The sequence below is a fragment of the Citromicrobium bathyomarinum genome, from assembly GCA_001306305.2.
Taxonomy (GTDB): Bacteria; Pseudomonadota; Alphaproteobacteria; order Sphingomonadales; family Sphingomonadaceae; genus Alteriqipengyuania; species Alteriqipengyuania bathyomarina.
On sequence record CP155577.1, the window covers coordinates 1293551 to 1345000 of the forward strand.

A 51450-nucleotide genomic window follows, 5' to 3' on the forward strand; every position below is an offset into this window, starting at 1 on the left:
CGGCCACGACGCCGCGCAGCGAACGCGCACTCACTTTCGCCAGGCCGCCCCGCATCCTTGTCGCCGAAGACCATGACATCAATCAGGCGCTCATCATCTCGATGGCCAGCCGTATCGGATTGGCCGTCGATATTGCCGAGAATGGCGAGGAAGTGGTGCGCCTGGTCACCGATGCACAAGCCGCCGACAAACCTTATGACCTGATATTGATGGACGTTCAGATGCCCATCATGGATGGTCTGGAGGCCACGCGGACATTGCGGGACGCCGGCATTACCCCGGATGAATTGCCGATCCTGGCGCAGACGGCCAACGCCTATAGCGACGACGTCGAACGTTGCCTTGCGGCGGGGATGCAGGGACATCTGGCGAAGCCGATCCGCATGCGCAGCCTGAAAGCTGCAATCAAGGAATGGCTGCCAAGGCATCTCTTCCATGGGGCAGCGTCCCGTTCGGAGCAGAAGGCTCCGCACAATCCGGAACAAGCGCTGCTGAAGAGTTATGCCGAGCGGCGCGAGACGACGTTCGAGGCGCTCGATCAACTGGATGCGAACAACCCGCTCGACCGGGGCGAAGTCGAAGCGGTGGCGCAGATGTTGCATAAACTGGCTGGGACCGCCGGAATGTTCGGCGAGGCAGAGCTCGGCGAGGAGGCGCGGATTCAGGAACAGGCCTTACTCGATGCCGAAGAGGAAGACGTGGGCGCGGCAGTTCGATCGGCGCAGCAAGCTTTCGCCAAGTGGAAATCGAGCGAACCTCCGACCAGATTGTTTAGTGACGCTGGCGTGGCTTCACCGCGATCAGACGAAATGCCAGATTGATCGATATTCTCGAAATTCGCAGCCAGTTCGGACCGGCTCTGACATTTCAGGATTTATCATCCATCTTGGACAGCTCTAAACCGCAAGCGGTTAGTATTTACGAGACGCTCACGAAACTGGCGGTGGCACCGCGATTGAGAGACGGAGATTGCAGATGGTCAGCGACTGGGCTGATCTTCCACCCGAAGCGCAGATAGAGCTGCTGTCACGCCGCCTCGCACGCGCGGAGAGGGCGCTCGAAGACGCGGAAGCAATGCTCGACAACCGCATGCGTGAGCTCGACCGTGCGAACAAGGATTTGCGCCAGCGCGAAGGTGAACTTGTCGAGCGGCTCGATATCGAGAACCAGAAGCTCTTGAGTGCGCAGCGTCTTGCCGAGCTGGCGACCATCTACGTCGAGCATGGTCGCCATTTCACGGCCTCCGAGAACTTCGCCGTACTTCTGGGCTATCCTGAAGGTACGATCATCAGCAAGAAGCGGCTGGGCGAGGCGATCCATCCGCTCGACCGACAGCGTTTTACAAGCGTCGCACGCAACGCCTTCGCCTCGCTTGAGCCGGACAAGGATCACACCTTCCAGCATCGCATTCTCCGGCCCGACGGAGAGGTGCGCTGGCTCGATTGGCACGTGCGGCGCGAGAGCACGCCGGTCGACGGTCAGTATGTCGTGTTCGCCACCGCGCGCGACGTCACCGAAAGCCGCACCAATGCCCGCCGTGTCCGCGCCTTGCAGTTGCGGGCGGAACGCCGCGTGAAGGAGCTGGACCGGCTTGCGGACGCCCTTCGCAAGGCGCAGGCGGAGACGGGCACGGCTCTGGAGAAGAGAAACCGCTTCATCTCCGAAATGGCCCACCGTATCCGCACCCCGATGGGCGGGCTGATCGGCGCGATGGAGCTGCTGGTCCGGCGCTATCCGGGTGACGAACTCGCCAACAGGGGCCTGGACGCGGCGGACAATCTGGCGGCGATTGCCGATCAGCTTATTACGACTGCGGATGAAACTGGGACCAGGCAACGTGAAGACCGGCCAGTGCCCGCCAGCGCTCCGACCGACGAGTTCACCGCGCTCCGTACTGCAGATGGCAAAGCCCCGAAGATTCTGCTGGCCGAGGATACCGAGAGCAACGCATTCGTCATAACCCAGCTGGTCGAAATGCTGGGTGGAGAGGTCACTACGGTTACCAATGGTCGCGATGCCGTCGAAGCCGTGCGCAAGGGAGGCTTCGACGCGGTGCTGATGGATGTGATGATGCCGATCATGACGGGCGAAGAGGCGACCGTGGCCATCCGGGACCTGCCCGGCCCCGAAGCCCACGTGCCGATCATCGGCATCAGTGCGCACAGCCTGCAGGCCGAAAGAGAGAGCCTGCTGACTGCGGGCATGTCGAAATGCCTCGTCAAACCGATTAGGCGCGACGCACTCGATGCCGCCTTACGTGCGGCTCTGTCAGCCGACAACGCGCAAGCCGGGGAAGCGGTGCTGTTCGATATCGAGGTTTTCCTCGAAGCATTCCTGGTCCTGCCCCCTTCCTTTCGTCAAAAGATGCTCGACGCGTTCCGCAAGGATCTCGGAAAGAATGGTGAAGCACTGGCCAGTGCAATCCTTGCCGGCGACGATGAAGGTACGGACAGGCTTGCCCACAGTCTCAAGGGTATCTGCCTGAACGTGGGCGCTGTCGCGATGGTGGATCAACTGGCCGAGATCCGCAGCGCGCCGGTCGATCAGCGGGAAAGCATGGTCACCCCTCTGCGGGATACGATCGCCGCAAGCCTGGCGGCTTGCGACGACCTGTATGATGAGCGTGTCGCGCATGCTCAGTAAGCACCCCGACCGGTAGCGACCGCCGGAACCGTGCGCAGCAGCAGCGAAAGATCGGTCAGCAGGCCACGCCGGCGCAGATAGGCGCAATCCATCGCCACCTGGCGCTTGAACGGAATCTCGGCACGTCCGCTGACCTGCCAGATGCAGGTGATGCCGGGCTTGCCACCCAGTCGGCGCCAGCTCTGCCCGGCGTAGGTCACGACCTCGGAAGGCAGGGCAGGGCGCGGGCCGACGAGCGACATCTCGCCGGTCAAGACGTTGATCAGCTGCGGCAATTCGTCGATCGAGGTCCGGCGGATGAAGCGGCCAACCTTCGTGATGCGAGGATCGTTCTTCATCTTGAAGCAGGTTCCGTCGCGCTCCGAGTGAGCGAGCAGCGCCGCGCGTCTCGCTTCGGCATCGGTGTACATCGAGCGGAACTTGATCATGCTGAAATTGCGTCCACGCTCGCCGATGCGGGTCTGGCGGAAGAACACCGGGCCGCGATCCTCGAGCCTGATCGCCAGCGCGACGGCGAGGAAGATCGGACACAGAGCGACCAGCGCCATCGTGGCGATTACCATGTCGGTGGCACGCTTGATGGCGGCAGATGTTTTCTCCAGCGCACCGCGACGTTCCAGCGCGTGGCGTGCCGCATGCGCCATGAAAACTGCATTCCCCAGAATGTACCGCTTGGCGAGCCGGCGGGGCTCCATTGCCAGGCGCCACGCCCATTCGCAGCCGATGGCGCGAACCGCCCTGGGTGCGCGAGGGATGCGGCCCGAGTAGTAGTCGAACAGGCCGCCGACGCCGAGGATCACGGGCACGTCGATCCGATGGCGGTTCCGGGCAATCCACTTTTCCTGCAGCGGCACGCCGAACCCGACGAACAGGATCGAGGCGCCCGAGCGGTTGATCCGCTCGATCAGGGCGTGCTCCTGTTCGGCATCGAAATAACCGTGCCAGGTGCCGGCAATATCGATGCGCGGAAAACTGCGCGCGGCCCATGCCGCAGCACCGTCGGCCACGCCATGATCGCCGCCGAGAAGGAAAATCGCCTGTCCGCTATATTCGGCGAACTCGCAGATGTGCGGAAACAGATCGGTGCCGTTGAGGTTTTCGCCCAGCTTCACGCCCGCCATCCGTGCGGCCAGCGACATGCCGCTGCCATCGGGCAGAATGCGGTCGCTGACATCGAGCGCACGGCGGTATCCGGCGTCATTATAAAGCGTGTTGACGCAATGCGCGTTTACGAAGTTGACCACGGTGCGCTGTCCGCGAGCGGCGCGCGACACGATCTCGCGGGCCGTATCCTGACGGGTGCCTTTAACCAGGGTCTGGCCGAACAGGTCGACCGTCGGCTGCGCTTCCGCAGCGTTGATCTTCTGCATGAACGCGGTGAAGTCGTAGGTGGCGAATTCGCTTGTCGGATTATATCTCATGGGGCTTCCTCTTGGTGGATGGCCCCGATTGAGCAATTGCCGTGCCAAACGGATAAAAACGATCTATATCAAGTAGTTATGCGAATTCTCCCTGTCGCCGGAGAGCTGGCAGGATGCGGATTTTCGCAAGTTGCGCAGGTTCGGTTTCGCACTTTGCGATGAATTCCCTCGCAGAACGCGAATTTGCGGCCCCTGCTGCCTTCCTCAAGTACCCCAACCGCCTGAAACCGGCAGAAATCCGACACTGGCACGGTCCTTGAAAATGGGATGGCGAACCTATTCGAGGACCCGCCTTCAATGTTCGCACGTACCATCTCCAACCGGCTGCCCGCAGGCATCGCGCCGATCGCCAAAGGCCTTGTCGCCTATGGCTCGGCCGAGGCGGCGACCCGGGTCGTGCGCATCCTTGCGATCCTTGTCATTGCGCGGCGCACGTCGCCCGAACTGCTCGGCACGGCGGCGCTGGCGCTGACGCTGTTCGAACTGATCCGCGTGCTCGCCAATGCCGGTATCGGCCAGCGCATCATCGCCGCGACCGACGAGGAACTGCCCGCGCTGTGCAACACCGCAGCGCGCCTGTTCTGGGCGGTCTGCCTCGCCGTCGCGGGCGTGCAGCTGGCCGTAGCTTCCGCGCTGTTCCTGATCTGGAATCTCTCCGAAGCGGCGCTGATGCTGGCGGTGCTCTCTGGCGTCTATGTCTGCATGCCGCCCGCGCTGGTGCAGGTTTTCCTGCTGATGCGCGACGGGCGGCTGACGACCACGGCGCGGATTGCCGCAACGCAGACCATGGCGGATCATGGCCTGACGCTGGCGCTGGTCGTCGTGTGGCCGAGCGCGTGGGCGATCGTCCTGCCCAAGCTGCTGACCGCGCCGCTGTGGACCGTGCTGACGCGCCGCGCCCGCAGGTGGTCTTCCAATCCGGCTGCCGGGTATGCGCCGGTGCGCGAATTCGCTGCCTACGGCCCCGCCATTCTCGGTTCCGAACTGATTGCCGCGCTGCGCATCCATGCCGACAAGCTGGTGATCGGCGCTCTGCTGGGGAGCGAAGCGCTGGGCCTGTACTATTTCGCTTTCAACGCCGGGCTGGGCATCACCTTGTCCTTCGTCGCGGCCTGCAACACGGTCGTCTTCCCCCTGCTGTGCAAGCAGGCTGGAGATGACGATCGCGCCCGCCTGTTCCGCCAGTCCTTCGTGCTGGGCCTGGTACTGCTGGCCCCGGTCGTCGCCGCCCAGGCGCTGCTGGCACCGGTCTACGTTCCGTTGGTGTTCGGTGCCGAGTGGATCGACGCGGCGCCCTACATCGCTCTGCTCTCGCTCGCCGCGCTGCCTCTTTACGCCGGTTCGCTGATCGGTGCCTGGCTGCGCGCCCGCAAGCGGCCTTTCGTGGAAACGCGCCTGGCGCTGGCCGCCACCGCCACCGGTCTTGCCGGGCTGGCCGCCGGGTCCACCCACTCGCTCGCTGCAGCCTGCGCTGCCTACGCCGCCGGCCTCGCGCTGGTGCTGTTGCCGGCGGCCATCGCCCACCTGTTTGCCTCAACCATCCAATCCAGTCCGACAAAAGGAGTAGCCTGATGCGCACCCCCCGTTTTTCCGTGATTATCCCGGTTCACAATGCCGAACGCACGATCGCAGCGACGCTGCAAAGCGTGCGCGCGCAGTCTTTCCAGAACTTCGAGATCATCCTGATCGACGACGGCTCGACCGATGACAGCATCCGCAAGATGCTGCCTTTCGCAGGCAATGACGAACGCGTGAGGCTGTTCGCGAAGAACCAGGAAGGCGTTTCGGCCACCCGCAATTTCGGCGCAGAGCTTGCCCGGGGTGAACTGCTTGCATTCCTCGATGCGGACGATTGCTGGCGTACCAACAAGCTGTTGCAGCACCATCGCCTGCACGAGGTGTATCAAGGCCTGGAGGCGAGCTTCGCCAAGATCGCCTTCCGGTCTGAACGCGCAGACGGCACGCTGGCCGATCCGCTGACCTATTCCACCGTGCGACACGATCTGCTCCGTCTGGATACGGTCCTGTCGGAAAACCCTGTGTGCACCACCTCGAACCTCGTCATCAAGCGCGAGACCTTCCTTGCGATGGGCGGCTTCCATGACGGCATGAACCATGCCGAAGACCAGGAGTTTCTCGCTCGCTTCGTGGACGAGGGGCGCAAGATAGCCGGCATGGATCACTGGCTGGTGGATTACCGCCTCAGCCCGGACGGCCTGTCGTGCGATTACGAAGCCATGCTCGCAGGCTGGCGGGAGCTCGCTGCCAAATATGAAGGCCGCTTCGACATGCGCCGGAGCGAAGCGATCTACTGCCGCTACCTCGCTCGCCGCATCCTGCGTGCAGGGGGCCCCGCGCGGCTGGCCAGGCAGATGGCCTTCGATGGCCTTCGTGCCGACTACCGCGCCTTCTTTTCCGACACACGCCGCGGCGGTCTGACGCTCGGCGCCGCGATTGGCAGCAGCCTGCTTCCGCAAGGGGTCCGGGCCAGCGTTTTCGCCTGATTTCAAGATATTCGAAGGGGACTACCAGTGACCAATCCGAAAATTTCCGTCGTGATGCCCGTCTACAATGTTCAAGACTATGTGGCCGAAGCCATCCAGTCCGTTCTGGCGCAGACCTTCACCGATTTCGAACTGATCATCGTCGACGACGGTGGGCAGGACGGATCGATGGAAATCGTGCACAGCTTCTATGACGAGCGCATCCGCATCATCACCCAGGCCAACCGGGGCCTCGCCGGTGCTCGAAACAGCGGAATTGCCGAGGCGCGTGCGCCCTACATCGCGCTGCTCGATTCCGACGATCGCTGGCACCCGGAAAAGCTGCGCCTGCACTATGTGCATCTGGAAGCCGACAAGTCGATCGGCGTCAGCTTTTCGGGTTCGCGCATGATCGATAAGGTCGGCAACGAGCTTGCGCTGGCCATGCGTCCCAAGCTGACCGGTATTCGCCCTGAAGATATCCTCCGCCGCAACCCGATCGGTAATGGCAGCGCTCCGGTGCTGCGTCGTTCGGCCATCGACGCCGCGATGTTCGCCCATCCGGAAGAACCTTGGCGCACATGCTGGTTCGACGAGAATTTCCGCCAGTCGGAAGACATCGACCTGTGGGTTCGTCTCTCGGCTGCACATGGCGTGCGGTTCGAAGGGATTGCGGGTGAGCTGACCGAATACCGCATCGTCGGCGGTGCGCTGTCGGCCAACATCGTGAAGCAGTATCTCAGCTGGACCGCGATGCTGGACAAAGCCTCGCTCTACGCACCCGAACTGGTGGCGCGGCATGGCGATGCGGCCCGCGCCTATCAGTTGCGCTACCTGGCCCGCCGCGCGATTCAGCTGGGCAATGTCGAACTGGCGGCCGACCTGTTCGGCAAGGCCGTCCGCCTCGAACCGCGCATGCTTTTGGCGGAACCGGGCAAGAGCGTAACTACCGCCGGTGCAGTCATGGCAGCGAAGGTGCTTGGCCCTGAACGCTTCCGCGCGATTTCGAAGTGCTATCTGAAGGAGGCCGCAGCATGATCGACGTCGTCCATCTGCTCGACGATTTTGCCTTCGGCGGCGTAACCCGGGCGCTCACCGTGTTCGACCGCCCGGAATTGACCGAGCATGCCCGGTCGCGAACCGTCGCCATCGGCAAGGACAGGCTGGCCGAAAGGTACGATGCCGATCTTCTGGTCACGCATGTGCCGCCCTCGTGGGCGCGGCTGGGGTTCCTTGTGTCGCTGCGCGTGCGCAACCGGGATGCTCGCCTCGTCCATGTGGAGCACAGCTACACAGAGGGGTTCGTCCGCGAAAATGTGAAGGCACCGCGCAGGTTCGTGACACTGCTGCGGCTCGCTTTTTCGCTGTACGACGAGATTATCTGCGTCTCGCGCGCGCAACACGACTGGCTTGCGAACGACATCGGCATCCCGAGCAACAAGCTGCGCGTCATTCACCCGTGGTGCGGGCGCGAGGAGCTGTTCGCACTGCCGACAGTGCCCCTGGATCGAGAGCGCCCTTTGCGCCTTGTCGCTTACGGCCGTTTTGCCAGCGTGAAGAACTTCACGGCATTGATCGAAGCCGTGTGGCTGTTCGTGCCTGGCGACATCGATCTCCAGCTGATCGGTGACGGGCCGGAAATGGCCGCAATGCGTGAGGCGGCCGGAGACCATCCCCACATTCATTTCAGGGGGCGGATCGACGACCCGGCCGAATTCCTCGGCGATTGCCATGCCGTGATCGTGCCCTCGCGCCATGAGGCGTTCGGCCTTGTCGCGACCGAGGCGCGGATGGCTGCGCGGCCGATCCTGGTCGCCGATGTCGACGGGCTGCCCGAACAGGTCGGCCTGGCTGGCCTCGCCCGACCGATGCGCACGCCGGATGAAATCGCGGTGGCGATCGACCAGTTCGGCAAGCTGCCGCTCCACGCGATGGGTCGTGCCGGACGGCGCAGGGTAGCGGGGCTGCCGGCGGCGATCCTGGCCGGCTGGAAGGACGTATTCGCAGATGCCGGAAGCGAAACGGCGGGCAGGGTTGTTGTCCCGTTTCTGAAAAAGGCAGCCTGAAGCGAGCCGTGTTCCCCCTTTCGGGCTCGCCGGGGCCGCTCCGCTGCATATCGCAGCGGGGCGGCCCTTTTTCATGGCATCGTGCCAGGCTATTTGCGCCTGTTTCGCGTTGGCTTATTCCTTGGCCATGGCCCAAACGACTGTTCCATCGCCACGTGTGTTATCGGTATCGCAAAGCGGCGGGCACAGGTTTTCAAAACAACCGGTCGAGCGGATCGAGCTCGAACGAGGGCGGGGGGTCAGGGGCGATGCTCATGCTGGCGAGCGTGTCCAACACCTCTCGCGCGTGCGGGCCGATCCCACCCAGCCGAACCTGCGTCAGGTCCACCTGATCCATGGCGAACTGCTGGAGCAGCTTTCTGCCCGAGGTTTCTGCGTGAACCCCGGCGACCTGGGAGAGAACATCACCACTCGGGGGATCGACCTGCTTGCCTTGCCCAAGGGCACCCTCCTTGAAATCGGGGCCGGCGCGGTGCTGGAAGTCACTGGTCTGAGGAACCCGTGCAGGCAGATCGAGGCATTCGAAGAGGGACTGCTTGCCGCAGTACTCGATCGGACGTCTGACGGTGCGGTGATCCGCAAAGCCGGGATCATGAGCGTGGTGGTCGCTGGCGGGACAGTCGCGATCGGCGATTCGATCAGGGTGCGGTTGCCGGTTGAGCCGCATCTTCCTCTGGAACCTGTCTAGCCCCGTCGCGCTGCACTTCGTAGCTGCGGGCGGCGAGCACCTTGCCCACCAGAACCAGCGCGGGCCAGTAAAGGTAGGCGAGGATCTCCAGGTTCTCACCGAAGCTGTAGAGCACCATAACAAATACCATCGACAGTGCGACCCGCTCGGCGCTGCCTTGGCGTGCGCGCCATGCCAGCACCAGCAGCGTGCTGAACAGCGGCACCGCCAGCGCGATCGCGCCGGTCAGGCCTTTGACGAAGAGCAGGCCGTACCAGCTGTGATGACTGCCGATAGGCATGTATTCGACCAGATGCGGCCCGTTTTCGACGATCCCGTGGCCGAACCAGTAAGCTTCGCCCTGCCAGCGTTCGATCGCGATGCGACCCAGGGCAGCACGCACCCGGCTGGAGTCGGCTCGCGCGGCAGAGAAATCATTCATCAGCGCTTCGAGTACCTCGATCAGCGCAGGGCCGAAGATCCCCAGCAGCACCATCGCCGGGGCGGCAAGGTACCACATCCACGCGCGGTCCATGCGGCCAAGGCCCCACACGATCGGAGCGATCACCGCCAGCGCGACCAGCGCCAGCCTCGATTGCGAGAGGATCGCCAGCACCAGCCCGGCGACGATGCCGACGGTGCGCCAGCCCACGTGCTTGTCGCGTGCTGCGAGCAGGACGAAGATCACCGCGACCATCCCGGCCGCGGGGGACCAGGGTGCGAAGAACTGCCAGCGCGGCGTGCCGGCGCCCGGCTCGATCGTATAGAGCGTGGTCGCGAAATATTCCGGCCCCGGACCGCCGACGGCCTTGAGCGGAGAGACCCACAGCGTTTCGGGCAATCCGATGAAGGGTGCGAGCAGGAACAGCGGCAGCAGCATCAGCGTCTGCGCTCCCAGCTTGCAGACCGCGCGATAGATCACTTCCTCGCGCACCTGCAGCAACGCGCCGGCCAGTGGGAAGAGCGCGATCAGCGCCCAGCCTTTGGCCCAGCCGATCGAGGACTTGATCGTCTTGCCTGTGCCCAGATCGAAGTTCGCGTGACCTGCCCACAGGATCAGCAACATCGCCGCCATCCCCACGATCCACAGCCAGATTGTCAGCGGGAGGAGGGCAAAGCGCTCGCTCACCGTGCGGTCGACATAGGCCAGCCAGCACGCCATCAGCGCGAGCGTCCAGCCGATCACCGGTCCGGAGATGTACAGTCCACCCACCAGCCAGAGCAGCCAGGTGGACTGTATCGCGACCGAGATTAGGCGTTCGGCAGGAGTTTGCGGATGATCGGTTGACGCAGCCACAGCAGCAGGAACCCAAAGAGGACAAAGATGCTGGCACCAAGGGCACCGGCGAGGGCGATGATCGGCGAGGGTGCCGAACGGCTGCGCGGCAGCGACGGCACTTCCAGCGTCTGGACCAGCGGATAGGAGGCGAACGGATCGGCCTTGTTGGTATCGAGCCGGGCCAGCGCGGAGCTGAACACGGCTTCGGCAACGCGCAGGTCGCGCACCAGCCCGGCAAGCGTCGACGCCTGCGCCACAAGCTCGTCGCTGCGGCCAGATTCCTGAGAGATCTGGCGCCGCAGTTCTGCCAGCGCGGCCTGGTTGCCCGCGTGCATGCTATCACGATTGGTCAGCGTTTCGAACAGCCGTTCACGCGTGTCCGACACCGCGAGATCGGAAAAGGCGAGCACATCCTTGTTGCTGGCACCGGTCAGGCGGGCACCGCGGCGGGCCAGCGCATCGCGCAGTTCGGAGCGTTCTGCGCCGAGCTTTTCCATCGCGCCATGGGCCGAACCGAGCGTGCCACCGCGCTGCGTCTCTTCGCCGACCGTCGCGGCATAGCGCGTAAGCAGCTGCGAGAAGACGGGATCGGCCTTCAGCTGCATCGCCAGCCGCGCCTGCGGAATGCTGATCTGCAACGAGGACGCCAGACGACCGGCGGTGCCGCCGCTTTCGGCCACAAGCACGCGGCGGTCGCGCTCGGCGGCCTTCATCTGGTCGAGACTGGAGACCCGCCCGGCAAACTGGTCGAGCGAGACGAGCCCGGTTTCGCCCTGGAACTGCAGCAGCGCCGCCTGCGCGGCATCGACCTTGTGTTCCAGTTCGGCGATCCTGCGCGCGTCTGCCTTTTCGCGCGTTGCCGCCTCATCTTTGCGCAGCGTGTCGAGCGCGGCCATGAAGGCAGCCTGCACATGCTCCATCCGGTCGCGCGCCTGCTCGGGCGAGGTGCCGGGGATGGTCAGTTCAATGAGGTTGGTCTGGTCGATGAGCTTGATCTGCGGCGCGGGAAAGGCGCTCTCGTCTTCCCCTGCTCGTTTGGCCGCATCGCGAAGCACGACATCGGACGTGATCAGCCGCTTGTAGTTTTCCGTCGGGCTCAGCGTGGTGCTGGAGAAAGCGGACGCCGAGGTCGACGTCGCCTGGCCGATCGACTCCAGGTTGACCGAGCCGCCCACGCCCGAACCGGGGAGGATCAGCGTCATCCGGCTGTCGTAACGGTCGGGCACCAGCGCCAGATAGGCGATGGTGACGATCCAGATCGCCGCCAGGGGTATCGCCATGGTGACGATGTAGCGGCGATAGCGGCCGACCGCGGGCATGCCGTCGCGAACGAAGGCCCATACCCGAAGCAGCCAGCGCGGTGCGGGTTTGTAATAGGGATCGTTGCGGTCCATCAGTCGGCTCCGCTGAGCAGGATGGCCGGGGTGACACTGCCCGCAGCATTGCCGATCGAGCCGATAACTTCGTTCAGGTTCGACAGGCGGCTATCGTAGCAGGCGATCGCATCGTTGGGCATCAGCAGCGGATTGGCCGCATCGCGTCCCGCGCCGCGCACGAGCTTTTCGATGTCGCGCTCCACGACGATGCTCTGGCCGTTGAGCGGGTTGCGCGAGATCAGCACCGCGCGCCGATCCGACTGCATGTAGGACCCGCCCACGCAGTTCATCGCCACCAACGCCTGCAACAGCCGCGTGCCGTAGGGCAGGGAGGTGGTATCCGACCCGATGCCAGCGCCCGCGTTGTTGTTGGCGCCCTTGGTCAGGTTGGACATGAAGACCTTGATCCCCGGAGGCGTGAGCGGGGTGGGGCGGGCCAGCGCGGGATCGAAGCAACCGCGGCTGGGCACGATCACCCGGTCGCCCGCGGCAATCGTAACGTCGTTCGCGGTCCAGCCACGCGCCAAGCCGGAAAGGTCCAGCTCGACATAGGCATCGCCGCGAATGAGATAGATGCGCTGCACGTCGGCATCGGGGCGAACACCGCCCGCTGCGCGGATCGCGGTGGCTACGCTGCGCGATACGTTGTCGTCGCCGCGCACATCGCCTTCCTTCAGGCCGATGCGGCTTTCCGGCGTGCGTTCCCCGGCGCGCACCGCGCCTTCCATGAACACCGCGCCCGATACCGCGACGGGCACGCCTGCGGCTTCGATCAGCGAGAGCGACACGGCATTGCGCAGCGGCCGGACCACGCCCGATCGCACCAGCTCGGCACGGATCGTCTGCTCAGCTTCGGTGATCGAGCGGCCTGCCAGCATCAGCGGCTGGTGGCCGGGCACCACGATCGTGCCGTTGCTTTCGATCACATAAGTGCCGCCAAGCTCGCCCTCGTCGCCCAGCAGGCTCAGCGTCAGCCTGTCTCCCGGGGAGAGGGTGGAGGTGCGCGCGAGGAATTCCTCGGGCCGCGCCCGGCGCAGCGTGTCGAGCTCGCGCGGCGCGCGCCAGTCACAGGTCGGCGCACCGCGCGCGGCCGGCGCGGCCATGACCCAGTCGCCTTCGGGGTGGCCGCTGGTGCGCCCCAGGTCCTGGCCAGGCAGCCACGCGGAGCCGGAAATGTTGGCCGGGGCAGGGCCCGACACGCAGGCACCCAGCGAAGCCGCCATTGCAAGCACGGAAATGCGGCGATTGAAATTGAAAGACATCGAACCTGACCCTCTGGATTGCATTTGGGCCAGATGTTTCAAGGAGCGTGCCAGATGGCGCGCATCCCCGGTTTTGGGCGATCGGAGGGGGCTTCAGTTGCGCCTTTCGCATTTTGCGAGGGCGCATCTTCGCAATTTGCAAAGGCTTTTCGCATTATGCATCAGCCAATGGCCAGGATGCACGCTTTTCCGTCGCTCAAAACCGGCACGCATCTTGCTCCTGTAAATGCGTTCGCGCGAAAGCGCTCTCCGCTGAGACAGGAGCTTCCGTTGAAAGGCCTTATATTTTCCGAACTCATTCGCTTTATGGAAGAAAAGCAAAATCCGCTATTCGTGGAGCAGGTAATCGCCGCGGCGGACCTGCCTAACGACGCGGCATTTTCCCGCATTGGCGTGTATCCCACAGCGCATGCATTGCTTCTCGTGGGGGCTGCGTCGCAATTATCGGGTATTCCGGTTGCCGCTCTGTGCGAGGAATTCGGCACATACCTGTTCGGGCGCTTCAATATTCTCTACCCTGAGATCATGTCGTCCTATTCCACCGCCGAAAGCCTGCTCGAACATGTCCGCGGGCACATCCACGAGGATGTGAAGGTGCTCTATCCCGACGCCACCCCTCCCGAAGTGACCATAAGGACGCAGGACGACCAGTGCATCGTCGAATATCGGTCGCACCGTCCTCTGGCGCATATTGCATGCGGTCTGATCCGGGGGTGTCTCGACCACTTCGGTGACGAGCGAAAGATCGAATGGGTCAACTGTAGCGAGAGCGGCGACGCCGCCACATTCAGGATTGCGGCATAATGGCAAACTCGGTTCTGATCGTCGAAGACAGCGCGTCCATCGCGCTCGGCTATGCGGCACAGTTGCAAAGCGCCGGGCACAAGGTGGATGTCGCCGAGACTCTGGCCGACGCGAAGGTCGCTCTGCGTCGCGGGGATTTCGATGTCGTGCTGCTCGACCTGCAATTGCCCGACGGCAATGGCATGGACCTTATGGGCGGCAAGTCATCGGACGATAAGCCGCTCCCTGCCTTCATCATTGTGACCGCCGACGGCTCCCTTGCCCGGGCAATCGATGCGATGCGGTTGGGTGCTTACGATTTCCTGGTCAAACCCGTGGCGGGCGAACGGCTGCTGACCACGGTGCGCAATGCCGCCGAACGGGGACGGCCCGCGCGCAAGGCACAGGCGCCCAAGCGCGCGGACACCGCAAACGGCTATCACGGCTTCATCGGCAAATCGCCTGCCATGCAACAGGTCTATGACGCGATCGAGAATATCGCGAGTTCCAAGGCGACAGTCTTCGTCACCGGAGAGAGCGGCACGGGCAAGGAGGTGACTGCCGAAGCGATCCACGCCGCAGGCGCGCGCAGCAATGGCCCCTTCGTGGCGATCAACTGCGGCGCTATTCCCGAGAGCCTGCTGGAGTCCGAGCTGTTCGGCCATGTGAAAGGTGCCTTTACCGGCGCGGTCGAAAACCGGATCGGCGCTGCCAAGGCGGCTGATGGCGGCACGCTGTTTCTCGACGAAATCTGCGAAATGGAGCTGAAGCTGCAGGTCAAACTGCTGCGTTTCCTGCAAACCGCGACCGTCCAGCCGGTCGGGTCGAGCAAGGTCGAGCCGGTCGACGTGCGGATCGTGTGCGCGACCAATCGTGATCCGATTGCCGAAGTTGCGGCGGGCCGGTTCCGCGAAGACCTTTTCTATCGCCTGAATGTCATCCCGCTCGAACTCCCGCCGCTGCGCGCGCGCGGAAAGGACGTACAGTTGATTGCCGAGCAATTCATGGCCCGCTTCGGCAAGGAAGAAGGGCGCGAGCTGACGGCATTGAGCGAAGAAAGCCGCGCCGCGCTGTACGAACATCCGTGGCCGGGCAATGTCCGCGAGTTGCAGAACACCGTCCGCCGCGCCGTGGTCGTCGGGTCCGGCCCGACCCTGGACCTCGCGCTGCAACGCAACCCCGGCGCACCCGCCCAGCAGGTGGCGGTTGCCGGTCACGCCGATCCTGATGTCACCACGTCGAGCCCGCTCGGCGCTGACAGGCAACCTGCGCGGCACGACGTGTGGGAAGGGATGACGCTGGATCAGATCGAGCGGATGGCGATTCACGCGGCCATCAAGCGCTGCGATGGAAATATCACCAAGGCGGCGAAGACGCTCGATGTCAGCCCCTCGACCGTCTACCGCAAGCTGGAAAAATGGGGGGCAGCGATCGATTGAGCGGTCGCGGGTTCGCGATATTGCTTCAGCTGGCGGGCAACCGCGTACGCCGGTCGCGCGCGCCCGCCTGCTTGTTCGCCATTTTGATGCGAGAATATCGAACGCTGGAAATCAGAGGGTATGCAGGCGCATAATAGCGCACGGCGACCACTGTTTCCCGCCATCCGGTCTGTCCACGGGACGAGGGGGGGCGAACCCCGCAAGGGTTCAGCATTTTCGCGGCTTTGGAAGGTTCTAGGCCGATAAAGCCAAAATGGCGGAGACGGAGGGATTCGAACCCTCGATACCCCGATAGAGGTATGGCTCCTTAGCAGGGAGCTGGTTTCAGCCACTCACCCACGTCTCCGCACACGCGTCCGAACCCATTGGTCCGGGGTCGCGAGCCGCGCGCTATAACCAGCAGGGCGGGGCGGCACAAGGGCTGCGTGACACCGGAATGATAATCGCGCGCACCGGACTCGTTTCGGCGCGTTTTCGATTCGCCTCACCGCCTCTCCCCTTGATGCCGCAGGTTCATGCGATTCACGCTACGCACGGGGAAACCAGAGTTTCATTTGCCCTACTGTCTACAAGGAGCGAGGCGCATGACCCGCACTGCCAGCATCCGGCGTATGATCGCCATCGTGGCCGCGGCCATCGCGATGGCGGCCACTCCGCTCGCGGCGCAGCCGATCGAACGGGTCGACCCGAACCAGGCGATCGATGGCGATCTGCAGGAAAACCCGGGCGAACCACCGGTCTATGGCGACCCTTCGTCTCAGCCCGCGACAGGCCAGGAGACAGCGCCGCCCCCGCAGGATCAGGGCGGGGTGTCCGCATGGAGCGACCTTTCGCCCGAGAGCGATAGCGCGACCACCGGCACCTCTGTCGATCAGGGCCAGTCCGGCTACGAGCAGGGCGACGCGCCTGCATATACGGCGATCCCTACCGAAACCGCCCCTCCGGGCACCTGGCAGGACGACGATCTGATCGGCGCGGCGCAGGGCTTCTTCGGAGAGAATGCGGAAGGCATCGCGCGCATGATCGAGAAGATCCTCGCCGATCAGGGCACGCCCAATGGCTATATCGTCGGGCGCGAGGCGTCGGGCGCGTTCTTCGTCGGCGCGCGCTACGGCTCGGGCACGTTGTACCACAAGGTCGAGGGGCAGCGTCCGGTGTACTGGACCGGCCCGTCGATCGGGTTCGACGTCGGCGCCAATGGCGGCAAGACCTTCGTGCTGGTCTACAACCTGTTCGACACCGAGGAATTGTACGAGCGTTTCCCGGCGGGCGAGGGGCAGGCCTATTTCGTCGGCGGGCTGACCGCCAGCTACCTGCGCAAGGGCGATACGGTGCTGATTCCGATCCGGATGGGTGCCGGCCTGCGGCTGGGAATCAACGCGGGCTACATGAAGTTCTCCAAGAAACATGAGTGGTTCCCCTTTTGACGGGCCGAAAACCAGCAAACCTGCCGATATTAGCGGTTGCTCTCGCGCCCGTGCGATAGCATGGGACGAGCATGCTCGACCGCCTGCAAGACACTCCGCCCGATGCGCTGCTCGCGCTGATCGCCCAGTTCGCCGCCGACGAGCGGGAGGACAAGATCGACCTCGGCGTCGGCGTCTATCGGACGGATGACGGCGCGACGCCGGTTTTCGGCGCGATCAAGGCCGCTGAACAGCGCCTGTGGGAAGAGCAGGACTCGAAAAGCTACCTCGGCCCGGAAGGCGACCGCGGTTTCGTCCATGCGCTGATGCCGATCATTTTCGGTTCCGATGCCACCATGGGCGGGCGGATCGAAGGGGTGCAGACCCCGGGCGGCACCGGCGCGGTGCGCCTCGCGATCGCGCTGGCCGAGCGGGCGGGCGTGACCCGCGTGCATGTCGGCAAGCCCAGCTGGCCCAACCACATTCCGATCATCGAGGATGTCGGGCTGGAAGCGGTCACCTTCCAGCATTCGAACGCCGATGGCAGCGCGGATCTCGATGCGCTGCTGGAGATCGTCCGGCAGGGCCGCGAAGGCGATGCCGTGCTGATCCACGCGTGCTGCCACAACCCTTCCGGCATCGATTACACCGACGAACAGTGGGATGCGATTGCCGGCGCGCTGGCCGACAGCCCGGTGCTGCCGATCATCGACAGCGCCTATCAGGGCCTTGGCACGGGGCTGGAGGAAGATGCGGCCGGCCTGCGCAAGGTGCTGGCCAAGGTGCCCTACGCGCTGATCGCCTATAGCTGCGACAAGAACTTCGGCCTCTACCGCGACCGTGTGGGCGCGTTCTACGCCAAGGTCGCAGAGCCTGCGCAGATGCCCGCTGCCATGTCCAACGCCGCCGCGCTCGCCCGCGCTAACTGGTCCATGCCGCCCGATCACGGCGGTGCGGCAGTGCGGATCGTGCTGCGCGACGAGGATCTGCGCCAGCAATGGCTCGATGAGCTGGACGGCATGCGTCAGCGCCTGCGCTGGGTCCGGGCCACTCTGGCCGCGGCGCAGAAGAAGGTGGAGGGCGTGCCGCTCGCCCATCTGGAAGAGCAGAACGGCCTGTTCGCGATGCTGCCGCTGAACAAGGACCAGATCGGCAAGCTGCGCGAGGATCACGCGGTCTACATGGCGGGTTCGGGCCGGATCAACATCGCCGGGCTGACCAAGGGCAATATCGAGAAGTTCATCGCCGCGCTGGCGGATGTCGCCGGCTGAGCTGGACCGCCAGCCGGTCCTCGAAGGGGAGCGGTTTGCGCTGAGGCCACTGCGGGCCGACGACTGGGACGCGCTTTACACGATCGCGTCGGACCCGGTCGTGTGGGAACAGCATCCGATGACCGATCGCTGGCGCGCGGAAGTCTTCCGTGCCTTTTTCGATGATGCGCTGGCCAAGGGCGGCGCGCTGGCGATTATCGACACCCGCGATGGCTCCATCATTGGCTCATCCCGTTTCCAGGCGCTGACCAGCGCCGAAGACGATCCCGAAGAGCAAAGCTCGGTCGAGATCGGCTGGACCTTTCTTGCGCCGCGATACTGGGGGAAGGGTGCCAACAGCGAGGTCAAGCGGTTGATGCTGGCCCATGCGCTGGAAAGCGTCGAACGGGTCGATTTCCGCGTGGGCGAAGCGAACTGGCGCAGCCGGATCGCGCTGGAGAAGATTGGCGCACAGCAGACGCGGCGGACCGAGTTGTCCAAGCATGAGGGCAAGCGCGTGCTGCACGTGATCTATGCCATTACGCGTGAGGATTTCGCCCAGGGGCCGCTAGCCCAGAGTGCCTAGCCGCGCTTAGCGGCTGCGCGCGGACATTGGCAGACGCCGCGTCATGCGCAGCCCGTCGCGCATGTTCAGCGACAGCAGCGTAATGTTCACCGCACCCGCGATCAGTTCCACCGCCTGCACCGCGTAGAACGCCGCGTCGAACGCGCCCGCGCTCGCTTTCCACGCGAGGAACAGCGCAGAGGGGATCAGCACCAGCACGCCGTTCCCAGCGATGATCGGCATGCGCCGCAGCTTGCGCCCGACCAGGCCGCCGCGATGTCCGCGCGAGCGCATCAGCCCGGTGCCGCCGGTGGCAGCCAGCGCAGGGACGAGCAGCAGGAAGCCCCACGGGATCGCCAGTTTGACGGCTATGATCTGTGCATGCGTGCCGAAAGCTTCCACCAGCACGGTCGACAGCCAGAAGCTTGCGACCAGCAATGTCGCAAGGGTGCCGGCGATGGGATGGACGAGTTTCGAAATGATGGGTCTCCATTGCTTGCTGGCGCACGGCGCGGGTCGTTGCCGAGGCAGATGCATAGCTAGCTATCGAGATTATAAATAGCAAGCTATGTATTTGCATGGCGAGCTATGTCGATCTATCGCAAGCGGCATGACCTTCTCGAAAGACAGCTCTGCCGGCTACCTGGTGAACGACCTCGCGCGCCGCTTTGCGGCTGCCTTGCAGGCGAGGATCAAGCCCATCGGGCTTTCGACCGGCGTGTTCCCGGTCATGGTCCAGCTGTGGGAGGACGACGGGCTCACGCAGACCGAACTGGTCCGGCGGATCGGGGTGGAGCAGGCGACCATGGCGAACACGCTCGCACGGATGCAGCGTGACGGCCTGATTGCCAGACATCGCAGCAAGGCCGATGGCCGGGTGCAGGAGATCTGGCTGACCGATCTGGGCACAAGCCGGCGCCGCCCCGCGATTGCAGCGGCTGAATCGGTGAACGCTGCGGCCCTGTCCGGCCTCTCGCCCGAAGAGCGCGACCAGTTCCTGCACCTGATGACCAAGATCATCCGGACCTTCGACGAGGGTGAGGAGCATGGGGCCGGCCCGGTGGGTGAGGAGACGCGACAAGCCTAGAGAGCCGCCGCCAGCTTAACCAGTGCCGATGCGACGGGAAACTCTCCGCCCAGTTCGAACATACGGTGGCGGTGACGGCGGATGGCGTCGAAGTGCTGACGCTGAGGCAGGGCGAGACGGCGCGCGTTTAGCGCAATGCGCGGCTTATGCGCTGTCCTACATGAAAGGGCGCCGCTAGCCTGCGGGCTGCTCTTTGACAGTGTCGGATAAGGCCCCAAATCAACCGCGTAGGGACTGCGGAGATTTCTCTCCCCTGGACTGTGTGTCAGGTGTGTCAGGCTGCCACCGGATTGGCGGCAATGCGGTGGTTATTGCGAATCGCGATTCGGGTTCGTCAGGCGCAGGAAAACGCTGTCGCACCACTCGTCGCCCACCTTCCAGGTGCGCTCTGCGCGACCGGTTTCGACGAATCCCATGCTTTGCAGCAGCCGCAACGAGGGCGCGTTGCGCGGATCGACGTCGGCTTCCACGAAGGGCAGGCGGTGCACCGCGAAGGCGCGCTCCAGCACGGGACGCAGCGCTTCGCCCGCGTAGCCCATGCCCCAGGCATCGGGGTGCAGGATGAAGCCGATCTCGGGAAACTCGAACAGGCCGACCTTGCCGATCAGGCGCCCGTCCAGCTCGATTGCGAAGTCCTCGCCCTTGGCCGGATCGATGGCGAGCATCGCGGCGAGCCAGCTTTCCGTTTCGGCAATGTCCCTGTGTGGGGGCGTGGACCAGTATGCGGTCGCGCGCGCATCGCTCAGGATCGTGTGAAACGCTGGAAGGTCGTCGGGCTTGGCGGGCCGCAGCAGCAGCCGCTCGGTCCTGATCTGGGTCATGCCGCCGCCGCGTAGCTCCGGGGAGCTGCGATGAACGCGGCGTACGGTCGGGCGTTATCGTCGTCGTTTGCCTTGGTGAGCGCCGCCGGTGCGCGCTGTGTCCGCTTGGCACGCGGCGTCGCGGCGCTGCCCTTGCGCTTGTCGGCCAGATTGCGCCCGAAGCGCGGCGTCCAGCGCGTGAGCATCCCCCGCGTCCGCGTCCACGAAGTACTGGCCGCCGCGACCACCACCAGGTCGATATAGAGCGCGATATCGGCGGCATAGGCCAGCATCAGCTCCGGCCCGAACAGGAGGACCAGTTCACCGCCGAGCAGCAGCATCGTCGCCGCGATGATCACCGTGAGGTACTGATAGCGTTTGTGCGCCAGCAGCAGCGCGACCGGCCGCTCGACCAGATGCCCGTTGAGCATCCGCCGAAACGGGATGTCCGGTCCAAACCGCATGAACAGCGCCAGCGCCAGCAACAGCCCGTAAGTGATCATCGCCTCGTTCCCCGTCAGCCGGCCAGCGCCTGCATCCGCTTGAGATAGCGAGCGAGGACGTCGATTTCGAGGTTCACCTTGTCGCCTTCGCTCAAGGCACCCAGCGTCGTCACCTCGCCGGTATGCGGGATGATGTTGAGCGCGAACCGGGCCGAGCCGTCCGCCTCGTCCTCCACCGCGTTGACCGTCAGCGAGACGCCATCGACGGTGATCGAGCCCTTGGCCGCGATGAACGGGGCGAGCGCCTTGGGCGCGCGGATCTCGAAGTGGATCGATCCGTCCACGCTGCGCCGCTCGGCCACTTCGCCAACCGCGTCGACGTGTCCGGTGACCAGATGTCCGCCCAGCTCATCGCCCAGCCGCAGCGAGGGTTCGAGGTTGAGCTTGCGGCCTTCCTCCCACAGGCCGGGCACGGTCCGGCTCACGGTCTCCTGCGAGACATCGACCGCGAACCAGGCATCGCCCGCGCTGCCGCCGCGCTCGGTCACGGTCAGGCACACGCCCGAGCATGCGATGGAGGCACCGATCGCGATCCGCTCGGGGTCGAAAGGGCAGGCGATCCGCACGTGCAGGTCGCCCCGCTGCTCGATCGCGGCGACGGTGCCGATGGCTGTGACGATACCGGTGAACATGGCGGGTCCTCTAGCGGATGCGGGCAAAAGCCTCGAAGGTGTCTGCGCCAAGCTGGCGTGTCTCGACCGGCTGCCAGCGTCCGTGCGCATGTGCAAGCTCGGCGAGGTTCAGACCGCCCAGCGCACGCAGGCCGTCCCCGATCAGGATCGGTGCGCGGTAGATTTCCAGCCGGTCGACCAGATCGGCCTCGAGGAAGCTCGCCGCAGTCTGCGCGCCGCCTTCGACGTACAGGTACTGCGCGGGGATGGTGGCGATATCGACAGGCGCGGCGATGGTCTGCGCGCCCTCGATCGGCTGCGAGGTCAGCACCCAACGTGCCGGGCTGCGATCCTCGAGGCCGGGCACGCGGACATCGAGCCGCGGGCTGTCGGCGCGCCATGTGCCGCCGCCAACCAGAATGGCATCGGCCAGCGCGCGGCGCGAATGGACGTGCGCGCGCGCCGCCTCGCCGGTGATCCACTGGCTGGTGCCATCGGCAAGCGCGATGCACCCGTCGAGCGACATGGCGAGCTTGAGCGTCACGTGCGGTCGGCCGAGCGCCGCACGGGTGAGGTAACCTGCAAGGCTCGCCGCGCTGTGCGGGCAGTCCAGCAGAACGGCGTCGATCCCGGCTGCATGCAGCCGTTCGATGCCCTGTCCGGCGGTGCGGGGGTCCGGGTCGATCTGGCCGATGACGACGCGGGCGGGCCGTGCCTCGATCAGGCGGTCGGTGCAGGCGGGGCCGCGCGGCGACTGGTGCGCGCACGGCTCCAGCGTGGCGTAGACGTCCGCGCCGGTGGCGGCATCGCCCGCCATCTCCAGCGCCATTGCCTCTGCATGCGGGCGTCCGCCGGCCTGCGTCCAGCCGCGCCCGACGACGCGGCCGGCTTGCACAATCACGCAGCCGACGGCGGGGTTGGGGGCGCTTGCGGGGCGGCCACGGAGCGAAAGACGCGCGGCGGCGGAGAGCCAGCGCGCATCACTCGGCGTCTTGATCGTCAACCGTCCGGCCCAGTGCCCTGTCCAACTGCGCCTGCTTGGCGGCCTCCTCGCGCGCACGCTCGGCGGCGATCTCGGCCTCCATCTTGTCGGTATCCAGCCCGGTCGCCTTGCCCAGCGCGCGGTACATGTCGCGCCGGGTCTCGAGCTGGGCATCCAGCAGCCGCTGGCGCGCTTCCTTGCGTTCCTGGTTGGCGATGTTGGAGGCGATGATCTCGTCCTCGCTCCGGTCCGGGGCGAAGCTGGTGATGTAGACGATGTCGGGCGTCGCGGGGGGCGCGTAGACCCTCTCCTGCGCGAAGAAATAGAGGAAGAACGCGGGGAAGGCGCAGGACGCCAGCAGGATCGGCCAGCGATAGGGCTGGGGCCGCCTGAGTTCGTTCCACAGGTCGCCGACGCCTCCGGCAACGTCGTATTTGGGGCTGATGCGCATAGGCCCAACATAAGGCCTGGACGCACGCCCCGCCAGAGGGGATGTCGCCGGGATCAACCGAAGGCGCTGAAAAGCGCGCGACCGTGGGCCTTGAGCCAGCTCTCGGCGGCCGGAAGGTCGCCCTCGAACAGTTCGCCGAGCAGGGCGTGGAAGCGCGGCGAATGGTCGAAATGGACGCGGTGCGCAGTCTCATGCGCCACCACCGAGCGGCGCACATCATCGGGGGCCTGCACCAGCCGCCAGTTGAGCCGGACCGTGCCGTCAGAAGAGCAGCTGCCCCACCGCCGCCGCGCACTGCTAAGCGCGAAATCCGGCACGGCGAGACCCGCGCGCGCCGCATAGAGGGCAAGGTCCTGCGCGAGCAGCGCACGCGCTTCGTTCTGCATCCAGCGCTTGAGCCGGGGGGCAAGCGTGTCGCGCGGGCCGCCAAGCGAGACCGCGTCTTCGCCCAGCACGACCTTGCGCGGACGGTTGGCGTGCCAGTCGATCACCAAGTCCTGCCCCCGATAGGTCAGCGTGCCGCCCGGCGCGGGCTCGATGCGAACCGGGCGCTTTGCCCGCTGTGCGTCCAGCCAGTCCGCGCGGCCTTGCGCGAAGGCCAGCGCCTCGCGCGTGGTGCCCCAGCGCGGCAGCGTGACCTGCACGCCCTCGCCATCATCGGCCAGCCGCAAAGTCATCCGTCTGGCGCGCGGATGGCGGCGCACGATCAGCGGGAGGTCGCCTCCCGCCAGCGCGACCATCGGATCGCGCGGCTCGCGCAGCCAGTCGATCACGGTCAGTCGCTCCACTCGACGATATGATGTTCGAGCGGGCCGGCCTTGGTCTCCGAAATCACCCGCCCGGCCGCGCCTGCACCAGCGAGATGCACGTCCTCCCGCGATCCGGTCAGCAGATAGTGCCAGCGCGGCAGCGGTTCGCCTTCGGCACGGCGGCGATAGGCGCAGGTTTCAGGCAGCCACGGCAGCTTGCCCGCGAGCGAGGGCGTCAGCTGCAGGCAGTCGGGCACGAAGGCCTTGCGGTTGGGGTAATCGCTACACCGCGCGGTCGAGCAGTCGAGCAGGCGGCAGGCGACATTGGTCTCCTCGATCTCACCCGTATCTTCGTCTTCGAGCTTGTGCAGGCAGCAGCGCCCGCATCCATCGCACAGTGCTTCCCACTCCGCGCGGTTAAGGTCGGCGAGCGGCCGTTCCCAGAAGCGCTCCCTCAGCGCACCCATTTGTCGAGTTCCTCGGCCACCGCTTCGGGCCCGGCATCGGTCGGCAGGATCGCGATCGGTTTGCCGTCGGGGCCGAACAGATAGGTGATGCTGGTATGGTCGACCAGATAGCCGCCCGCCTCGTTCGGCTCGCCGATACTGTAATAGGCGGCGTAATCCTTGGTCAGCTTGTCGAGCTGCTCTTTGCTGCCGGTCATTCCGATCAGCCGCGGGTGGAACGCGTCGGTGAACTCGGTCAGCACCTCGGGCGTGTCGCGCGCAGGATCGACGCTGACGAACAGCGGCTGGATCTTCGCGGCACGTTCCGGATCGCTTGCCTCGAACCGCTTGAGCCCCGCCATGGCGCGCTGGACGTCGACCGGGCACACATCCGGGCAGAAGGTGTAGCCGAAATAGATCGTGCGATACTGCCCGTCGAAATCGCCCCACGAGACGGGTTTGCCATCTTCGCCGGTCAGGGTGAAGTCCCCGCCGATATCTGCCCCTTCGAGCGGCGGCGGGCCGGCCGGCTGGGTGCTTTGCGAACACGCAGACAGCGCCAGCGCGAACGCGGCAAAAATGGAGAAGGGAAGGACGCGTGCGCTCATGGCAATCAAGTTCAGCCTCTGCTAACGGCGGGTGGTCGAGGTCTGTTGCATCAAGGATAGGGGCAATAACAGGAGTGTTTAAGGTGTCGCCTGCGTTTTTCCGCAATTGGGCCCGGATCGTGGTGCTCTCGCTCGTCGCGCTGAGCGGCGTGGCGGTGGCGCAGGTCGGGCTGCAGTCCGACGGCTACAAGCTGCTCAAAGCCGTGCGCGACCGTGACGGGGCCGTGGTCAACGAGATCGTGCAGAAGCCGAACATCGGCACGCTGATCAACACGCGGGATCTCTCGTCGGGCGAAACCGTGCTGCATATCGTTGCCGCACGTCGCGACACGCCGTGGATCCGCTTCCTGACGGCCTATGGCGCGGATCCCAATCTTGCGGACAAGAAGGGCGAGACGCCGCTGATGATCTCGACCCGGCTCGGCCATGTCGAAGGTGTGACCGAACTGCTGGAGGCAGGCGCGCATGTCGACCCGGTATCGAACGGCGAGACACCCTTGATCGTCGCGGTCCATGGCCGCGATGTGCCGGTCGTTCGCGTGCTGCTGGCCAATGGCGCGGACCCTGAGCGGACGGACAATTCGGGGCGCTCCGCGCGGGACTATGTCGCGCAGATCGGCGACCGTCGGCTCGCAGAGGCGTTTGCAAATGCGGACGCCGAAGCAAAGCAGGGCGGAAAGAAGCAATATGGACCGAGCTTTTAAGCCATGATCGACAACGCCGCCGACCTCACTCTCGACGAACTGCGCCTCGCGCTCGCTCCGGCGGTCGCCGACTCGGCGATCTTCGACGGATGGACCGAAACCGCGCTGCTTGCCGCCGCCGAGATGGAGGGCGTCGATCCGGCGCTTGCCCGGCTCGCGTTTAAAGGTGGCGCCATGGCGATGGTGACGGCGTGGATCGACTCGATCGATGCCGCGATGGCGCGCGATCTGCCGCAGGAGGTGCTGGCAAGCCGCAAGATTCGCGAAAAGATCCGCGATCTGGTGCTCTACCGGCTCGACGCGGTGGCCGGGCAGGAAGAGGCGATGCGCCGGGCGCTGTCGATCGGCTCCATGCCGCAGAATGTCGTCGCGTCGATGCGTGGTGCTTGGCGGAGTGCGGACCTGATGTGGCGCCTCGCGGGCGATACCGCGACCGATTACAACCACTACACCAAGCGCACGATCCTCGCTTCGCTCTACAGCGCGACCCTGCTGGTGTGGCTCGACGACGAAAGCGACGACAAGGCCGAGACCCGCGCCTTTCTCGACCGCAGGATCGAGAACGTCATGCAGTTCGAAAAGACCAAGGCGCAATTGCTGGGCGGGGCCGGTGGCAGCGAGCGCGAGCGGTTCAGCCCCGTGCGGCTGCTGGGACGTTTGCGCTATCCCGCAAGATAGACCTGGCGCGGTATTGATAATCAGTTGCATTACGCGGTGCGCTTTGTCAGAAGCGCCCGCATGACGCTCGAAAGCCTGCAACCTGGTCACCGCGCCCGTATCGCTTCGATAGATTGGGACGCTCTGCCGCCCGCCGATGGCAAGCGGATGCGCGCGCTGGGTTTCGAGCCCGGGGTCGAGGTGTCGATGGCGCACCACGGCGTGTTCGGCGGGCGCGATCCGATTGCGGTCTCGATCGGCCGAATGACCATTGCGCTGCGCAAGGTCCAGGCCGCTGCCATTTCGCTCGAACAAGCCTGAGATAGAATCATGAGCGATACGATCCGGGTCGCGCTGCTCGGCAACCCCAATGCCGGCAAGAGCGCGCTATTCAACAAGCTGACCGGTGCGCGGCAGAAGATCGCCAATTACCCCGGCGTGACCGTGGAGCGCGTCGCGGGGATGCTGACGCTGCCCGACGGCACGCAGATGGAAGCGATCGACCTTCCCGGGGCCTATGCCTTCGACGCCTCCAGCCCTGACGAAGACGTCACCCGCAAGGTGGTGCAGGGCGAGTTTCCCGGCGAGGCGGAGCCCGATATTCTGGTTCTGGTGCTCGACGCGGGCAATCTGGAGCAGCACCTCGTGTTCGCGCAGGAAGTGCTGGCGCTGGGCAAGCCTACGATTGTCGCGCTCAATATGGTCGACATGGCGGAGCGTGACGGGCTTAAGCTCGACGCCACCGTGCTGTCGCAGGCGCTGGGCGTGCCGGTGGTCGAAACCGTCGCGGTGCGGCGTCGCGGGATCGAGGAACTGAAGGCTGCGATCGCCGAGGCGCGCGGCGCCGTGGGCACGCTCGCGGATCGCCCGAAGATGGACTCGACCGAGCGCCGGCTGGAAGCACGCACGATTGCCAAGGCGAGCGTGTTCCAGACCTCCAGGGCGCGCCGGATCGGCGACCGGCTCGACAACGTGCTCCTCAACCCATGGATCGGCCCGCTGATCCTGCTGGTGCTGCTGTTCGTCATCTTCCAGGCCGTGTTTGCCTGGGCCGCGCCGCTGTCCGATGCGCTCGATGCGGGGGCCGGTGCGCTGGGCGAGTGGGTCAAGGCCGAGATGCCGGCGAGCATCCTGCGCGATTTCCTGACCGAGGGGGTAATCGCGGGCGTCGGCTCGGTCATCGTGTTCCTGCCACAGATCATCATCCTGTTCCTGTTCATCCTGATCATGGAGGCGACCGGCTACATGGCCCGCGCCGCCTTCCTGATGGACCGCCTGATGGCGGGCGTGGGCCTGTCTGGCCGCAGCTTCATCCCGCTGCTGTCCAGCTTCGCCTGCGCCATCCCCGGGATCATGGCGACCCGCTCAATCGCCGATCCCAAGGACCGGCTGACCACGATCCTGATCGCCCCCCTGATGACCTGTTCGGCGAGGCTGCCGGTCTATGGCGTTCTGATCGCCGCCTTCATTCCGGCGCGCGATGTCGGGATGGGCATCGGATTGCAGGGGCTGGTGATGTTCTGCCTCTATCTCGCAGGGATTGTCGCGGCGCTGGTCGTCGCGCTGGTGCTGCGCGGTACGCTTACCAAGGGTGAGGCGACCGGTTTCATCATGGAACTGCCGCGCTACCAGCTGCCCAGCGTCGCAGATATCGCGATCGGCCTGTGGCAGCGTGCATGGGTCTTCCTGCGCCGTGCGGGTACGATCATCTTCTCCGCCACGGTGATCCTGTGGGTCCTGCTCAGCTTCCCGCAGGCCGAGCCGGGCGAGAGTCAGGTCGACGTCTCGATCGCAGGGCAGATCGCGGACGGGCTCAACGTCGTGCTCGAACCGATCGGCTTCAACCGGGAGATCAGCCTGGCGCTGGTCCCCGCGATGGCCGCGCGCGAGGTTGCCGTGTCCGCCCTCGCAACGACCTACGCGATTGATGCGAGCGACGAGGAGGCCGAGGCCGAAGGCCTCGCCAGCACGCTCTCCACCCGCTGGAGCCTGCCGACCGCGCTCGCCTTCCTCGCGTGGTTCGTGTTCGCACCGCAGTGCCTGTCGACCATCGCGGTCACCCGGCGCGAGACCAATGGGTGGAAATGGCCCGCGTTCATGGTCGGCTACCTGTTTGCGCTGGCCTATATCTTCGCGGGCATCACCTACTGGAGCGCGGTGGCGCTGGGGTTGTAGCGCCAACCGCGTCCGCTTCGGTGGAAAGTCGCAAGCGGCTCTGGATGCGACTCGCACCGTCAGTTAGGCCCATCGCAACAGACACGAAGGGATACGAATCATGGCGGGCAGCCTCAACAAGGTCATGCTGATCGGCAATCTGGGTGCGGACCCCGAAATCCGCAGCTTCCAGAACGGCGGCAAGGTCGCCAACCTGCGCATCGCGACCAGCGAGACGTGGAAGGACCGCAACACCGGCGAACGGCAGGAGCGGACCGAGTGGCACACCGTCGCGATCTTCTCCGAAGGCCTCGTCAACGTGGTCGAGCGGTTCCTCAAGAAGGGCAGCAAGGTCTACATCGAGGGCAAGCTGCAGACCCGCAAGTGGCAGGACCAGAACGGGCAGGACCGCTATAGCACCGAAGTCGTGCTGCGCGGCTTCGACGGCACGCTGACCATGCTCGACGGCCCCCAGGGTGGCAGTGGCGGCGGCGGCTACGGCGGCGGCGGCCAGCGTGGCGGCGGCTCGGGTGGCGGCTACGGCGGTGGTTCGGGCGGCGGCGGCGGCTCCAGCGATGGGGGCGGCGGCTGGAACCAGGGCGGTGGCGGCTCGGGCGGCGGTGCCAATTACGACGATCTGGAAGACGACATTCCGTTCTAGGTGGCGTTCCAGGCCGTAGGGGCCGGGTTCACTGTGCAGAAAGTGGCGCGGGGGCAATGTGGCAAGATGCCCATTCGCCCCCTTCGCTTTGCAACCATCGCAGCGCTCGCCGGGTCGCTTTGTGCGCCCGGCATGCTGTGCGCGCAGGCGCAGCCACAGGCTGAGCCGCCTGCACAGCACCTGCGCTCTCTCGACGCGGCGGAGGCGATCCGCATGCTCGATGCCCTGCGCGCCGAGCAGGCGAAGCTGAGAGATGGTGGCAAGGCCTTCTTCCACCTCTCCAGCGGCGCGCCTGCATCCTACGACCAGAACGGCATCGGCCCGCGCGACGCCTTCCTGGCGCTGGACCTCGAGCATGTCTGGCAGATCGAACGCACATCGCGCGAGGGCGCGGTGTTCCCGACCTATCGGCTGACCATCGTGCCCAACGGCCACAACGCGCCGATCTGGACGCTCGACGTCACAATGACCTGGCCGAGGGACGTGGTCCGAATCATCGAGGTCGACATGTTCTACGGCCCGCCGGCTCCGTTCTGATCGCGGTTTCCGTTGGGTTTCTGACACACCTGACACACAGTCCAGGGGAGGAAAAACTCTCCCTTCCCAAAGGGCGTTTCCCGCAGGCGATCGACGATCTCAAAGAACGTACCGATCATGCCGTGCGCAGGCCGTGTAGGACAGCGCAATCAGGCCACAGAAGCGCGCTGCTTGCGTCGGCCTCGCCCTGCGCATAGATTCTAGGTCGAACCAGAGAAGGAACTCCATCGTGAACATCAGGACGAACAACGCCAGCCGCCTTGTTTCGACCCCTGCCACGGTGCCCCATGTCTTCCTTTCTCACGCTCGATTCCGTCTCCGCACGCACGCCTGACGGCCGCCCGCTCCTCCATGATCTGACCCTCTCGATCGGCGCGGAGCGTGTCGGTCTGGTCGGTCGCAACGGCTCGGGCAAATCGACCCTGCTCGCGATGATCGCCGGGGCGGCGAAGCCTGCGGCGGGCACCGTCACCATGTCCGGCACCCTCGGCGTGCTGCATCAGGATCTACCGCCCGGAGACACGATTGCGCGCGCGCTCGGCGTGGAGGATCGGCTGGCCACGCTTGCCAGCGTGCTGGCGGGGGAGGGGACGGAAGATGATTTCGCGCAGGCCGACTGGTCGCTCGAAGAACGGATCGGTGCCGCTCTGTCAGCTGTCGGCCTGCCCGAAATCCCGCTCGACCGGAGAATAGCCACGCTCTCCGGCGGGGAGCGGACCCGGATCGGGATTGCCCGCCTGCAGCTGGAGGCGCCGGACCTTTTGCTGCTGGATGAGCCGACCAACAATCTCGATACCGCCGGACGCGCGGCGATAGCGGCGCTGGTGGAGGATTGGCGCGGCGGCATGCTGGTCGCCAGCCATGACCGCCAGCTGCTCGAAACCATGGATCGGATCGTGGAGCTGACACCCGTCGGCGTGACCAGCTTCGGCGGCGGATGGTCGGCCTTCGCTGCCGCACGCGATGCGGAGCGCGAGCGGTTTGCCCAAGAAAGCGCGCGCGCCGATGCGGCGCTGCGATCGGCGCGGCGGTCTGCGCAGGACCGGCGTGAGGCCAAGGCGCGCCGCGACCGGGTGGGGCGGGCGGTGGCCGCGAAGGGGGCTGAGCCGAAGATCGTGCTCGACGCCCGGGCCGAGCGGGCGGAGAACACCGGCGGGCGCGAACAGTCGACCAGCGACCGGCAGATCGCGGAGGCTGCCAAGCGCACCGAGGAAGCGCGCGCCAGAGTCGAGATCGTCACCCCGCTGCGGATCGAGATGCCCGAAAGCGGGATGCCGTCAGGGGCGAGAGTGCTCGCGCTGGACGGGGTCGAGGTAGCACTCGGCCACCGGCGGCTGGGGCCGTGGTCGCTGCGGATCGACGGGCCGGAGCGGGTTGCGCTGAGCGGTGCCAACGGGGCGGGCAAGACGACGCTGCTGCGCATCGCGGCGGGGCAGCTCGATCCGGTCGCGGGCGATGTGCATCGGGTGGAGAGGCGGATCGCAATGCTCGACCAGCACCTCGCGCTGCTCGACCCGCAGTTGAGCATCCTCGACAACCTGTGCGCCCGCCATCCTGAGCTCGATGCCGAGAGCGCCCATGCGCAATGCGCCTGCTTCGCCTTCCGCAATCGCGATGCGCATCGCATCGTGCGCACGCTATCGGGTGGCGAGCGGCTGCGCGCGGGACTGGCGGTGACGCTGGCCGGGGAGACGCCGCCGTGGCTGCTGATCCTCGACGAACCGACCAACCACCTCGACATCGAGTCGCTCGAAGTGCTGGAGGACGCCTTGCAACAATTCGACGGCGCGCTGCTGGTGGTCAGCCACGATCCGTCTTTCCTGGAGAGGATCGGGATCGAAAGATCGGTTGCCGTGTGAGCCGCAAAGGCATGGCGCTTGCCACCGGCCCGGAACTCCAGCGCGCCTCGATGGTCGATTCCCTATCGACCATGGCCAACCAAAACACATCCTCTTCGCCCACGACCATCGCCCAGCTGCTGTGCGGCATGGCGCTGTTCGGCACGGCCACTCCGTTGAGCAAGATCGTTGGCGAGCATTTCTCGATCTTCACCGCCTCGTGCCTCAGGATGGCGATTGCCAGCATCGTGCTCGCCCCCTTCGTCTGGTTTGCGACCGATCGCTTCGCGAAGGTTCAGCGGTCGGACTGGGGCGTGATTGCGGCGATCTCCGCCTTCGGCATGGTCGGCTTCACCGCGACCATGCTCTACGGGATGCGGCTGACCACGGGGGTGATCGGATCGACCATCATGAGCGCCACGCCAGCGGTCACCGCGATCGGCGCGGTGGTGTTCTTCGGCGCGGCGATGAACTGGCGCAAGGCGGGTGCGCTGGCGCTGGGCGTCGGCGGGATTGCGGTGATCAACCTGTTTCGCGGCAGCGGAGACGGGCAGGGCGGCGATGCCCTGCTGCTCGGCGCGGCGCTGGTTGGCGCGGCTATCTGCATGGAGGCGGCCTATACGCTGCTCTCGCGCAAGCTTTCCGACGGGATCAGCTCGCTCGAAACCACGCTCGCCGCGTCGATCATGGCGGCGATCCTGTTCGTGGTGCTGGCGCTGATGTTCGACAGCCGCCCGTTCGATTTCAGCGAGGCCACCGGGTTCGGCCTCGGCGCGCTCGCCTTCTGGGGTGCGGCGACTGGGGGGCTGGCCCCGGTGATCTGGTATAATGGCGTGCGCAAGGCACCCGGAGCGCTGACCGCGGGCGCGATGGCGATCATGCCGCTGAGTGCGCTGACGCTGTCCTACCTGCTGCTGGACGAGGCATTCCGCTGGATCCACCTTGCCGGGTTCGGGCTGGTCTTCGCCGGGCTCGTGCTGATGATCGTGGAGAATGTGCGCGGGGCAAAGCAGGGCTGAACCGCGATCGGGGGCGGCTCGCAAAGGTGCTTTATTCCGGAGCGGCTTGGGCGCATTGGCGCAGCGTGAAAGCGCTGCGCGACCCGATTCGTCTGATTCCCGTGCTGTTTCTGGCGGCGATTGCGATCGGCACCGTGCTGCTCAGCTTGCCCTTCGCGACCGTGGAAGGGGTGCGCGCGCCGCTGCTGACCGCGCTGTTTACTTCCACCTCCGCCGTCGCGGTGACCGGCCTGATCGTGGTCGATACGCCGACCTACTGGTCCGGCTTCGGGCAGGGGGTGATCCTGCTGCTGTTCCAGATCGGCGGGTTCGGGATCATGACCTCGGCCACGCTGCTGGGCCTGATGGCCGGGCGCGGCTTCGGCCTGCGCGACCGGATGGCGACGCAGGTGGAACGCAGCCGGCTGGAGACGCATGATGCGCTCACCGCGCTCAGGCTGATCCTCTTCATCACCGTTGCTGTGGAGGGGATCGTGGCGATCATCCTCACCGCGCGCCTGATCGCCAGCTATGGCGAAGCGCCCGGCCTCGCGCTGTGGCATGGCGTGTTCCACTCGGTCAGCGCGTTCAACAATGCGGGCTTTTCCAGCTACTCGGACAGCCTGATGGGCTTCCAGAACGATCCGCTGTTCCTCGGGCCGATCATGGTGTCGATCATCATTACCGCACTGGGCTTCCCGGTGATGCAGGACCTGCGGACCAATGGCATCGTGTGGCGGCGCTGGTCGCTTCATACCAAGATCACCGTCGGCGGCACCGCCGCGCTGCTGGTGCTGGGCTTCCTCGCGATCCTCGCGATGGAATGGGACAATCCCGATACGCTGGGGCCAATGGGGTGGGGCGCGAAGATCCTCAACGCCGCGTTCCATTCGGTGATGCCGCGCACCGCCGGGTTCAACAGCCTGAATGTCGGCGCCTTCCACGACGAGACGCTGATGACCAATTTCTTCCTGATGTTCGTCGGCGGCGGCAGTGCCGGAACCGCCGGGGGGATCAAGGTGACGACCTTCTTCGTGCTGTTCGCGATCGTGCTGTCGGAGATCCTCGGGCGGCAGGACGCGGGGCTGTTCCAGCGCCGCTTCGGGCGCGAGATAGAGCGACAGGCGCTGGCGGTGACGGTGCTGTCCGCAACGCTGATCTTCGTCGCGACGACCTACATCGCCTCGATCAGCAGCCTGCCGCTGGACGATATCCTGTTCGAATGCATCTCCGCCTTCTCCACCGTCGGCCTGTCGACCGGGATCACCGCCGCGCTGCCGCCGGGCGGCCTGTTCGCTCTGATCGTGCTGATGTTCGTCGGCCGGGTGGGAACCATCACCGTGGCCACCGCGCTTGCGCTGGGCGGGCGCGAACTGCCTTTCCGCTATCCGCAGGAGAACCCGATTGTCGGCTAACATACGCAAGCCCATCATGGTCATCGGTCTCGGCCGGTTTGGAGGCGCAGTGTCGCGCACGCTGGAGCGGATGGGGCACGAGGTGCTGGCGGTCGATACCGACCCGGCGCTGGTCCAGCATTTCGCCGGCGACCTGACCAAGGTGGTCGAGGCGGATGCAACCGAGACGACCACGCTGGAGCGGCTGGGCGCAAAGGATTTCGATGCCGCCGTGGTCGCCATCGGCACCGATATCGAGGCGAGCGTGCTGACCGTGCTGGCGCTCGCGGACCTCGGCCTGACCAATATCTGGGCCAAGGCGACGAATGAGAAGCACGCGCGCATTCTGGAGCGGACCGGGGCGACGCATGTGGTCTTCCCCGAGCAGCGGATGGGCGAACGCGTCGCTCACCTGATCAACGAGCGGCTGCTGGACTTCATTTCCTTTGGCGACGAATTCGCGATTGCGCGGCTGGTCGCGCCCGAACCGCTGCTGGGCCTGCCGCTGGTCACCAGCCAGTGCCGCAAGAAATACGATGTGACGGTGGTGGGGGTGAAGCGCGAGGGGGAGGATTTCATCCACGCCGTGCCCGATACCCTCATCTTCCCGGGTGACGAACTGGTCGTCTCGGGCCGGATCCACGATCTCGAAGCGTTCTCCGCGATGTGACGCGAGGGCGCGCGGTGCCTCGGATCAGGCGTCGGCGGGGTAATCCTCTTCGAGCGCGAGCGTATTCAGGTCCTCATTGCCGAAGGTGCCGAAAGAGCGTGCTTCGGGAGCTTCGAACAGGACGCCGAACAACTCGGTGGGTTTGCCGTCTGCGCCGAGGTTGCAAATGCCGCGGCACATGATGTGTCTTTCGACACCCTGCTCGTCGATAATCCGCGCATCTACGTAGAACGGACCGCCGGAAACGGCCGCCTTGTCGAAGGTCTTTCTGACCCGCTCCCGGTCGTCGGGATGATAATAGTCGAGTGCTGCGTCGAGCGGAGGTGTGCCGGCAGCCTTGTCGCGACCGTGGACCGCAAAAACGCGATCCGACCAGAAAACCGTTCTGGTCCGCAAATCGACCATCCAAGTGGCGACCGAACCAACGTTTTCGGCCAGAGCCAGGCAGGCGCGATCACGCTCCGCCTGTGCCAGCCGCGTATGCATCCTGCTGCGTTCCACCAGCAGAAAAATTACACAGACGATCGTCGAAAAAACGAACCCCAGCGCGAACCAGAGCAGGGGCGATATGGTGTCAGTCTCCGAGATACGACCTCCACTAGTTCCGACGGCCTGGAGCCGATCGCAGCTTGAAGGAAGGTGTCCGTGTCAGGCGTGGATGCCCCCGGGCGCATCCATCGCGCCGCGAGATACATGGCCATGATCGGCAAGCCTTTCCCCTTTGCACGACGATGCTAGCAGATTTCTTGTGGACTTGAAGTGGTCAGGGTGATGTATCTGATCTTCTTGAGGAACAATCAGGGCAGATCTGCGGATCGGGTTGGCAATCCGAGGCGCTCTGGAGACCTTGAGATCGCGATCTTGAGCTTGCAGGGGGGCATTCGTGACAGATGGGACGAAGCCCCGTGGCGATTACTCCGAACCGAGCCCCTTGAGCGCTTCGGCCAGCGGCCCGCGCGGCGCATCGTCCAGCTCGATCCCAGCCTTCTTGCGCGCCTCTTCGGCATTCGGTCCTTCTGCATAAGGGTCGATCGCCAACGCCAGCGACTGTGCGATGGCTTCGCCGAGATCGAACTTTTCACCTGCATACTCGATCTCGTCGAGATCTTCGGCCTCCAGCTCGATCTCGATCTCCTCGTCTTCCTGCAAGGAAGGGTGGATGGATCCCTCGGGCACAAAACGCAGCGCGATGTCCTCTGCGATATGGACCGGGAAATCCTCGCCAGAGACCGCGCAGGACTGGGTGATGTCCGCCTTCAGCGTGCCGGTAACGCCGACCCGCTCCCCTTGGCGATCGAGCGCGACCCGTGCGACCAGCCGGTCGACCGAGGTGATCGCCAGACGTCGCGCTAGGCCGGTGCGCTCCTGCTCGTTCGCTTCCAGCACCAGCGGCTGTCCGGTGATCTGACGCAGGGCGATCGGGCGCGAGAATTCAGGGGGTGCCACATCAGTCATGCCGCGATCTCACCCTGTTGCAGCATGGCGAAATCGGTCTGCGCGAGCCGCGCATGCAGGGCGCGCAGACCTTCCGCCATACGTGCCGGCCCATGCTCTTCGTCCGACAGGTGCATGTTGCGTACGACCAACGCGGCCAGCGCGGCATCGTCGCCCTGCGCGAGCGCGTCGCGCAGGGCGCCTGCGCGCCCTCCAAGGGTGGCCATCATCCGTCCCATCATCTTGCCCACGGTGGGATCGCCGATTCCCGCCTCGCGCATCTGGCCTTCCATGTCCTCGACGAACAATTCGGTCAGCCAGGCGGCAGCGGAAACGCCTTGCGCCTCGGCATTCTGCTCACTCTCCAGCCGCAGCATGAACAGCGCGGTGAGCATCGAGATCATGTCGAAGCGCCCGTCCAGCGTGTCCGCCGCGCCGCGATCCGCATACCAGTGTTCTTCGCGGGCGGTGCCGACCAGCGTGTGCCACAGCGGGCGCCACGCCTCGCGAGGGTCGGGCTCACGGGCAAAGAGGCGGGACAGGAACGACATTGGAATCCTTCATTCAGCACCAATTCAATCGGCATCGCCACACCGGGAGATAACTGGCTCGTGCAACGTCCTTGCGGCTGCCATTGCACGTTCGGGGGCGAGGCCGTAAGGCTCCGCCCCGATATAGCGCGTGTTCCCGCTCACGAAAGGGCGCGCGGATTTTGCGAAGAGGATTGCGAGTACTATGCGGATCGTGAGGGCAATCGCACCGGTAATGCTGATCGGGCTTGCGGTGACGGCGGGCGGATGCACGTCGATCCGCGAAGCGCGCGGCTATATCGAGGACGAGCGGATGACCGGGCTGATCCAGCCCGGCATCGACAACGAACAATCGGTCCAGAGCACGCTGGGTCGGCCGACATTCACCAGCCAGTTCGGCCCCGAAACCTGGTACTATGTTTCCAGCGTCACCGGTCGCAAGCCCTTCGTGCGGCCCAAGATCCAGACCCATTCGGTGCTCGCCGTGCGGTTCGACAGCGACGGCAAGGTGGTTGCCGCCGATCGGTCGGGAATCGACCAGGTGGTCTATCTGAGCCCCGATGGCGACGAGACCCCGACGCTGGGCCGCGAGCGGACCTTCTTCGAAGACCTGTTCGGCAATATCGGCACGGTCGGCGCACCGGGTGCCGGCCCAGCCGGGGGCGGGCGCGGCCCTGGCGGCTGACGTTCCACCGGGTGGAGCGATTGTGTGCCCGCAGCGCTTGATAGCGTGCGGGTGCGCCCCATATCGCGCCTCATGAGCAATTCCGCGGCCAGCCACGGCCTCCAACAGTGGCACGGCACCACCATCATCGGCGTCAAGCGCGGGGATAAGACCGTGCTCGCCGGAGATGGTCAGGTCTCCATGGGCAACACGGTGATGAAGCCCAATGCGAAGAAGGTTCGCCGGATCGGGGATGGCAAGGTGGTCGCCGGTTTCGCAGGCGCCACCGCCGATGCTTTCACGCTGTTCGAACGGCTGGAGCGCAAGCTCGACCAGTATTCCGGGCAGCTGATGCGCGCGGCGGTCGAACTGGCGAAGGACTGGCGGACCGACAAGTACCTGCGCAATCTCGAAGCGCTGATGATCGTGGCCGACAAGGACACGATGCTGGTGCTGACCGGCAATGGCGACGTGCTGGAGCCCGAAGGCGGCATCGCCGCGATCGGCTCTGGCGGCAACTACGCACTCGCCGCCGCGCGCGCTCTCTCCGACTACGAGACCGATCCCGAAAAGATCGCCCGCCGCGCGATGGCCGTGGCCGCAGAAGTCTGCGTCTTCACCAACGACCAGGTCACGCTCGAAACCGTTTGAGCGCACCCCTCTCGAAATCACGGATAGAAATGGCTGATACCCTCACCCCCAAGGCGATTGTCGCCGCTCTCGACGAACACATCATCGGCCAGAAGGATGCCAAGCGCGCGGTTGCCGTGGCGCTGCGCAATCGCTGGCGCAGGCAAAGGCTGGGGCCGGACCTGCGCGACGAGGTGACGCCCAAGAACATCCTGATGATCGGCCCGACCGGCTGCGGGAAGACCGAAATCAGCCGCCGCCTCGCGCGGCTGGCCGAAGCGCCCTTCGTGAAGGTGGAAGCGACCAAGTTCACCGAAGTCGGCTATGTCGGCCGCGACGTCGAACAGATCGCGCGCGATCTGGTTGAAGAGGCGATCCGGCTGGAGAAGGACCGCCGCCGCGAGGCGGTGCGCGAATCCGCCAGCGAAGCGGCGATGGAGCGTTTGCTCGACGCGCTGGTGGGCGACAATGCCTCCGAAGCGACGCGGCAGAGCTTCCGCGAACGGATCACGCAGAACGCGATGAACGACGTCGAGGTCGAGATCGAGGTTCAGGACCAGCCTGCGACCACGATGGATATCCCCGGCATGGGCGGCAATGTCGGCATGATCGACCTCTCCGACATGTTCGGCAAGGCGATGGGCAAGAAGCCCACCAGCCGGCGCAAGCTGCGTGTGCCCGAGGCGTGGGACCGGCTGGTCGACGAAGAAGCCGAAAAGCGCATGGACCAGGACGATGTCGCCCGCGTCGCGCTTCAGAACGCGGAGACCAACGGGATCGTCTTCCTCGACGAGATCGACAAGATCGCGGTGTCCGATGTGCGCGGTGGGTCGGTGTCACGCGAAGGCGTTCAGCGCGATCTGTTGCCGCTGATCGAAGGCACTACCGTTGCGACCAAGCACGGTCCGATGAAGACCGACCACGTGCTGTTCATTGCGAGCGGAGCGTTCCACGTCTCCAAGCCCAGCGACATGCTGCCCGAACTACAGGGCCGCCTGCCGATCCGGGTCGAGCTGCGCGCGCTGACCGAGGAAGATTTCGTGCGGATACTCAGCGAAACCCGCGCCAACCTCGTCCAGCAATACACCGCGCTGATCGGGACCGAGAAGGTCACGCTCGACATCACGGACGAGGCGGTGCGCGAGGTCGCCAAGATCGCCGCGCAGGTGAACGAGGCGGTCGAGAATATCGGCGCGCGGCGTCTGCAGACGGTGATGGAGCGGCTGGTGGAAGACATCAGCTTCGAGGCGGAAGAGCATGAGGGCGAGACCGTCACCATCGATGCTGCCTACGTGCACGAACGGCTCGACGACCTCGCGCGCGATACGGACCTGAGCAAGTATATCCTTTAGAGCGGTATCCCCCGGGCCGGAGGGCAAGGCCTTGGTCGCCCGCGCCGTCCGCTGGGACGGTTCGACGTGCAGGCCCTAGCGGGTTGCGCGAATGTCCGATCGGTCGAGAATGCTTGGCGAAGGGCTGTTCGGGCCCAGAAGGTCGCCTTCATACATCGCAACGCGATTGCGGCCCTTCGTCTTTGCGGCATAGAGCGCGCGATCTGCGGCATTCACCAGATCCTTGAATGCGCATGTCTCACCGTTCCTGCACTGCGCCACGCCCACGCTGACCGTGATGATTGCGGTGCCATCGGGGCGGCCCGGGTGCGGGATCGCGAGGTCTTCGATCGCCTGCGAAATTGTCCGCGCGACAGAGACTAACCGCTTCTGGTCGGAATCGCGCAATGCGAAGGTAAATTCCTCCCCGCCGTACCTGGCGCACAAAACCCCTTTGGTCTGCGCGGCGATCTGCGAGAACCTATTGGCCACCATTTGTAGACAGTCGTCGCCTGCCGTATGGCCGAGTGTGTCGTTATAGGGTTTGAAATGGTCGATATCGATCATCATCAGCGCGACCGGTCGCCGCGATGCCAGCCACCGCTCGAGCCGTTCTGTCAGCAGACGACGGTTGGGCAGCCGGGTGAGCGCATCTGTTAGCGACAGACGCAGATACGTCTTGCTTACGGCCTTGGCGTCGCTCGCCTCTTGCGTTGCCAGCAGAGCCGTCATGAAGTCGGCGCAGCGGCGCCTCTCGTGCCTGTAATTGGCGAAAAGGCTGAAGGCGCAGGCGGTTACCATCTGAATTGCCAAGGCCACCGCGAGCGAGGGTTCCAAACCACTCCTGGTCGCGAGAATCAGCAGACTGATCGCCATTGCGCCGGCTGTGAACAGCACGGCGTGAGGAAAACGAAGCGCCAGCAGCATGTTCGCATAGATGACGACCAGGACCATTTCGCCGAAGGTGAAAATGCCCAGCGGGTCGCGCGTGATCCACAGCAGGAATGCCGGAACCAGGAAGGCGCCGAAAACGCTCGCACTGATAAGCCTTTCGGCAACCTGCGGGCTCGAACCTCCGATCGCCCAGGCCAGCGCAAGGGCTACGGGAGTGATGACGCCGACCCGCAAGATGATCGACAAGACCACATAATCTGTCAGGAGCGTCAGGCTCGTGAAATTGTACACATTATACAGCGCAAGCCCGACGAAGATCGCGATCCGCGCTTCTGCGACGCGCGCTTCGGAATATTCCCGATCGTAGAGTTCCTGAAGCGGCCCGGCAAAGCGCAGCCAGATGTTGACCGGTACTCGATCCTTGAAACGCTTCGGGCGCTGTAGGGAGGTGGCATCCATCTGGATAATTCTCGTGACAAGCCTATTATAGCAACGATTTGTAAATCTCGGGGGACCGCCCCCGTTCATGGGTCTCCCCAGCCACGGCTCTTGACCAGCGCCAACGCGGCCCCGAAGGCGAGCGCGCATGAACGAACCCACCCGCCTCACCACCGCGCAGGAATACTGGCTCGCCGTTGCGGCGGCGGTGGTGACTGCCAATGCCTATTACATCCACCCGATCATCGGCGATGTGGCGGATCATTTCGGGGTCGGGCATGCCGAGATCGGGCTGGTGCCCGCGCTCAACCAGCTGGCACTGGCGCTGGGCATCCTGCTGCTGCTGCCGCTGGGCGACCGATTCTCCAACCGCACGCTGACGATCCTGTTCACCATCGGCCAGTGCGTCGGGCTGATCGGAATGACGCTGGCGCAGAGCTTCGTCACCTTTACCGCCGGGTCGACCCTGCTCGGCTTCTTCACCATCGCGCCGTACCTGCTGCCCGCCTACGCATCCAAGCGCGTCGCGCCCGAGCGGCTGGGCCATGTCACCGCGATCCTGACCGCGGGCGTGATCTTCGGCATCCTGGTCGCGCGGGTCGGGGCAGGCGTGGTCGCCGAGTACTGGGGATGGCGCGCGGTCTACTGGATCGCGAGCGGCCTGATGATCGCGATCACGCTCGCGCTGCCCACGATCATGGAAAAGGGCGTGCGCGACAAGGACGCCAGCCGACTGCCCTATCTCGGCCTGATCGCCTCGCTTCTCGCACTGGCGCGCGAGCGGCGCGAGATACTGCTGTCAGGGGCGATCCAGGGGATCGGCTTCGGCCAGTTTATCGCGCTGTGGCTGGGGCTGGCGCTGCACCTGACGGGGCCCGAGATGGGCTACGGCACCGATGTGGTCGGCTACCTTGCCGGGTTCGCGGCGATCAGTGTGTTCTCCACCCCCTATTGGGGCCGGCTGGCAGACCGGATCGGGCCGCGCAAGGCACGCGTGCGCTTCGCCATCGTGCAGATGCTGGGCATTTCGCTGCTGTGGCCCTTCGGGGGGAGCCTGTGGTTGCTGATGATCCCGATCCTGATCGGCAATATCGTGGGACCGGCGATCGATGTGACCAGCCGGATGACGTTTCTTTCGCAGGAGCCTGCGCTGCGTACCCGGCTGACCACGATCTACATCGTGATGATGTTCATCGGCGGCAGCATCGGTAGCATCGCCGGAACATCGCTGTTCGACGCGTTCGGCTGGGCAGGCACCTCGCTGGCGATCCTCGCCAGTTGCGCCTGCCTCGCGATGCTCTCCTACGTGGCGTACCGGCTGTACGGCGACAGGGACTAGCCGACCGGCTGATCCAGCGCCCTACGGATGCGGCGCGAGGCCGATCTCCACGCCCGTGCGGTCGGTCGCGCCGTGGCGGTCGACGAGGTCCGCGCTCGCCTCGTTGAGGCCGACGACCTGCACGCTGCGGCCATGCATCCGCATCCGCTCGACCACCTTGTCGAGCGCGCCGATCGCGGAGATGTCCCAGAAGTGCGCACGGGTCACGTCGATGATCACGTGGTCCGCCGGGTCGGGCTGGAGGCTTTCGGGGCCCAGCGCCGCCTCGAACCGGGCGACGCTGCCGAAGAAGATCTCGCCATGCGCTGTGTAGGTGGCGGTCTCGCCTTCCTCGGTCACCGTGCGGGTGCGCTCCACCTCGAACATGTGCATCACTTTCTGGACGAAGAAGATGCCCGACAGCAGCACGCCCACCAGAACGCCGATCGCGAGGTTGTGGGTGAACACCACCACCGCGACGGTGACGAACATCACCATCGAGCTCTGCCACGGGTGCACGCGCAGGTTGGGGATCGAGTTCCAGCTGAACGTGCCGATAGAGACCATGATCATGATCGCGACCAGCGCGGGCATCGGCACCTGGCCGACGATCCCGCCGAGCAGGACGAGCATGATGAGGAGCGCGAGGCCCGCGGTGAAGGTGGAAAGGCGCCCACGCCCCCCGGATGTCACGTTGATGACCGACTGGCCGATCATCGCGCAGCCGCCCATGCCGCCGAACAGCGCTGCGACGATGTTGGCCACGCCCTGTCCGCCGCATTCGCGCTGCTTGTCGCTGCCAGTGTGCGTCATATCGTCGACGATCTGCGCGGTGAGCAGGCTTTCGAGCAGGCCGACCGCCGCCATGGTGAGCGAGTAGGGCGCGATGATGACGAAGGTTTCCCAAGTCAGCGGAACGTCGGGCAGCATGAAGAAGGGCAGGCCCTGGGGCAGCTCGCCCATGTCGGACACGGTGTTGACCGGCGAGCCGAGCCACAGCGACAGGCAGGTCAGCACGATGATCGCAACCAGCGGACTGGGGATCGCGGTGGTGAGCTTGGGAACGAGATAGATCATCGCGAGGCCGCCCGCGACCATCGCGTAGGTGATCCAGTTCACGCCTTCATTGGTCGGGTCGAGCTGGGGCAACTGCGCCATGAAGATCAGGATCGCGAGCGCATTGACGAAGCCGGTGATGACGCTGCGGGATACGAACTGCATCAGCAGGTTGAGCTTCAGCAGCGCGGCAATGCCCTGGAAGATGCCCATCAGGATGGTGGCGGCGAACAGGTACTCCACGCCATGATCGCGCACCAGCGGCACCACCACCACCGCCACCGCAGCGGTCGCGGCGGAGATCATGCCGGGGCGCCCGCCGGTGAACGCGATCACCATCGCGATCGCGACCGATGCGTAAAGGCCCACGCGCGGATCGACGCCCGCGATGATCGAAAAGCCGATCGCCTCGGGGATCAGCGCCAGCGCGACGACGATGCCCGCCAGCACGTCGGCGCGGACATTGCCGAACCATCCCTGCTTCCATCGGGCTGCTGTGCTGGCATGCGCGTGCGCGCCGGTGCTGGGCGTCATGGGAAATCCGTCAATTTTTGTCTGGAACGCATGACCCGTGCACCATGCTGCGCTGCAACACAACCCCGAGGGCGTGCGCGCTTCGCCGATTGCTCAAGGCGTTGGTCGATAGGCAGGTGCGCGGCCTTGCGGGTGGCGGGGCGCTCTGGTTCATTGGCGCGCAGAGCTTTTCTGGGGGACTATCATGCTGAAATCCGCACTTGCCGTCGGCGCCGCCGCGCTTGCCCTTGCCACGCCCGCGCTGGCGCAGGATGCCGCGCCGGATCTGGAGCCGGGCCTGTCCGCGCCCGAGATCGAGTTTACGCAATGGACGCTCGACAACGGATTGCGCGTCATCGCGATTCCCGACGATGGCACCGCCACGGTCACCACATCGCTGTGGTACGAGGTCGGGTCGAAGCACGATCCCGAAGGGCGCAGCGGCTTCGCGCATCTGTTCGAGCATATTCTCAGCCGCAAGACCGAGAACATGCCCTACAACATGATCTACGGGCTGACGGCGGATGTCGGCGGCACGCGCAATGCCTCGACCGGGTCCGACCGGACGAACTATTACGAGACGGTTCCGGCGGAATATCTCGAAACCATGCTGTGGACCCACCGCGAACGCATGTTCAAGCCGGTGATCGACCAGGAGGTGTTCGATTCCGAACGCGGGGTGGTGAAGGAAGAACTGCGCCAGCGCGTGCTCGCACCGCCCTATGGTCGCTTCCAGCGCTTCGTGATTGCGGAGAACGCCTATGATGTGCTGCCGCAGCGGCGGCCGGGTATCGGCTCGATCGAGGAACTCGATTCCGCGACGCTCGATGACGCGCGCGCCTTCCACCAGGCGTTCTACGGGCCGGACACCGCCACGCTGATCGTCGCGGGCAATTTCGACATGGCCAACCTGCGCGCGCTGGTGGACCAGTATTTCGGCGACATCCCGCGCCGCGCGGACCCGGTCGACCTGACCATCACCGCGCGCGAGCCCGAGCGGACCGAGCCGCGCAGCTTCGTCGCCACCGCGCCCAACGTGCCGCTGCCGGTTGCCGGGTCGATCTGGAAAGCGCCCGGCTCGGGGAGTGCGGATAGTGCCGCGCTCGACGTGCTGACCGCGATCATGGCGCGCGGCCAGAGCAGCCGCCTGTATGATGCGCTGGTGCGCACCGGCAAGGCGGTCGACAGCGCGATGTTCTATTCCGAAAGCGAGGAGGGCGGCTATGTCGCCAGCTTCGCGGTCACCAACCCCACCGCCGACGCGGACGAGGTCGACGCGCTGCTCAAGGCGGAGCTGGAGAAGATCCGCACCCAGCCGGTGAGCGCGGCCGAACTTGCCGAAGCCAAGAGCGAGCTGTTCGCAGACTCGCTGCGCCGGCGCGAGACTGCGCGGGGCCGGGCGTTCGAGCTGGGCGAGGCGCTGGTGTCCACGGGCAACCCCCGCGCCGCCGATGACCGGCTGGCAGCGATCGCGGCGGTGACGCCCGAAGATGTCCAGCGGGCGGCGGCCAAGTGGCTCGCCTCCAACGCGCGGGTCGACATGCGCTATGTCGCGGGCGAGGAGAATCCGGAGGCCTATGCCAACCCGGTCCCGATGCCGACTTTCCGCAGCCTGCCCGCCGCGACCGGAGAGCCGCTCTCCGTGCTTCCCGAAGGCGAGCGGCAGCAGCCGCCCGCAGCAGGCGCGCGCCCGACGGTGGTCGCGCCCGAGATCGTCGAGCAGACTCTGACCAACGGGATCGATGTGGTCGCCGCGCAGACCGGCGAGGTTCCGATCGCGACGATGACCGTGCTGGTGCCCGGCGGCGCGTCCACCGATACGCGCGCTAAGGCAGGCGTTGCCCAGTTCGCCGCCTCACTGGCCGATCAGGGCACGGCGAACATGAGCGCGCAGGAAATCGCCGCGCGTCTGGAAAGCCTGGGCGCCAGCTTCGGCGCAACCGCCGGGCGCGATGGCACTTTTTTCAGCCTGACCGCGCCGGTCGTCAATTTCGAAGCGGCGGGCGAAGTGCTGGCCGATATCGTGCGCTCCGCCCAGTATCCGCAGGCCGAGCTGGACCGGGAGCGCAAGCGTGCGATCGACGGTCTGCTGGTTGAAATGAAGGACCCCGGCGAGCTGGCGGGCAAGGTCGCCACTCTGGTGATGTATGGCGATTCGCCATACGGATCGCAGCCCGGCGGCACGGCGGACAGCCTCGCCGCGATCACCCGCGAAGACCTGCTTGCCCACAGGCAGACCTGGTGGCACCCGAGCGAGACCAAGATCATCGTCAGCGGCGGCATCGCGCCCGCGCAGGCGACCGCGCTTGCGAACACGCTGTTCGGGGACTGGCAGGTCGATGCGCCTGCGCCCACGCCGGTCGCCGATCCGGCGGGCACCGCGCAGCCGGTCCGCACGGTGGTAATCGACATGCCCGAGGCAGGTCAGGCCGCCGTCGTCGCGGCGGTTCGTGCGATCCCGCGCAATGACGAGCGCTATTACGCGCTGGATCTGGCCAACGCGGTGCTCGGCGGCGGGTCGAGCGGGCGTCTGTTCGAGGAGATCCGGACCAAGCGCTCGCTCAGCTACGGCGCCTATTCGGGCTTCGGTGACCGGGCGGACGATTCCGTGCTGGCGGCGAGCGCGCAGACCAAGAACGAATCCGCCGACGAGGTCGCACAGATCTTCCTCGACGAGTTCGCCCGGCTGGGCAGCGAACCCTTTGCGCAGGAACTGCTGGACAAGCGGCGGCTCTATCTGGGCGGCAACTACGCGCGCTCGCTGGAAAGCAGCTCGGGCTTCAACTCCATCGTTGCCGGGCTGATGCAGCAGGGCATCGAGCCTGCCGAGGCGGCACGCTATGCCGCGCGGCTGGCAGAGGTGACGCCGGAAGAGGCGAGCGCGGCGGCACGCGAGCTGGTCGATCCCGCGAACGCGACCATCGTCATCGTTGGCAATGCGGCCGAGTTCATTGACGACCTGCGCGCGCTCCGGCCCGACGTCGAAGTGATCCCGGCCGAAGGGCTCGACCTGTCGGCGGCGGATTTCGGATTGGAGGAGTAGGCTAGCGTTCCGGGCGCGCTACGCCTCGCCGTCGGCCTGCTGGCGCGCCCACATTTCGGCATAGAGGCCGTCACGCCGGAGCAGATCCGCGTGGCGGCCCTGTTCGGCGAGGCGTCCGTTTTCCAGCACCAGGATGCGGTCCGAATCCGCGATGGTCGACAGGCGGTGCGCGATGGCGAGCGTGGTCCGCCCACGCGCGACACTCTTCAGGGTCTTGAGGATTTCCTGCTCGGTCCGTGAATCGAGCGCGCTGGTCGCCTCGTCCAGAATGACGATCGGCGGGTCTTTCAGCAGCGTGCGCGCAATCGCGACCCGCTGCTTCTCCCCGCCCGAAAGCTTAAGCCCGCGTTCGCCGACTTCGGTGTCGAAGCCGTCGGGCAGCGCGTCGATGAAGGGCAGGATCGCGGCACCACGCGCCGCTTCGCGAATGGCGGCCTCTTCCGCCGGGCCGGTCTCGTGCGGGCGGCCATAGCCGATATTGTAGCCGATCGTGTCGTTGAACAGCACGCTGTCCTGCGGGACGATGCCGATCGCGGCGCGCAAGCTTTCCTGCGTCACCTGCGAAATATCCTGCCCGTCGATCAGGATGCGGCCGACCTGCGGATCGTAGAAGCGGAACAGCAGCCGCGCGATCGTGCTCTTGCCCGCGCCCGAAGGGCCCACCAGCGCGACCGTCTCGCCTGCGGCAATCTCGAAATCGAGGCCGTGGAGGATGCTGCGATCGGGCTCGTAGCCGAAATGGACATTCTCGAACACGATGCCCGGGCGCTCGATATGCAGCGCGGGCGCGCCGGGCACGTCCTCTACCTCGACATCGGCGTCCACCAGGCGGAACATCGCCGCCATGTCGATCAGCCCCTGCCGGATCGTGCGATAGACGAAGCCGAGCATGTCGAGCGGGCGGAAAAGCTGGGTCAGGTAGGTGTTCACGAACACCAGATCGCCAGTGGTCAGGTCGCCCCGGCTCCAGCCCCACACGGTGTAGCCCATCGCGCCCGCCATCAGCAGGTTCATGATGAAGGCCTGCGCGATATTAAGAAGGCCGAGCGAACCGTCGGACTTGATCGCCGCTTCGGAATATTGCCGCGCGGCCTTGGCATAGCGGGCATGCTCGCGTGCCTCGGCCCCGAAGTACTTCACGGTCTCGTAGTTCAGGAGTGAGTCCACCGCGCGCGCCAGCGCCTGCCCGTCGAGATCGTTCATCTCGCGCCGCAGCTTGGTCCGCCATTCGGTAATGATCTGCGTCACCGCAATATAGGCGATCACGGTCACTGCGGTCGCGATGACCAGCCCGATCCCGAAATTGAGGTAGAAGATCACCGCCACCGCGATCAGCTCGATCACCGTGGGCGCGATGTTGAACAGCAGGAAATAGAGCATCGTGTCGATGCTCTTGGTCCCGCGCTCGACCGTTTTGGTCACCTCGCCCGTGCGGCGCGACAGGTGGAAGCGCAGCGAGAGTTGGTGGAGCCGCTGGAAAACGTCCTCGGCAAACTGGCGGGTCGCGTCCTGCCCGACCCGTTCGAAGATCATGTTGCGCACATTGTCGAACGCGACGCTGGCAAACCGCCCGGCGGCGTAGGCGACCACGAAGGAGATCGCGACCATCGCCGCAGTGTTGGCGGGCGTCTCCATCGCATCGACCGCCGCGCGATAGGCGTAGGGCAGGGCAAGCGTGGTGCCCTTGGCGACCAGTACCAGCAGCAGCGCAAGCACGATCCGGATGCGCAGGTCGGTACGGTCCGCCGGCCACAGATAAGGCAGGAAGCGCCGCAGCGTCTGCCATCCTTCGGGGGCTGGCTGGTCGGATCTGGTTGTGTCGGTAGGCCCCATTGCTGGGCGGCATGTGGTTACCGCACGCGCCCGAGACAAGCGCGATCAGGTTTCCTTGTCGAGCCGGGTCGCCCGGGCGCGGCGAACCGAAGGGCCTTGAGGGGCGACACCATCGGGCAGGTCGAACAGCACCTGGCGGTGGAGAAAATCGATCGCCAGCCTGTCGAGCCGACGCAGATTGCCGATCCCGAGCAGCATTGCAGGCCTATCGGCAAAGCCCAGTTCGTCGAGCGCGGGACTATCCGCGAAGGCGACCGGCAGGTCTGCCAGTTGCAGGCTGCCAAGCCGCAGTGCGGCAACTCTGGCGATCCGCCCGTCGTAGTTCAGGCCCAGAACATCGGTCCCCCTGACCGTCTCGCGCTCGTGCGCCTGCAGTGCCTCCAGCAAGGCAAGATTGCCGAGCGAGAACTGCGCGCCGGTATCGATAATCACCGCCGTTTCGACACCGTCGATCAGCGCGTCGGCGATGATCATCTGGCCCCTGCGTTCGTGCGCACGCACGACGATGTCGTAACCCAATCGCGGCGCCTGCTCGCCCGTATCGACCACATCCATCCGGCCGGCCCGGAAATCGATCAGCACGCGCAGGCCCTGCAGCGCATCGAGCCCGAGAATCCCGTCCGCCCCGAGGTGGCCATGGTCCAGCACGGGAGTGGTAAGCCCCGCGATATCCTTGTTGGCGAATACCAGGCTGTCGATCCGCACGGTCTCGACCCGCGCGCGGCCCGCGGTGCTGACGATCGTCGCAGAGCCGCTGGGGATCATGCCGAGTGCGCCGGTCAGCCGGTTGCTGAGGATGGTGCCCTGCGCACCAGTGTCGATCAGAAAATCGTAGGGGCCGCTGCCATCGATAGCGACCGGCACGGTCAGCCTGTCGTTCCCGCCTTCGCGCAGGCGGACGCGCTCGATCGCCGGCGGCGCGGCATCTTCAGGCAGTGCGGCTGCAGCGACTTCCGGGGGTTGGGCCGGCTCGGCGAAGGACATCGCGACCAGCGCAAGAATTGCGGCATGAGCCGTGAAGGCAGCCATTGCTCGTCCTCTCCTTCGTCCGGTGGTAGATCTACCACCGTGGCGGCGATGCGCCAAAGGCGTTGGACGATTGCTGTCAGGCGCTGGGCACGGGTGGTGCGCGGCGACGGATGACCAGATCGATGATCTCGAACAGCATGTCGCGCCGCAGGATGAAGACCAGCGCGAGATAGGCGAGGCCCCCGGTGCTCACCAGCACGGCCAGTTCCATCGGCGCAGGCATCGCGGGCAGCAGGCTCGCGACCAGCTTGACCACCAGCGCCATGCCGCAGGCCGCGCCCAGACCGGGGGTCACTGCACCCAGCAGGCCGCGTCCGTCGATCCGCAGCGCTGGGCCGCCGATAAACAGCGCGGCCAGCGGCAGCAGTGGGCTTGCGAAGACCCATGCCCGGGCGAGGCCGATGCTGCCATCGCTCAGCCCGATCAGGAACGCGGTGATCAGGATCGCAGCGACCACCGCGCTCGATTTGGCTGACAGGTCGGGCCGGTCGATCGCATTGAAGGCGGGAGAAAAGAGAATGTAGACCGTGAAAGCAGGCATCGCGAGCGCCAGCGTGGCGGCGATCGGGGCCATCTCCCCCCACTTGGGGCCGAACGCGGTCAGCACCAGCGGCTCTGCCGAGGCATACATGCCAAGGAAGATCGGGCTGACCACCAGCATGATCAGCCGCACTGCCGTCAGGAAGGCGCGCGCCAGCGTCTCGCGATCCGATTGCAGCCGCGCGAAGCTGGGGAAGGCGACGTCGTTCAGCGGCGGGATGAACCGCGCGGTGATGATCGTGACGAGGAAGATCGCCTCTGCATACAGGCCGACATCATGCGGATCGAGGCGGCTGCCCGCGAAGAAGATGTCCGCCTGTGTGGCGATGGTCCAGCAGAAGTGGCTCGCCAGCACCCAAGTGCCGTAGGTGAAGAGGTGCTTGCTCCCGCGAAAGTCGAAGCTCGGCCAGTCGAGGCTTTTGGCGGCGATGGTCAGCCCGATCGCGCGGGTCCAGAACAGGGCGATCGGCGCCCATACCAGCGCCCATACGCCGAGGCCTGCAAGCGCGCAGGTGAGCGCCGTGCCCGCAGAGATCAGCGCGGCGATGATGTTGACCACCGCCGGGCGCTTGAAATCGAGCTCGCGAACCAGCAGCACTTCGGGAATGGCGACGAAGGGAACGGACAGGAACAGCAGAACCTGCACGTGCAGCAGCTTCTCGACCAGCGGCTGGCCGTAATAGTCGGCCACCACCGGGGCGAGTGCGAACTGGATCGCGGCGAGCGCGAAGTTCACCAGGATCAGCATGCCGAATGTCTGGCGCACCATTTGCCGGTCGATCGTCTCGCGCTGGATCAGCGCGCTGGCAAAGCCGTATCCGTTGAGGAAAGAGAGGAAGGTGATGATCACCTGCCCCATCGCGAACAGGCCATAGTCGCCCGGATCGAGAATGCGCACCACCGCGAGCGTGACGCTCCAGGTGATGATCTGCGCGACGATCTGGCTGCCGGAGCGCCAGGCAACCGCGGACCGCACGGAATCGGTCAGGCTCATTTGACCCTCCAGGCAAGCGCACGCCATGCCCAGACCAGCAGATCGCGCCAGCGGGTGAGCACGGTCGGCGGGTGTTCGCGCAGCGCCTTGAGCAGGAATCGCGGGCTGGGCGTATAGGGATTGCCGGTGAACAGGGTCAGCCAGCCCCGCGCGCGCATGCGGGAGTCGTCACAAAGTTCGATTTCACGTTCCAGTATATGGGCCACGCCGTCGCGTATCTCGTACCAGCGCCGGTCGGTCAGGCTGCGCTCGTGCCGGCGATAGTCGTAGAGCTGCGCATCGACCGGCTGGAGGCGGAAGCCCGCCCGTGCGGCGCGCAGCCAGAAGTCGTAATCCTCCACCCCGAACAGCGCCTTGTCATATCCGCCAAGTTTCTCGTGGACCTCGCGCCGATAGAGGAAGCAGCAACCGACCACGTTGCGCTCGATCAGCTGGTCGCAGGGCAGGGCGGACACCTCGCCGGTCGCCTGCCCGGCGGCGTCGATCAGGCGGTATCCTGCATAGAGGACGTCGGCACCGGGATGGCGCTCTCTCTCGGCGAGGAGGGTTTCGAGCATCGAGGGATGCAGGATGTTGTCGTCCGAGGTCCAGGTCAGCCAGTCTGCGCGTGCCCGGGCGAAGCCTGCGTTGAGCGCGCCGGGCAGCTTGGCGTTGCGCTCCAGCGTGACGACCCGCACGCGCGGATCGCGCGCGGCATGGTCGCCGAGGATCGC

At 65.5% G+C, this 51450-nt stretch carries 50 protein-coding genes, 1 tRNA gene and 1 pseudogene (2 of these 52 only partly in view); 29 read left to right on the forward strand and 23 right to left on the reverse strand.

Annotated elements, in window-relative coordinates; genetic code table 11:
* A protein-coding gene (locus VO57_006405; protein XBL70967.1) for a PAS domain S-box protein crosses the window boundary here: on the forward strand, positions 1–821 show its end. The gene continues 3565 nt to the left of window position 1, outside the view; 821 of the gene's 4386 nt are visible here — the last part of the coding sequence; its start codon lies beyond the left edge, outside the window; the stop codon is at positions 819–821.
* Positions 822–975: 154 nt separating this feature from the next.
* Entirely contained in the window at positions 976–2643 is a 1668-nt protein-coding gene (locus tag VO57_006410; GenBank protein ID XBL70968.1) for a response regulator, read from the forward strand.
* Here VO57_006410 and VO57_006415 read toward each other — a convergent pair.
* Positions 2637–4064, reverse strand: coding sequence for a WecB/TagA/CpsF family glycosyltransferase (locus VO57_006415; GenBank protein XBL70969.1), 1428 nt, complete (start codon positions 4062–4064; stop codon positions 2637–2639). The genes VO57_006410 and VO57_006415 overlap by 7 nt on opposite strands.
* A 297-nt stretch (positions 4065–4361) precedes the next feature.
* Here VO57_006415 and VO57_006420 point away from each other — a divergent pair, with 297 nt between their 5' ends.
* From VO57_006420 to VO57_006440, 5 genes are all read left to right on the forward strand, one after another.
* The gene (locus VO57_006420) at positions 4362–5636 is read left to right on the forward strand and encodes an oligosaccharide flippase family protein (GenBank protein ID XBL70970.1); all 1275 of its coding nucleotides are present in this window, start codon (positions 4362–4364) and stop codon (positions 5634–5636) included.
* Positions 5636–6568, forward strand: coding sequence for a glycosyltransferase (locus VO57_006425; protein ID XBL70971.1), 933 nt, complete (start codon positions 5636–5638; stop codon positions 6566–6568). The genes VO57_006420 and VO57_006425 overlap by 1 nt, the downstream gene beginning before the upstream one ends.
* Before the next feature lie 27 nt (positions 6569–6595).
* Positions 6596–7585, forward strand: a complete 990-nt coding sequence (locus tag VO57_006430) for a glycosyltransferase family A protein (GenBank protein XBL70972.1) — start codon at positions 6596–6598, stop codon at positions 7583–7585.
* Positions 7582–8613, forward strand: a complete 1032-nt coding sequence (locus VO57_006435; GenBank protein ID XBL70973.1) for a glycosyltransferase family 4 protein — start codon at positions 7582–7584, stop codon at positions 8611–8613. Before VO57_006430 ends, VO57_006435 begins: the two co-directional genes overlap by 4 nt.
* A gap of 127 nt (positions 8614–8740) precedes the next feature.
* Positions 8741–9301: an MOSC domain-containing protein gene (locus VO57_006440; protein ID XBL70974.1), complete on the forward strand. Its 561-nt coding sequence runs from the start codon at positions 8741–8743 to the stop codon at positions 9299–9301.
* On the opposite strand, the gene VO57_006445 is transcribed toward VO57_006440, so the two are convergent.
* The 3 genes from VO57_006445 to VO57_006455 are packed head-to-tail and all read right to left on the reverse strand — an operon-like array spanning position 9252 to position 13197.
* Positions 9252–10493: an O-antigen ligase domain-containing protein gene (locus VO57_006445; GenBank protein ID XBL70975.1), complete on the reverse strand. Its 1242-nt coding sequence runs from the start codon at positions 10491–10493 to the stop codon at positions 9252–9254. The genes VO57_006440 and VO57_006445 overlap by 50 nt on opposite strands.
* Positions 10494–10531: 38 nt before the next feature.
* Entirely contained in the window at positions 10532–11953 is a 1422-nt protein-coding gene (locus tag VO57_006450; GenBank protein ID XBL70976.1) for a hypothetical protein, read from the reverse strand.
* The gene (locus VO57_006455) at positions 11953–13197 is read right to left on the reverse strand and encodes a polysaccharide biosynthesis/export family protein (GenBank protein XBL70977.1); all 1245 of its coding nucleotides are present in this window, start codon (positions 13195–13197) and stop codon (positions 11953–11955) included. The genes VO57_006450 and VO57_006455 overlap by 1 nt, the downstream gene beginning before the upstream one ends.
* A 54-nt stretch (positions 13198–13251) precedes the next feature.
* On the opposite strand from VO57_006455, the gene VO57_006460 reads away from it, so the two are divergent.
* Positions 13252–14001, forward strand: coding sequence for a heme NO-binding domain-containing protein (locus VO57_006460; protein XBL70978.1), 750 nt, complete (start codon positions 13252–13254; stop codon positions 13999–14001).
* Positions 14001–15419, forward strand: a complete 1419-nt coding sequence (locus tag VO57_006465; GenBank protein XBL70979.1) for a sigma-54 dependent transcriptional regulator — start codon at positions 14001–14003, stop codon at positions 15417–15419. Before VO57_006460 ends, VO57_006465 begins: the two co-directional genes overlap by 1 nt.
* A 254-nt stretch (positions 15420–15673) precedes the next feature.
* Here VO57_006465 and VO57_006470 read toward each other — a convergent pair.
* Positions 15674–15765: transfer RNA gene (locus tag VO57_006470), tRNA-Ser, on the reverse strand.
* 238 nt (positions 15766–16003) lie between these two features.
* On the opposite strand from VO57_006470, the gene VO57_006475 reads away from it, so the two are divergent.
* The 3 genes from VO57_006475 (at position 16004) to VO57_006485 (ending at position 18661) form a co-directional block, all read left to right on the forward strand.
* Positions 16004–16846: a DUF1134 domain-containing protein gene (locus VO57_006475; protein ID XBL70980.1), complete on the forward strand. Its 843-nt coding sequence runs from the start codon at positions 16004–16006 to the stop codon at positions 16844–16846.
* A 71-nt stretch (positions 16847–16917) separates the two neighbouring features.
* Entirely contained in the window at positions 16918–18096 is a 1179-nt protein-coding gene (locus tag VO57_006480; protein ID XBL70981.1) for an aromatic amino acid transaminase, read from the forward strand.
* A complete protein-coding gene (locus VO57_006485; GenBank protein XBL70982.1) occupies positions 18083–18661 on the forward strand; it encodes a GNAT family N-acetyltransferase in 579 nt (192 codons plus the stop codon). The genes VO57_006480 and VO57_006485 overlap by 14 nt, the downstream gene beginning before the upstream one ends.
* 6 nt (positions 18662–18667) lie before the next feature.
* Here the strand turns inward: VO57_006485 and VO57_006490 are convergent, their stop codons facing one another.
* The gene (locus VO57_006490; GenBank protein XBL70983.1) at positions 18668–19078 is read right to left on the reverse strand and encodes a hypothetical protein; all 411 of its coding nucleotides are present in this window, start codon (positions 19076–19078) and stop codon (positions 18668–18670) included.
* A 172-nt stretch (positions 19079–19250) separates the two neighbouring features.
* On the opposite strand from VO57_006490, the gene VO57_006495 reads away from it, so the two are divergent.
* Both VO57_006495 and VO57_006500 read left to right on the forward strand, forming a co-directional pair.
* A complete protein-coding gene (locus VO57_006495; GenBank protein ID XBL70984.1) occupies positions 19251–19727 on the forward strand; it encodes a MarR family winged helix-turn-helix transcriptional regulator in 477 nt (158 codons plus the stop codon).
* A 32-nt stretch (positions 19728–19759) separates the two neighbouring features.
* A pseudogene (locus VO57_006500) lies at positions 19760–19858 on the forward strand (type I methionyl aminopeptidase).
* Positions 19859–20035: 177 nt separating this feature from the next.
* Here VO57_006500 and VO57_006505 read toward each other — a convergent pair.
* The 8 genes from VO57_006505 to VO57_006540 are packed head-to-tail and all read right to left on the reverse strand — an operon-like array spanning position 20036 to position 24877.
* Positions 20036–20548, reverse strand: coding sequence for a GNAT family N-acetyltransferase (locus VO57_006505; GenBank protein XBL70985.1), 513 nt, complete (start codon positions 20546–20548; stop codon positions 20036–20038).
* Positions 20545–21030, reverse strand: coding sequence for a hypothetical protein (locus VO57_006510; protein ID XBL70986.1), 486 nt, complete (start codon positions 21028–21030; stop codon positions 20545–20547). The genes VO57_006505 and VO57_006510 overlap by 4 nt, the downstream gene beginning before the upstream one ends.
* A gap of 14 nt (positions 21031–21044) precedes the next feature.
* Positions 21045–21662, reverse strand: a complete 618-nt coding sequence (locus tag VO57_006515; GenBank protein XBL70987.1) for a riboflavin synthase — start codon at positions 21660–21662, stop codon at positions 21045–21047.
* Between the two features lie 10 nt (positions 21663–21672).
* The gene (gene ribD / locus VO57_006520; GenBank protein XBL70988.1) at positions 21673–22644 is read right to left on the reverse strand and encodes a bifunctional diaminohydroxyphosphoribosylaminopyrimidine deaminase/5-amino-6-(5-phosphoribosylamino)uracil reductase RibD; all 972 of its coding nucleotides are present in this window, start codon (positions 22642–22644) and stop codon (positions 21673–21675) included.
* Complete coding sequence (locus VO57_006525; GenBank protein ID XBL70989.1) at positions 22622–23074, reverse strand: hypothetical protein; 453 nt, start codon at positions 23072–23074, stop codon at positions 22622–22624. The genes ribD and VO57_006525 overlap by 23 nt, the downstream gene beginning before the upstream one ends.
* 53 nt (positions 23075–23127) lie before the next feature.
* A complete protein-coding gene (locus VO57_006530) occupies positions 23128–23862 on the reverse strand; it encodes a SprT family zinc-dependent metalloprotease (GenBank protein ID XBL70990.1) in 735 nt (244 codons plus the stop codon).
* The gene (locus VO57_006535) at positions 23850–24290 is read right to left on the reverse strand and encodes a YcgN family cysteine cluster protein (GenBank protein XBL70991.1); all 441 of its coding nucleotides are present in this window, start codon (positions 24288–24290) and stop codon (positions 23850–23852) included. Before VO57_006535 ends, VO57_006530 begins: the two co-directional genes overlap by 13 nt.
* The gene (locus VO57_006540; protein XBL70992.1) at positions 24278–24877 is read right to left on the reverse strand and encodes an SCO family protein; all 600 of its coding nucleotides are present in this window, start codon (positions 24875–24877) and stop codon (positions 24278–24280) included. The genes VO57_006535 and VO57_006540 overlap by 13 nt, the downstream gene beginning before the upstream one ends.
* 83 nt (positions 24878–24960) lie before the next feature.
* Here VO57_006540 and VO57_006545 point away from each other — a divergent pair, with 83 nt between their 5' ends.
* The 10 genes from VO57_006545 (at position 24961) to VO57_006590 (ending at position 34490) form a co-directional block, all read left to right on the forward strand.
* A complete protein-coding gene (locus VO57_006545; protein XBL70993.1) occupies positions 24961–25581 on the forward strand; it encodes an ankyrin repeat domain-containing protein in 621 nt (206 codons plus the stop codon).
* 3 nt (positions 25582–25584) lie between these two features.
* Positions 25585–26259, forward strand: a complete 675-nt coding sequence (locus tag VO57_006550) for a COQ9 family protein (GenBank protein XBL70994.1) — start codon at positions 25585–25587, stop codon at positions 26257–26259.
* 60 nt (positions 26260–26319) lie between these two features.
* Positions 26320–26559 (forward strand): FeoA family protein, encoded by a 240-nt coding sequence (locus tag VO57_006555; protein XBL70995.1) that lies wholly within the window; start codon positions 26320–26322, stop codon positions 26557–26559.
* Positions 26560–26568: 9 nt separating this feature from the next.
* A complete protein-coding gene (locus VO57_006560) occupies positions 26569–28413 on the forward strand; it encodes a ferrous iron transporter B (protein ID XBL70996.1) in 1845 nt (614 codons plus the stop codon).
* A gap of 100 nt (positions 28414–28513) precedes the next feature.
* Entirely contained in the window at positions 28514–29053 is a 540-nt protein-coding gene (ssb, locus tag VO57_006565; GenBank protein ID XBL70997.1) for a single-stranded DNA-binding protein, read from the forward strand.
* 66 nt (positions 29054–29119) lie between these two features.
* Positions 29120–29590 (forward strand): hypothetical protein, encoded by a 471-nt coding sequence (locus VO57_006570; protein XBL70998.1) that lies wholly within the window; start codon positions 29120–29122, stop codon positions 29588–29590.
* Positions 29591–29877: 287 nt separating this feature from the next.
* Positions 29878–31449, forward strand: a complete 1572-nt coding sequence (locus tag VO57_006575) for an ABC-F family ATP-binding cassette domain-containing protein (protein XBL70999.1) — start codon at positions 29878–29880, stop codon at positions 31447–31449.
* Positions 31450–31460: 11 nt separating this feature from the next.
* Complete coding sequence (locus VO57_006580) at positions 31461–32447, forward strand: DMT family transporter (protein ID XBL71000.1); 987 nt, start codon at positions 31461–31463, stop codon at positions 32445–32447.
* A gap of 65 nt (positions 32448–32512) precedes the next feature.
* Positions 32513–33841, forward strand: a complete 1329-nt coding sequence (locus VO57_006585) for a potassium transporter TrkG (GenBank protein ID XBL71001.1) — start codon at positions 32513–32515, stop codon at positions 33839–33841.
* Positions 33831–34490, forward strand: coding sequence for a TrkA family potassium uptake protein (locus VO57_006590; protein XBL71002.1), 660 nt, complete (start codon positions 33831–33833; stop codon positions 34488–34490). The genes VO57_006585 and VO57_006590 overlap by 11 nt, the downstream gene beginning before the upstream one ends.
* A gap of 24 nt (positions 34491–34514) precedes the next feature.
* Here the strand turns inward: VO57_006590 and VO57_006595 are convergent, their stop codons facing one another.
* From VO57_006595 to VO57_006605, 3 genes are all read right to left on the reverse strand, one after another.
* Positions 34515–34976, reverse strand: a complete 462-nt coding sequence (locus tag VO57_006595) for a PAS domain-containing protein (GenBank protein XBL71003.1) — start codon at positions 34974–34976, stop codon at positions 34515–34517.
* Between the two features lie 426 nt (positions 34977–35402).
* Positions 35403–35945 (reverse strand): DUF177 domain-containing protein, encoded by a 543-nt coding sequence (locus VO57_006600; protein ID XBL71004.1) that lies wholly within the window; start codon positions 35943–35945, stop codon positions 35403–35405.
* Positions 35942–36475 (reverse strand): ubiquinol-cytochrome C chaperone family protein, encoded by a 534-nt coding sequence (locus VO57_006605; protein ID XBL71005.1) that lies wholly within the window; start codon positions 36473–36475, stop codon positions 35942–35944. The genes VO57_006600 and VO57_006605 overlap by 4 nt, the downstream gene beginning before the upstream one ends.
* Before the next feature lie 184 nt (positions 36476–36659).
* Here VO57_006605 and bamE point away from each other — a divergent pair, with 184 nt between their 5' ends.
* From bamE to hslU, 3 genes are all read left to right on the forward strand, one after another.
* Positions 36660–37139 (forward strand): outer membrane protein assembly factor BamE, encoded by a 480-nt coding sequence (gene bamE / locus VO57_006610; protein ID XBL71006.1) that lies wholly within the window; start codon positions 36660–36662, stop codon positions 37137–37139.
* Positions 37140–37211: 72 nt separating this feature from the next.
* On the forward strand, positions 37212–37769 hold the full coding sequence (gene hslV / locus VO57_006615; GenBank protein ID XBL71007.1) for an ATP-dependent protease subunit HslV: 558 nt from the start codon (positions 37212–37214) through the stop codon (positions 37767–37769).
* 29 nt (positions 37770–37798) lie between these two features.
* The gene (gene hslU / locus VO57_006620) at positions 37799–39100 is read left to right on the forward strand and encodes an ATP-dependent protease ATPase subunit HslU (GenBank protein XBL71008.1); all 1302 of its coding nucleotides are present in this window, start codon (positions 37799–37801) and stop codon (positions 39098–39100) included.
* Between the two features lie 75 nt (positions 39101–39175).
* On the opposite strand, the gene VO57_006625 is transcribed toward hslU, so the two are convergent.
* A complete protein-coding gene (locus VO57_006625) occupies positions 39176–40501 on the reverse strand; it encodes a GGDEF domain-containing protein (protein ID XBL71009.1) in 1326 nt (441 codons plus the stop codon).
* Positions 40502–40559: 58 nt separating this feature from the next.
* Here VO57_006625 and VO57_006630 point away from each other — a divergent pair, with 58 nt between their 5' ends.
* On the forward strand, positions 40560–41750 hold the full coding sequence (locus VO57_006630; protein XBL71010.1) for an MFS transporter: 1191 nt from the start codon (positions 40560–40562) through the stop codon (positions 41748–41750).
* A 21-nt stretch (positions 41751–41771) separates the two neighbouring features.
* On the opposite strand, the gene VO57_006635 is transcribed toward VO57_006630, so the two are convergent.
* Entirely contained in the window at positions 41772–43319 is a 1548-nt protein-coding gene (locus tag VO57_006635; GenBank protein ID XBL71011.1) for a SulP family inorganic anion transporter, read from the reverse strand.
* A gap of 184 nt (positions 43320–43503) precedes the next feature.
* Between VO57_006635 and VO57_006640 the strand changes: the two genes are divergently transcribed.
* Positions 43504–46341, forward strand: a complete 2838-nt coding sequence (locus VO57_006640) for a pitrilysin family protein (GenBank protein XBL71012.1) — start codon at positions 43504–43506, stop codon at positions 46339–46341.
* An 18-nt stretch (positions 46342–46359) separates the two neighbouring features.
* Here the strand turns inward: VO57_006640 and VO57_006645 are convergent, their stop codons facing one another.
* From VO57_006645 to VO57_006660, 4 genes are all read right to left on the reverse strand, one after another.
* Positions 46360–48174: an ABC transporter ATP-binding protein/permease gene (locus VO57_006645; GenBank protein XBL71013.1), complete on the reverse strand. Its 1815-nt coding sequence runs from the start codon at positions 48172–48174 to the stop codon at positions 46360–46362.
* 45 nt (positions 48175–48219) lie between these two features.
* A complete protein-coding gene (locus VO57_006650; GenBank protein XBL71014.1) occupies positions 48220–49203 on the reverse strand; it encodes a retroviral-like aspartic protease family protein in 984 nt (327 codons plus the stop codon).
* Between the two features lie 76 nt (positions 49204–49279).
* Complete coding sequence (locus tag VO57_006655) at positions 49280–50737, reverse strand: lipopolysaccharide biosynthesis protein (protein XBL71015.1); 1458 nt, start codon at positions 50735–50737, stop codon at positions 49280–49282.
* Positions 50734–51450: the 3' portion of a glycosyltransferase family A protein gene (locus VO57_006660; GenBank protein ID XBL71016.1), read on the reverse strand. Its footprint extends 213 nt past the window's final position; the window shows 717 of its 930 coding nt (coding positions 214–930); its start codon lies beyond the right edge, outside the window; its stop codon occupies positions 50734–50736. The genes VO57_006655 and VO57_006660 overlap by 4 nt, the downstream gene beginning before the upstream one ends.

Coding starts and splice junctions, on each gene's coding strand:
- VO57_006410 (XBL70968.1), top strand. CDS start 976: ATGGTCAGCGACTGGGCTGATCTTCCACCCGAAGCGCAGATAGAGCTG.
- VO57_006415 (XBL70969.1), bottom strand. CDS start 4,064: ATGAGATATAATCCGACAAGCGAATTCGCCACCTACGACTTCACCGCG.
- VO57_006420 (XBL70970.1), top strand. CDS start 4,362: ATGTTCGCACGTACCATCTCCAACCGGCTGCCCGCAGGCATCGCGCCG.
- VO57_006425 (XBL70971.1), top strand. CDS start 5,636: ATGCGCACCCCCCGTTTTTCCGTGATTATCCCGGTTCACAATGCCGAA.
- VO57_006435 (XBL70973.1), top strand. CDS start 7,582: ATGATCGACGTCGTCCATCTGCTCGACGATTTTGCCTTCGGCGGCGTA.
- VO57_006440 (XBL70974.1), top strand. CDS start 8,741: ATGGCCCAAACGACTGTTCCATCGCCACGTGTGTTATCGGTATCGCAA.
- VO57_006450 (XBL70976.1), bottom strand. CDS start 11,953: ATGGACCGCAACGATCCCTATTACAAACCCGCACCGCGCTGGCTGCTT.
- VO57_006455 (XBL70977.1), bottom strand. CDS start 13,197: ATGTCTTTCAATTTCAATCGCCGCATTTCCGTGCTTGCAATGGCGGCT.
- VO57_006460 (XBL70978.1), top strand. CDS start 13,252: ATGGCGCGCATCCCCGGTTTTGGGCGATCGGAGGGGGCTTCAGTTGCG.
- VO57_006465 (XBL70979.1), top strand. CDS start 14,001: ATGGCAAACTCGGTTCTGATCGTCGAAGACAGCGCGTCCATCGCGCTC.
- VO57_006475 (XBL70980.1), top strand. CDS start 16,004: ATGACCCGCACTGCCAGCATCCGGCGTATGATCGCCATCGTGGCCGCG.
- VO57_006480 (XBL70981.1), top strand. CDS start 16,918: ATGCTCGACCGCCTGCAAGACACTCCGCCCGATGCGCTGCTCGCGCTG.
- VO57_006485 (XBL70982.1), top strand. CDS start 18,083: ATGTCGCCGGCTGAGCTGGACCGCCAGCCGGTCCTCGAAGGGGAGCGG.
- VO57_006495 (XBL70984.1), top strand. CDS start 19,251: ATGACCTTCTCGAAAGACAGCTCTGCCGGCTACCTGGTGAACGACCTC.
- VO57_006505 (XBL70985.1), bottom strand. CDS start 20,548: ATGACCCAGATCAGGACCGAGCGGCTGCTGCTGCGGCCCGCCAAGCCC.
- VO57_006510 (XBL70986.1), bottom strand. CDS start 21,030: ATGATCACTTACGGGCTGTTGCTGGCGCTGGCGCTGTTCATGCGGTTT.
- VO57_006515 (XBL70987.1), bottom strand. CDS start 21,662: ATGTTCACCGGTATCGTCACAGCCATCGGCACCGTCGCCGCGATCGAG.
- VO57_006525 (XBL70989.1), bottom strand. CDS start 23,074: ATGCGCATCAGCCCCAAATACGACGTTGCCGGAGGCGTCGGCGACCTG.
- VO57_006535 (XBL70991.1), bottom strand. CDS start 24,290: ATGGGTGCGCTGAGGGAGCGCTTCTGGGAACGGCCGCTCGCCGACCTT.
- VO57_006540 (XBL70992.1), bottom strand. CDS start 24,877: ATGAGCGCACGCGTCCTTCCCTTCTCCATTTTTGCCGCGTTCGCGCTG.
- VO57_006550 (XBL70994.1), top strand. CDS start 25,585: ATGATCGACAACGCCGCCGACCTCACTCTCGACGAACTGCGCCTCGCG.
- VO57_006555 (XBL70995.1), top strand. CDS start 26,320: ATGACGCTCGAAAGCCTGCAACCTGGTCACCGCGCCCGTATCGCTTCG.
- VO57_006560 (XBL70996.1), top strand. CDS start 26,569: ATGAGCGATACGATCCGGGTCGCGCTGCTCGGCAACCCCAATGCCGGC.
- ssb (XBL70997.1), top strand. CDS start 28,514: ATGGCGGGCAGCCTCAACAAGGTCATGCTGATCGGCAATCTGGGTGCG.
- VO57_006570 (XBL70998.1), top strand. CDS start 29,120: ATGCCCATTCGCCCCCTTCGCTTTGCAACCATCGCAGCGCTCGCCGGG.
- VO57_006575 (XBL70999.1), top strand. CDS start 29,878: ATGTCTTCCTTTCTCACGCTCGATTCCGTCTCCGCACGCACGCCTGAC.
- VO57_006580 (XBL71000.1), top strand. CDS start 31,461: ATGGCGCTTGCCACCGGCCCGGAACTCCAGCGCGCCTCGATGGTCGAT.
- VO57_006595 (XBL71003.1), bottom strand. CDS start 34,976: ATGCATACGCGGCTGGCACAGGCGGAGCGTGATCGCGCCTGCCTGGCT.
- VO57_006600 (XBL71004.1), bottom strand. CDS start 35,945: ATGACTGATGTGGCACCCCCTGAATTCTCGCGCCCGATCGCCCTGCGT.
- VO57_006605 (XBL71005.1), bottom strand. CDS start 36,475: ATGTCGTTCCTGTCCCGCCTCTTTGCCCGTGAGCCCGACCCTCGCGAG.
- bamE (XBL71006.1), top strand. CDS start 36,660: ATGCGGATCGTGAGGGCAATCGCACCGGTAATGCTGATCGGGCTTGCG.
- hslV (XBL71007.1), top strand. CDS start 37,212: ATGAGCAATTCCGCGGCCAGCCACGGCCTCCAACAGTGGCACGGCACC.
- hslU (XBL71008.1), top strand. CDS start 37,799: ATGGCTGATACCCTCACCCCCAAGGCGATTGTCGCCGCTCTCGACGAA.
- VO57_006625 (XBL71009.1), bottom strand. CDS start 40,501: ATGAACGGGGGCGGTCCCCCGAGATTTACAAATCGTTGCTATAATAGG.
- VO57_006630 (XBL71010.1), top strand. CDS start 40,560: ATGAACGAACCCACCCGCCTCACCACCGCGCAGGAATACTGGCTCGCC.
- VO57_006635 (XBL71011.1), bottom strand. CDS start 43,319: ATGACGCCCAGCACCGGCGCGCACGCGCATGCCAGCACAGCAGCCCGA.
- VO57_006640 (XBL71012.1), top strand. CDS start 43,504: ATGCTGAAATCCGCACTTGCCGTCGGCGCCGCCGCGCTTGCCCTTGCC.
- VO57_006645 (XBL71013.1), bottom strand. CDS start 48,174: ATGGGGCCTACCGACACAACCAGATCCGACCAGCCAGCCCCCGAAGGA.
- VO57_006650 (XBL71014.1), bottom strand. CDS start 49,203: ATGGCTGCCTTCACGGCTCATGCCGCAATTCTTGCGCTGGTCGCGATG.
- VO57_006655 (XBL71015.1), bottom strand. CDS start 50,737: ATGAGCCTGACCGATTCCGTGCGGTCCGCGGTTGCCTGGCGCTCCGGC.